The 57101-nt window shown below is 60.9% G+C and carries 53 protein-coding genes, 3 tRNA genes and 1 pseudogene (1 of these 57 running past the window's edge); 17 read left to right on the forward strand and 40 right to left on the reverse strand.

Annotated features, from left to right (window positions below):
- Positions 1-42: 42 nt before the first annotated feature.
- Together ACTHXA_RS05030 and ACTHXA_RS05035 are read right to left on the reverse strand one after the other, a co-directional pair.
- A pseudogene (locus tag ACTHXA_RS05030) lies at positions 43-600 on the reverse strand (MFS transporter); the annotation flags it as partial.
- 210 nt (positions 601-810) lie between these two features.
- On the reverse strand, positions 811-1737 hold the full coding sequence (locus tag ACTHXA_RS05035) for a sugar phosphate isomerase/epimerase family protein (protein ID WP_441670003.1): 927 nt from the start codon (positions 1735-1737) through the stop codon (positions 811-813).
- Positions 1738-1853: 116 nt separating this feature from the next.
- Between ACTHXA_RS05035 and ACTHXA_RS05040 the strand changes: the two genes are divergently transcribed.
- A complete protein-coding gene (locus ACTHXA_RS05040) occupies positions 1854-2978 on the forward strand; it encodes a Gfo/Idh/MocA family protein (RefSeq protein ID WP_441670005.1) in 1125 nt (374 codons plus the stop codon).
- Positions 2979-2984: 6 nt separating this feature from the next.
- Positions 2985-4019, forward strand: a complete 1035-nt coding sequence (locus ACTHXA_RS05045) for a Gfo/Idh/MocA family protein (RefSeq protein ID WP_441670007.1) — start codon at positions 2985-2987, stop codon at positions 4017-4019.
- Here ACTHXA_RS05045 and ACTHXA_RS05050 read toward each other — a convergent pair.
- Both ACTHXA_RS05050 and ACTHXA_RS05055 read right to left on the reverse strand, forming a co-directional pair.
- Positions 4016-5206 carry a PQQ-dependent sugar dehydrogenase gene (locus tag ACTHXA_RS05050; RefSeq protein WP_441670009.1) on the reverse strand — a complete coding sequence of 397 codons (1191 nt, stop codon included), beginning with the start codon at positions 5204-5206 and terminating at the stop codon, positions 4016-4018. The two genes, ACTHXA_RS05045 and ACTHXA_RS05050, sit on opposite strands and share 4 nt — an antisense overlap.
- A 40-nt stretch (positions 5207-5246) precedes the next feature.
- The gene (locus ACTHXA_RS05055; RefSeq protein WP_441670011.1) at positions 5247-6107 is read right to left on the reverse strand and encodes a LysR family transcriptional regulator; all 861 of its coding nucleotides are present in this window, start codon (positions 6105-6107) and stop codon (positions 5247-5249) included.
- Between the two features lie 69 nt (positions 6108-6176).
- On the opposite strand from ACTHXA_RS05055, the gene ACTHXA_RS05060 reads away from it, so the two are divergent.
- The gene (locus ACTHXA_RS05060; protein ID WP_441670013.1) at positions 6177-7094 is read left to right on the forward strand and encodes an EamA family transporter; all 918 of its coding nucleotides are present in this window, start codon (positions 6177-6179) and stop codon (positions 7092-7094) included.
- Here ACTHXA_RS05060 and ACTHXA_RS05065 read toward each other — a convergent pair.
- From ACTHXA_RS05065 to ACTHXA_RS05075, 3 genes are all read right to left on the reverse strand, one after another.
- On the reverse strand, positions 7081-7695 hold the full coding sequence (locus ACTHXA_RS05065) for an RES family NAD+ phosphorylase (protein WP_441670015.1): 615 nt from the start codon (positions 7693-7695) through the stop codon (positions 7081-7083). The genes ACTHXA_RS05060 and ACTHXA_RS05065 overlap by 14 nt on opposite strands.
- Positions 7692-8303 (reverse strand): hypothetical protein, encoded by a 612-nt coding sequence (locus ACTHXA_RS05070; protein ID WP_441670017.1) that lies wholly within the window; start codon positions 8301-8303, stop codon positions 7692-7694. The genes ACTHXA_RS05065 and ACTHXA_RS05070 overlap by 4 nt, the downstream gene beginning before the upstream one ends.
- Positions 8304-8435: 132 nt before the next feature.
- Entirely contained in the window at positions 8436-8777 is a 342-nt protein-coding gene (locus tag ACTHXA_RS05075; RefSeq protein ID WP_441670019.1) for a TfoX/Sxy family protein, read from the reverse strand.
- A 204-nt stretch (positions 8778-8981) separates the two neighbouring features.
- Between ACTHXA_RS05075 and solA the strand changes: the two genes are divergently transcribed.
- Entirely contained in the window at positions 8982-10163 is a 1182-nt protein-coding gene (gene solA, locus ACTHXA_RS05080; RefSeq protein WP_441670021.1) for an N-methyl-L-tryptophan oxidase, read from the forward strand.
- 76 nt (positions 10164-10239) lie between these two features.
- Here solA and ACTHXA_RS05085 read toward each other — a convergent pair whose 3' ends face one another.
- Together ACTHXA_RS05085 and ACTHXA_RS05090 are read right to left on the reverse strand one after the other, a co-directional pair.
- The gene (locus ACTHXA_RS05085; RefSeq protein WP_441670023.1) at positions 10240-11850 is read right to left on the reverse strand and encodes an ATP-binding protein; all 1611 of its coding nucleotides are present in this window, start codon (positions 11848-11850) and stop codon (positions 10240-10242) included.
- Positions 11851-12064: 214 nt separating this feature from the next.
- Positions 12065-12151 (reverse strand) — tRNA-Leu (locus tag ACTHXA_RS05090).
- Between the two features lie 158 nt (positions 12152-12309).
- Between ACTHXA_RS05090 and ACTHXA_RS05095 the strand changes: the two genes are divergently transcribed.
- The 7 genes from ACTHXA_RS05095 to pknB all read left to right on the forward strand — a co-directional run bounded on the left by ACTHXA_RS05095 (position 12310) and on the right by pknB (position 21605).
- Positions 12310-13023 (forward strand): FhaA domain-containing protein, encoded by a 714-nt coding sequence (locus ACTHXA_RS05095; RefSeq protein ID WP_441670025.1) that lies wholly within the window; start codon positions 12310-12312, stop codon positions 13021-13023.
- Positions 13020-13610 (forward strand): FHA domain-containing protein FhaB/FipA, encoded by a 591-nt coding sequence (locus ACTHXA_RS05100; RefSeq protein ID WP_441670027.1) that lies wholly within the window; start codon positions 13020-13022, stop codon positions 13608-13610. The genes ACTHXA_RS05095 and ACTHXA_RS05100 overlap by 4 nt, the downstream gene beginning before the upstream one ends.
- On the forward strand, positions 13610-14863 hold the full coding sequence (locus ACTHXA_RS05105) for a PP2C family protein-serine/threonine phosphatase (protein ID WP_441670029.1): 1254 nt from the start codon (positions 13610-13612) through the stop codon (positions 14861-14863). Before ACTHXA_RS05100 ends, ACTHXA_RS05105 begins: the two co-directional genes overlap by 1 nt.
- 31 nt (positions 14864-14894) lie before the next feature.
- Positions 14895-16262, forward strand: coding sequence for an FtsW/RodA/SpoVE family cell cycle protein (locus tag ACTHXA_RS05110; RefSeq protein WP_441670031.1), 1368 nt, complete (start codon positions 14895-14897; stop codon positions 16260-16262).
- Positions 16259-17719 carry a penicillin-binding transpeptidase domain-containing protein gene (locus ACTHXA_RS05115; RefSeq protein ID WP_441670033.1) on the forward strand — a complete coding sequence of 487 codons (1461 nt, stop codon included), beginning with the start codon at positions 16259-16261 and terminating at the stop codon, positions 17717-17719. Before ACTHXA_RS05110 ends, ACTHXA_RS05115 begins: the two co-directional genes overlap by 4 nt.
- The gene (locus ACTHXA_RS05120; RefSeq protein WP_441670035.1) at positions 17716-19614 is read left to right on the forward strand and encodes a protein kinase domain-containing protein; all 1899 of its coding nucleotides are present in this window, start codon (positions 17716-17718) and stop codon (positions 19612-19614) included. Before ACTHXA_RS05115 ends, ACTHXA_RS05120 begins: the two co-directional genes overlap by 4 nt.
- 104 nt (positions 19615-19718) lie before the next feature.
- Positions 19719-21605: a Stk1 family PASTA domain-containing Ser/Thr kinase gene (pknB, locus tag ACTHXA_RS05125; RefSeq protein ID WP_441670036.1), complete on the forward strand. Its 1887-nt coding sequence runs from the start codon at positions 19719-19721 to the stop codon at positions 21603-21605.
- Between the two features lie 32 nt (positions 21606-21637).
- On the opposite strand, the gene ACTHXA_RS05130 is transcribed toward pknB, so the two are convergent.
- Both ACTHXA_RS05130 and ACTHXA_RS05135 read right to left on the reverse strand, forming a co-directional pair.
- Positions 21638-21823 carry a hypothetical protein gene (locus tag ACTHXA_RS05130; RefSeq protein WP_441670037.1) on the reverse strand — a complete coding sequence of 62 codons (186 nt, stop codon included), beginning with the start codon at positions 21821-21823 and terminating at the stop codon, positions 21638-21640.
- Entirely contained in the window at positions 21823-22635 is an 813-nt protein-coding gene (locus tag ACTHXA_RS05135) for a class E sortase (RefSeq protein WP_441670039.1), read from the reverse strand. The genes ACTHXA_RS05130 and ACTHXA_RS05135 overlap by 1 nt, the downstream gene beginning before the upstream one ends.
- Before the next feature lie 292 nt (positions 22636-22927).
- Between ACTHXA_RS05135 and ACTHXA_RS05140 the strand changes: the two genes are divergently transcribed.
- Positions 22928-23263: a cell division protein CrgA gene (locus tag ACTHXA_RS05140; RefSeq protein WP_441670294.1), complete on the forward strand. Its 336-nt coding sequence runs from the start codon at positions 22928-22930 to the stop codon at positions 23261-23263.
- 128 nt (positions 23264-23391) lie between these two features.
- Here the strand turns inward: ACTHXA_RS05140 and ACTHXA_RS05145 are convergent, their stop codons facing one another.
- A complete protein-coding gene (locus ACTHXA_RS05145) occupies positions 23392-24120 on the reverse strand; it encodes a rhomboid family intramembrane serine protease (RefSeq protein WP_441670041.1) in 729 nt (242 codons plus the stop codon).
- Positions 24121-24289: 169 nt separating this feature from the next.
- Complete coding sequence (locus ACTHXA_RS05150) at positions 24290-24844, reverse strand: peptidylprolyl isomerase (protein ID WP_441670043.1); 555 nt, start codon at positions 24842-24844, stop codon at positions 24290-24292.
- Positions 24845-24982: 138 nt separating this feature from the next.
- On the opposite strand from ACTHXA_RS05150, the gene ACTHXA_RS05155 reads away from it, so the two are divergent.
- Positions 24983-25588 carry a hypothetical protein gene (locus tag ACTHXA_RS05155; protein ID WP_441670045.1) on the forward strand — a complete coding sequence of 202 codons (606 nt, stop codon included), beginning with the start codon at positions 24983-24985 and terminating at the stop codon, positions 25586-25588.
- 81 nt (positions 25589-25669) lie between these two features.
- On the opposite strand, the gene ACTHXA_RS05160 is transcribed toward ACTHXA_RS05155, so the two are convergent.
- The 4 genes from ACTHXA_RS05160 to ACTHXA_RS05175 form a co-directional block, all read right to left on the reverse strand.
- Positions 25670-26140 (reverse strand): NUDIX hydrolase, encoded by a 471-nt coding sequence (locus ACTHXA_RS05160; RefSeq protein WP_441670047.1) that lies wholly within the window; start codon positions 26138-26140, stop codon positions 25670-25672.
- Positions 26141-26195: 55 nt separating this feature from the next.
- Complete coding sequence (locus tag ACTHXA_RS05165) at positions 26196-26867, reverse strand: methionine ABC transporter permease (protein WP_441670049.1); 672 nt, start codon at positions 26865-26867, stop codon at positions 26196-26198.
- The gene (locus ACTHXA_RS05170) at positions 26867-27907 is read right to left on the reverse strand and encodes a methionine ABC transporter ATP-binding protein (protein ID WP_441670051.1); all 1041 of its coding nucleotides are present in this window, start codon (positions 27905-27907) and stop codon (positions 26867-26869) included. The genes ACTHXA_RS05165 and ACTHXA_RS05170 overlap by 1 nt, the downstream gene beginning before the upstream one ends.
- Before the next feature lie 97 nt (positions 27908-28004).
- Complete coding sequence (locus ACTHXA_RS05175; protein ID WP_441670053.1) at positions 28005-28874, reverse strand: MetQ/NlpA family ABC transporter substrate-binding protein; 870 nt, start codon at positions 28872-28874, stop codon at positions 28005-28007.
- Between the two features lie 116 nt (positions 28875-28990).
- Here ACTHXA_RS05175 and ACTHXA_RS05180 point away from each other — a divergent pair, with 116 nt between their 5' ends.
- Positions 28991-29818: an SDR family oxidoreductase gene (locus ACTHXA_RS05180; protein WP_441670055.1), complete on the forward strand. Its 828-nt coding sequence runs from the start codon at positions 28991-28993 to the stop codon at positions 29816-29818.
- Positions 29819-29841: 23 nt separating this feature from the next.
- On the opposite strand, the gene ACTHXA_RS05185 is transcribed toward ACTHXA_RS05180, so the two are convergent.
- Complete coding sequence (locus ACTHXA_RS05185) at positions 29842-31314, reverse strand: MDR family MFS transporter (protein ID WP_441670057.1); 1473 nt, start codon at positions 31312-31314, stop codon at positions 29842-29844.
- A gap of 122 nt (positions 31315-31436) precedes the next feature.
- Between ACTHXA_RS05185 and ACTHXA_RS05190 the strand changes: the two genes are divergently transcribed.
- Positions 31437-32036 carry a TetR family transcriptional regulator gene (locus ACTHXA_RS05190; RefSeq protein ID WP_441670059.1) on the forward strand — a complete coding sequence of 200 codons (600 nt, stop codon included), beginning with the start codon at positions 31437-31439 and terminating at the stop codon, positions 32034-32036.
- On the opposite strand, the gene ACTHXA_RS05195 is transcribed toward ACTHXA_RS05190, so the two are convergent.
- From ACTHXA_RS05195 to mvk, 6 genes are read right to left on the reverse strand one after another with little or no spacing between them, the layout of a single operon-like run.
- Complete coding sequence (locus tag ACTHXA_RS05195; RefSeq protein ID WP_441670061.1) at positions 32026-33180, reverse strand: hydroxymethylglutaryl-CoA synthase; 1155 nt, start codon at positions 33178-33180, stop codon at positions 32026-32028. The two genes, ACTHXA_RS05190 and ACTHXA_RS05195, sit on opposite strands and share 11 nt — an antisense overlap.
- Before the next feature lie 2 nt (positions 33181-33182).
- Positions 33183-34232, reverse strand: coding sequence for a hydroxymethylglutaryl-CoA reductase (locus tag ACTHXA_RS05200; protein ID WP_441670063.1), 1050 nt, complete (start codon positions 34230-34232; stop codon positions 33183-33185).
- Positions 34229-35362, reverse strand: coding sequence for a type 2 isopentenyl-diphosphate Delta-isomerase (fni, locus tag ACTHXA_RS05205; protein WP_441670065.1), 1134 nt, complete (start codon positions 35360-35362; stop codon positions 34229-34231). The genes ACTHXA_RS05200 and fni overlap by 4 nt, the downstream gene beginning before the upstream one ends.
- The gene (locus ACTHXA_RS05210) at positions 35355-36458 is read right to left on the reverse strand and encodes a phosphomevalonate kinase (protein WP_441670067.1); all 1104 of its coding nucleotides are present in this window, start codon (positions 36456-36458) and stop codon (positions 35355-35357) included. Before ACTHXA_RS05210 ends, fni begins: the two co-directional genes overlap by 8 nt.
- A complete protein-coding gene (gene mvaD, locus ACTHXA_RS05215; protein WP_441670069.1) occupies positions 36455-37423 on the reverse strand; it encodes a diphosphomevalonate decarboxylase in 969 nt (322 codons plus the stop codon). The genes ACTHXA_RS05210 and mvaD overlap by 4 nt, the downstream gene beginning before the upstream one ends.
- Positions 37420-38418: a mevalonate kinase gene (mvk, locus tag ACTHXA_RS05220; RefSeq protein ID WP_441670071.1), complete on the reverse strand. Its 999-nt coding sequence runs from the start codon at positions 38416-38418 to the stop codon at positions 37420-37422. Before mvk ends, mvaD begins: the two co-directional genes overlap by 4 nt.
- Positions 38419-38672: 254 nt before the next feature.
- Here mvk and ACTHXA_RS05225 point away from each other — a divergent pair, with 254 nt between their 5' ends.
- Positions 38673-39356, forward strand: a complete 684-nt coding sequence (locus tag ACTHXA_RS05225; protein WP_441670073.1) for an NUDIX hydrolase — start codon at positions 38673-38675, stop codon at positions 39354-39356.
- Between the two features lie 192 nt (positions 39357-39548).
- Here the strand turns inward: ACTHXA_RS05225 and ACTHXA_RS05230 are convergent, their stop codons facing one another.
- From ACTHXA_RS05230 to ACTHXA_RS05245, 4 genes are read right to left on the reverse strand one after another with little or no spacing between them, the layout of a single operon-like run.
- The gene (locus ACTHXA_RS05230) at positions 39549-39797 is read right to left on the reverse strand and encodes a PspC domain-containing protein (RefSeq protein ID WP_441670075.1); all 249 of its coding nucleotides are present in this window, start codon (positions 39795-39797) and stop codon (positions 39549-39551) included.
- Between the two features lie 36 nt (positions 39798-39833).
- Entirely contained in the window at positions 39834-41621 is a 1788-nt protein-coding gene (locus ACTHXA_RS05235; RefSeq protein ID WP_441670077.1) for an ABC transporter ATP-binding protein, read from the reverse strand.
- Entirely contained in the window at positions 41618-44263 is a 2646-nt protein-coding gene (locus ACTHXA_RS05240) for an ABC transporter ATP-binding protein/permease (protein WP_441670079.1), read from the reverse strand. Before ACTHXA_RS05240 ends, ACTHXA_RS05235 begins: the two co-directional genes overlap by 4 nt.
- Entirely contained in the window at positions 44256-44447 is a 192-nt protein-coding gene (locus ACTHXA_RS05245) for a hypothetical protein (RefSeq protein WP_441670081.1), read from the reverse strand. The genes ACTHXA_RS05240 and ACTHXA_RS05245 overlap by 8 nt, the downstream gene beginning before the upstream one ends.
- 266 nt (positions 44448-44713) lie before the next feature.
- Here ACTHXA_RS05245 and ACTHXA_RS05250 point away from each other — a divergent pair, with 266 nt between their 5' ends.
- Positions 44714-45094, forward strand: coding sequence for a nucleotidyltransferase family protein (locus tag ACTHXA_RS05250; protein WP_441670083.1), 381 nt, complete (start codon positions 44714-44716; stop codon positions 45092-45094).
- Positions 45095-45161: 67 nt separating this feature from the next.
- Here the strand turns inward: ACTHXA_RS05250 and ACTHXA_RS05255 are convergent, their stop codons facing one another.
- The 12 genes from ACTHXA_RS05255 to dnaA form a co-directional block, all read right to left on the reverse strand.
- Positions 45162-45812, reverse strand: a complete 651-nt coding sequence (locus ACTHXA_RS05255) for a hypothetical protein (protein ID WP_441670085.1) — start codon at positions 45810-45812, stop codon at positions 45162-45164.
- A gap of 113 nt (positions 45813-45925) precedes the next feature.
- A complete protein-coding gene (locus tag ACTHXA_RS05260; protein WP_441670087.1) occupies positions 45926-46498 on the reverse strand; it encodes a hypothetical protein in 573 nt (190 codons plus the stop codon).
- Positions 46499-46543: 45 nt separating this feature from the next.
- On the reverse strand, positions 46544-47185 hold the full coding sequence (locus ACTHXA_RS05265; protein WP_441670089.1) for a hypothetical protein: 642 nt from the start codon (positions 47183-47185) through the stop codon (positions 46544-46546).
- A 106-nt stretch (positions 47186-47291) separates the two neighbouring features.
- Positions 47292-47364 (reverse strand) — tRNA-Ala (locus tag ACTHXA_RS05270).
- 59 nt (positions 47365-47423) lie between these two features.
- Positions 47424-47497 (reverse strand) — tRNA-Ile (locus ACTHXA_RS05275).
- A gap of 109 nt (positions 47498-47606) precedes the next feature.
- The gene (locus tag ACTHXA_RS05280) at positions 47607-48014 is read right to left on the reverse strand and encodes a DUF3566 domain-containing protein (protein ID WP_441670091.1); all 408 of its coding nucleotides are present in this window, start codon (positions 48012-48014) and stop codon (positions 47607-47609) included.
- Between the two features lie 11 nt (positions 48015-48025).
- Positions 48026-50620, reverse strand: coding sequence for a DNA gyrase subunit A (gene gyrA, locus ACTHXA_RS05285; protein ID WP_441670093.1), 2595 nt, complete (start codon positions 50618-50620; stop codon positions 48026-48028).
- Positions 50621-50681: 61 nt separating this feature from the next.
- The gene (gene gyrB / locus ACTHXA_RS05290; protein ID WP_441670095.1) at positions 50682-52796 is read right to left on the reverse strand and encodes a DNA topoisomerase (ATP-hydrolyzing) subunit B; all 2115 of its coding nucleotides are present in this window, start codon (positions 52794-52796) and stop codon (positions 50682-50684) included.
- Positions 52797-52942: 146 nt separating this feature from the next.
- Positions 52943-53488 carry a DUF721 domain-containing protein gene (locus ACTHXA_RS05295; protein WP_441670097.1) on the reverse strand — a complete coding sequence of 182 codons (546 nt, stop codon included), beginning with the start codon at positions 53486-53488 and terminating at the stop codon, positions 52943-52945.
- Positions 53466-54692 carry a DNA replication/repair protein RecF gene (gene recF / locus ACTHXA_RS05300; protein ID WP_441670099.1) on the reverse strand — a complete coding sequence of 409 codons (1227 nt, stop codon included), beginning with the start codon at positions 54690-54692 and terminating at the stop codon, positions 53466-53468. The genes ACTHXA_RS05295 and recF overlap by 23 nt, the downstream gene beginning before the upstream one ends.
- 2 nt (positions 54693-54694) lie before the next feature.
- The gene (gene dnaN / locus ACTHXA_RS05305) at positions 54695-55837 is read right to left on the reverse strand and encodes a DNA polymerase III subunit beta (protein WP_441670101.1); all 1143 of its coding nucleotides are present in this window, start codon (positions 55835-55837) and stop codon (positions 54695-54697) included.
- 602 nt (positions 55838-56439) lie between these two features.
- Positions 56440-57101, reverse strand: the 3' portion of a protein-coding gene (dnaA, locus tag ACTHXA_RS05310) for a chromosomal replication initiator protein DnaA (protein WP_441670103.1). Its footprint extends 859 nt past the window's final position; 662 of the gene's 1521 nt are visible here — the last part of the coding sequence; the start codon falls outside the window, past its right edge; its stop codon occupies positions 56440-56442.

Below are 57101 nucleotides of genomic sequence, written 5' to 3' on the forward strand. Positions count from 1 at the left end.
TCTACTTGAGGCAACGAATCAACCTTCCCGGAGGTATTGACATGAGGCAACAGGGGCCGCGAACTGACCGAAGACGATCATCACTTCATTGAACCCAGTCAGTGCACCGCGTCGTTCGGTGGGTGAGATTTCGGCGAGAAATGCCGGCACCGTGACGGATGCGCCACCAACGGCGATCCCAAGGAAGACGCGAGCGACGACCATCACCTCGTAGTTCGGGGCGACTACGCAGCCAAGCGCGGCAAAGAAAAACAGAACCGCGAGCCAAATGATCATTCGTCGGCGGCCGAAGGCATCCGAGAGGCGACCGCCGACCATGGCTCCCGCGGCTGCACCGATCAAGAGCGAACTCGTGACGACACCTTCGGTGAGCGGTGTGAGCCCAAGGTCATGCTTCATCGGTTCCAGTGCACCGTTGATGACTCCGGTGTCATAGCCAAACAGCAATCCACCGAAGGTCGCGATGACCGCAACGATCCCCAGCCTTCGTGAGTGCGGCCCCGGCGTCAGCGGCGGGAGGCTACTGCCTTCGCTGCCTTCCGAGGTTCCCGGCGAACGCGGATATTGCTCCGCACTTGTATGTGATTCGTTTCCAACCATAATGGCCCTCCAACAGATCCGATTGGCCTTTTGTGTGAGCTGATCGCTTGCTGCCGTGCACCGCCAGTGGTGCACCCGATCAGCTACCTGAGGTATGCCAAGAACGCTTCGATGCGTGAACCTCTTGCCTAAGATTAGACCGCTCTAATTTATGCTGTCAATAGGTTTCCTAGTTAATTTAGACCGGTCTAATATAAAACGATCTAATACTCACCGCACGAGTGCCTCGCGTAGCGTTGCTGCGGCTTCAGCTACGCCGGCAGCCCCACCGACCTGGACATCCTCGTGTTCGATCGAAAGCGTATCGTCGTAGCCCGCCGCCTGAAGCGCTCCAATGAGTTCTTGCCAAAACGAGACGGGATTACCGCGACCTACCGTCACGTAATTCCACGACCGCTCGCCCGGGTGATCGACCGTCAAACACTCGAGACGGCTGCGCACCGCTGCTGCGGATTCGATCCGCGTGTCCTTGGCATGGACGTGATGGATCGCACCTTCCAGGCAAGCAACCGCTGCCAGTGGATCCGCGCCCATCCACAGGAGGTGACTCGGGTCAAAATTCGCACCGACGATGTCGCCAATTTCGCTGCGCAGATACAACAGTGAAGGCACGTTATAGACCAGTTGATTCGCGTGCATCTCGACGGCGAGCTTTGAGACCCCCTCGCTCTGCGCGAATTTTGCAAGGCCCTGCCAATACGGGAGCGCAACGTCGTCCCACTGGTATTGCAGCATTTGCGTGGTTTCAGGCGGCCACGAAGTGGTGATCCAGTTGGGCATCCGGTCGCGCGGCGCACCGGCGGGCAGGCCAGACATCAGCACGACAGTCTTGACGCCGAGTTCACCTGCAAGACGAATGACATCTCGGGTCATCACGTCGTTTTGTGGCTCGGACGGGTGGAGTTGATTACCGCTGGCATTCAGCGCGGAAATTTCAAGCCCCGCATCGGCAACCTGCTGCAGAAACACCTGACGTTCCTGCGGCGAGGAAAGCAGGTTGGTCACCTCGAGATGCGGTTTCGGCGACCAAGAACCACCACCGAACTCAACGGTTTCCGCTCCAACTTCCGTCGCGTGCCGCAAAACCTCGTCGAGTGATAATTCAGACAGACTATCGGTGAGTATTCCAATTCGCATAACGACTCCTTTGCCCTAAAAAGCATTATTGACAGTCTAAATTATACCGGTCTAAAATATTCGAAACCAAAAGCTATTTGGTCAGTGAAGACTGAAATTGAGAGGAGCACACAGCTGTGCAGACATTGAAAGTCGCCCTAGTTGGCGCCGGTATGGCTGGCCAAGCCCACGCCTTCGGCTATCGAAACGCATCCATGGCCGATGATTTGCGCGACGTAGCGATAGAACTCGATACGGTTGCCGATGTCTCTGAGGCTCTCGCTGAAGACGTTCGCCTTCGCTACGGCTTCAAGCGCGCCACAGCCGATATCAGCCAAATAGCGGCCAACCCAGAGATTGACGTCATCAGCGTGGCTCTGCCAAATCACGCGCACCGTGCGGTGCTTGAAGTGCTTCTAAGAAGCGGCAAACACGTACTCACCGAGAAGCCGCTGGGCGTTGGTGTCGAGGATGCCGAGTACCTCACTAACCTCTCGCTCCAGTACCCGGGCATTCGCTCGGTCGGTTTCTCCTACCGCAGGATTCCCGCACTCGCCCAGATGGCACAGATCGTGCGCGAGGGCCGTCTCGGTGACATCTGGCATTTTGAATCGAGCTATTACGCAGACCACGCAGCTTCGGCCGCAGATCGTTTCACCTGGCGTTTCGATCGCGCAACCGCGGGCGGTGGCGCACTTAGCGATCTCGGTGCCCACGCAGTTGACGCCATCGCATTTGTGATCTCCCCCATCGATGAAGTCCTGTCGGCACAGTTCAAGACCTCGATCACCGAGCGAACCGATCGCTCCGGGCAGCAGCATGAAGTCACGAACGATGACTTTGCGAGCGCGCTCGTACGTACGGAGTGCGGCGCCGCGGGTTCGCTGTTGACGAGCCGTGTCGCATACGGTCAGCCGAACCGATTGTCGCTGTCTGTGTACGGCAGTAAGGGCTCGGCGCATTTTGACACGCAGCATTACAACGACCTCAAGGTGTTCGAAGCCGGTGGTAACGCCGCAACGACCGGTCCGAGTCATGTGGTTATGGGGCCCGCGAACCCGCATTACTCGGATGTATCTTCGTTCCGCTCTCGAGGTGTGAACACCGGCTATGGCGAGGCATTTATCGCGGAAATTCAGGACTTCATCCGTGCCGTGGTCGGCCGCAAAGAACTCGACACCACCTTCGACAACGCACTCCATGCGATGCGAGTCATCGAATCCATGTACGCATTCGACACGAAAACTGCTCTTCAGAATTAGGTTGACATGACCCACAAACTGGAATTACCCGAATCGCGAATCCAAGACCCCAAATCTGCGCCGCCACTTCGCTGGGGCATCATGGGACCTGGACGAATCGCAACCGATTTCGTGCGCTCCCTGCAACTGCACACCCAGCAATGTGTAACCGCGGTCGCATCTCGTAACAGCGAGCGCGCACGAGGCTTTGCCGACAAGTACCAGATCGACCTCGCATTTGATAATTACGAGGCACTCGCAGCATCACCCGAGATCGACGTGGTCTACATCGCGACGCCGCACACCTTCCACGCCGAATGTGCGCGCATCGCCCTCGAACATGGCAAACACGTCCTCATCGAGAAACCGTTCGCCACGAGCGCGGAAGAAGCCAAGGGGATTGTGCTGCTCGCGCGCGAACAGCACCTCTTCGCGATGGAAGCAATGTGGGCACGCTTCACACCCGCCGCTGACGTCATCCGGAATATCCTGTCTATGGGCATGCTTGGCGAGCTGCAATACGTGCGGGCCGACCTCGGTGAGTTCTTCGACCGTACCGAGAACGCAAGACTCTTCGATCCGACACTGGGCGGTGGCTCACTGCTCGATCTCGGTGTCTATCTCATTGCTTATGATGCTTTTCTCTTCGGTGAAGCACCTCTCAATGTTGCCGCTAACGGCACTAGAACGGACACCGGAGTCAGCGCAGATATCGCAATGACACTTACTCACACCACGGGGATCTCACAGCTATTTACCTCGCTGGATGTTAGAACCCCGACCGCAGCGTTAGTCAAGGGATCGATCGCCACGCTCGAGATCGCCACCCCGTTCTATGCTCCCTCTTCGATTCGTTTGCGTAAGAATGACGCCTCCGCCGAAGTTAACCGAGAATTCTCCGTCCAATCGCAAGCGGACGGACTCTGTTTCGAAGCCGCGGAGGTAGCCCACTGTGTGACGGCGGGTGGCACGGAATCCCCTTTTCACACCCTCGCAGGCACAGTCGAGACCCTCAAGGTACTCGATCGCGTGGAGGAGTTGATCCCCCAATCAGCCGGTTAGGCAGAATTCAAGTTGATCCACAGCAACCGATCATCCTCGCTGCCCGGATCACCCCGACCGTCGGTGTTATTCGTAAGGATGAGCAGCCCGCCATCGGCATCGACCCGAGCATCCCGCATCCGTGCCGATACGCCCTCGGGCACGTACGCGACTGGCTCGCCAACGATCGCGCCGCCCGACACATCCACAACCCACAGCTGCTGGCCACGTAGACCCGCGATAAAGAGCGTGTCGCCCTTGGCCGCAATGCCGCTCGGGCTCGCTTCCGCAGGTGACCACTGGATGCTCGGGTCAATAAACCCCTCGGCTTCCGCGATTCCTTCTACCGTGGGCCAGCCGTAGTTGCCGCCGGGCTCGATACGGTTAAGTTCATCCCAGGTGTCCTGACCGAACTCGCTCGCCCACATCGTGCCGTCGCTCGTCCAGGCCATTCCCTGCACATTGCGGTGCCCGAGGCTGTAGACGGTATTGCCGAATGGGTTATCCGCCGCGGGTTCGCCTTCCGCGTCGACGCGAAGGATCTTGCCGCTCAGCGACTGCTCGTCCTGCGCCGCATCGCGATCCTGCGCGTCCCCCGTGGCGATATAGAGGTAGCCATCGGGTCCAAATTGGATGCGACCGCCGTTGTGCGTGTTGTTTCGCGGGATTCCGGTGAGTATTTCCTCGGATGCGCCAAGCGCGAGATCCTGGCCCTCGCCTTCGAGTTCCATCCGAACGACACGATTGTCCTCGGCGGCGCCGTGGTAGGCGTAGAGATAGGTGACGCCACTCTCTTCGAGCAGCGCAAGCCCGTGCAGACCAGATTCACCGCCCGACACGACTCCCTCGACCTGTCCAACCGCAGTGGTTGCACCATCTGCCGCAACGTGCAGGATAGCGCCATCATCTCGTTGCGAGACGAGATAGCCATCATCGAAGGGGATTACTGACCAGGGCGCCTCGAGACCCGTCGCGATCACCTCTGCTTCGGCATCCGCTGGCGACCACACCCCCGCGAAGCCATTGATTTCTTCGGAACTGACCGGTGCATCCGGTACTTCGCCCTGCGTCTCGGAAGCAGCAGTCGGAGTGGCGACCACGACTGAGTCCGAGGCCGCGCATCCGGCGAGTGCCACCAGCGGAATCACCCCCGCGAGCGCGATCGATCTTGCGAGGCATCCTCGAGTACCACCGCTGCTACTGCGCATGGGTCAAGTTTCGACTATCGACCTTAGATGCGGCGAAGAGTTAGGCACCGGCATAAAGCGTCGTGATTGCGTCGGCGAGCTCGGTCAGTCCAGCAGGGCGCGCGTCTCGCCACCAGACCAGACGCACGGGGATGCGCGGGGCATCTTTCACGGGTCGGTAAACGACTCCGGGACGAGGGTGATGGTCGGCAGTGGCCGCCGCGGTGACGCCGACCCCGCGACCTGCCGCGAGCGCATCCAGCCAGCTATCAACATCGCTCGACTCCAGGAAATCGGGCGAATGGCCGAAACTGCGCCAAAGGTCCTCCGTCGTTGTGCCCGCGCGTCGATCGATCGCCACGGTGCGCTCCGCGATTTCCGCCATGCTGAGCTGTCTGCGCCTTGCCCACTGCGGATCATCGGCCGCGTAGGCCACAAGCCGACGCTCTAAGCCAACCACCACCGAATCGAAGCGTCGATCATCGACGGGACGACGCATAATCGCGACATCGCATAGCCCCTCGGCAAGGCCTGAGGTCGGTGAATTCTGCCGCACGAGCTCGAGATCAATGTCATCGTGTTCCTTCGCCCATTGCCGCTGCAGCGGCGCGGTGTGCCGGCCGAGTGCCGCCCACGCATAGCCGAGTCGAAGTTGACTGTGCCGGGTGCGCAGGAACTGATCGAGCCGGTCCGCCTCTGCGAGCAAGCGCCTCGCACGAGGCAGGAGTCCATGCCCCACACTGGTCAATTCGCAGCCTCGCGGCACTCGCCGCAACAACGGATCACCAACGCTCCGCTCGAGCGAGGCAATCGTGCGCGATACCGCTGCTTGCGAGACGTGCAACTGCGTGGCCGCGTCGGTGAAGGATCCCCCCTCCGCAGCCGTGACGAAGAACTGCAGTTCGCGAAGCGTCCAATCCATAACCTAAGCGTATGGCAGGGCCGAAACATGCACTAGGTGAATTGCGCAGTGCTGCCTACCGTTAGTTGCATGAGACAGTCACCCGAGACCGCACCCGTGGCGGTACCGGCCTTTCCGCCAGTTCCTGCCGGGCCGCGTCAGCACGCCACGGGTATCGGGCTGATGCTCATGAGTTCAGCCTCGAGCCAGACCGGCGCGGCACTCGGTGCGCTCGCTTTCCCGGTCATGGGTCCTGTGGGTGTCGTCGCGATCCGTCAGCTGGTCGCGGCGCTCGTGCTGCTCCCGGCCGTTCGACCTCGTTTTCGGGGACTTACGCGTTCTCAGTGGTTGCCGATCTTCGGACTGACGCTGGTATTCAGCGTCATGAACCTCACGCTGTATGCCGCCGTGGAACGAATCGGGCTCGGGCTCGCAGTGACGCTCGAATTCCTCGGGCCGCTCACCGTCGCGATCCTCAGTTCACGTCGCGCCGTCGACATTGCATGCTCGGCGCTCGCCGCTGTTGGCGTGGTCGTGCTCACCAATCCCGGCCCGAGCACCGACCTCATCGGTATCGGACTCGCACTAATCGCTGCCGTCGCCTGGGGTGCCTATATTCTGCTGAACCGCAGCATCGGCAATCGCCTGCCCGGCCTCCAAGGCACCGCACTTACGAGCGCCTTGACCGCAGGCCTCTGGCTGCCGGTCGCGATCTTCTGGTTCAGCGCGCATCCGCCCACGCTGAGCGGGATGCTCCTCGCCGTGGCCTGTGGCGTATTTGCTTCGATCATTCCCTACGTCGCCGACGTCGCCGCACTGCGGCGCATCCCCGCATCCGTCTTCGGCATTTTCACGAGCATCAATCCGGTCTGGGCTGCGCTCGCCGGCTGGCTTGTCCTCGGCCAGGCCCTCGCGATCAACGAATGGCTCGGCGTCGGGCTCATCGTGCTGAGCAGCGCGATTGTGTCGCTGCGCGGCCTGCGGTCGAGACGAGTCAGATCGTCGTGACGCTATCTACCGAGCCCGGCGGCTGGATCACATTGAAGCCCGCCATCTCACATGCTTCTCTCCCACTGAGCTCGGTCACGACGATACCAAGGCCATTCGCGCCCTGTTTACCAAAGACTGCCCAAGCGGATTGATCACCAGGGGTGAACCGCGGAACGTATCTGATCCCGTCGTAACCTTCCTCATAAAGTGCTGCAGCCCATCGACGCGAGAGTTCATAGTCTTTTGAAGTCGTGAGCTCGCCGGTAACGCCGAATTCTGCAGCGGCGGCACTACTGACATCCCCGAAGCTACCGTTGATTCCGGTCAATTCTGCAACCCTGAAGGAGTCAACTTCGGCATTCGAGAGCACCCGCCTTCGAGCAATGACGCCAAATCGCTCGCGAATTGCCATGGCGACGGTATCGGCCACGTATCCGGTGCCGTGCGGCGGGCTGAGGTCGAAACGACCGCTGCCGTTGGATGAGTACCAGCCAGGACCTCTGTTTGACGAGTACGACCGATAGACGCTGTCCTGGACGTCGAGAGGTCGTGCTGGAAAGCCCGCCAACCCTTGCTCAAGGTCCGGTGCCTGCTGCGTTTTCCGCAACCTTCCGGTCATGCAGCGTTCCTACGCTGCACGTCTTCGCGGGCAAGGTCGATGACCGCTGCTATTTCCGCATCCTCGCCGCGGAGAAGCTCGGCCGCGGTTTTCCCGCCATGCTCTTCTAGCTCCGTATTCAGCCACAGAGCAATCGTCCAAGGATCGCTAATCGCATCTCGAAGGATCCGCTGCACCTCATCCAAGTGCGGCAGTAGTTGCCCACTTGGTCCGAATTGGAACGACGGGTACAAGAGCGTGCCATCCGCAGTCGCCGTCGCTAGAAGGCGTCCACGTTTACGTAATGTTGCAAGCCACTGCCGCGAAACATCCATCACGGAGGTCAGCGATGGTGTCGTATAGAAAGGACCCACAAGCTCATCCCAGTCGGATTTCGCAATGGAGGGAATGGCGTTGATAGCCCGCTCAACTGCTTCCGTCACGTCAACGCCATCGAGCGCGCTGTCACCCCGAGTATCAAGCTCTTGACTCAGCAGTTGGATGAATTCGTACTGCTTCGCTGTCATCTCGACCTCGGTTGCTTCACCAACTCTTTGGCCACCGTGGTATTTCGCGATGCGCGCGGTGACGTGTTCTGAATCGTGCTTGTCCGCGGCTGCATGCACCATGACTACCTCCGTCAACTACGTCAACTTAATGGTACCCCTGCGCTAATTCACCGTCAATTGCGTCAATCAACACCGTTTAAGGTCAGATCGTTTCGTCACCTCAGGGTCCTCGGGAGCGCGACACACTCATTGCTAATGGCCCGTGAGCATCCGGTTGTAATCCACTGCGATGCCGACCGAGGTGGCGAGCTCTGCATCCTCCCTGATCGCCTCAGCCTGCACTTCAATCCACCCCGGCCCCATAGTGCGGTCCTTGCCCATCTCCGCCTGTACTGCACCGGGCCGTCGCAGCAGCGCGCCGTGCTGATCCCCATCGACACGCACGAGAAGACCACCGTTCTTTAGCGCACTGACGATCATTTTCTCGTTCACCATGAACGATCGGCCGCCAAACATCGACACCTCGCGCACCACCGGCTCGTCGTTGAGCAGCGCGCGCACGCGTTCAATGAGTTCGCTTTGCTCGGAAGTCACGCCAGATCCTTGTCTTGTGCGTTGTTGTGAGCCATGGGCTTCTCCTCTTAGTTTAGTCGGGATGCGGTTGCCAGCTGTCGTAGCCCGCCTCACCACCCCCTCCAACGACACGGTGTCGCGGAACTCAGTCATGATCGCGAATAAAAGGACATACACTGCGTCAAGTCCTCGTTCGTTCAAGCGAGAGAATAAGAGGGAACACTCGTGAGTAAGCAGTTTCAGACGATCGTTATCGGTGCGGGCGCGGTTGGGAGCGCCACCGCTTACTGGCTCGCCCAGCGCGGCCAGAGTGATGTGCTCGTCCTCGAGCAATTCGGGCTTGGACACGAAAACGGTGCGTCCAACGACCACCACCGCATCATCCGTCACAGCTACCACAGCGACAGCTACGGGAAACTCACTCGCCCGATGTATGACAACTGGGCTGAATTGCAAAGGGCAGCCGGGCAAAACGTGTTCGTGAAGACCGGCGGGCTCGATATTGCCATCGAAGGCACACCCGGCACCGAGTCGCTCGAACGCTACCGAAGCGTAATGCGCTCAAACGGCGTGAGCTACGAGGCTCTTGGCCGCGAAGAGCTGCTCGAACGGTACCCGCAGTGGAACATTCCGGAAGGCGAAGTACGCGCCACCTATCAAGAGGAGACCGGCTTCATCGACATCCGCCGCGCAACTGCGACCCACATCGCGCTCGCCCAGGCGCAAGGAGTCACCGTCCTCGAGCACACCCCGGCACGCGCGATCGAAAGCATCGACGGTGGCGTTCGAGTGGTGACCGCCGAGGCAACCTTCACTGCCGAAAAGGTCGTCGTCTGTGCAGCGTCGTGGACCGATGATCTCCTCAAGCCACTCGGGCAAACCTGGAACACCACGATCACCGAGGAACAGGTCGTCTACGTACAATCCCCGGATCTTGGCGCGTTTTCAATCGATCGTTTCCCCGTGTGGGTCTGGCATGGCGAAGACTTCACCTACGGATTCCCCACATACGGGGAGGTCGCGATCAAACTCGCCCGAGAGAATCTCACCCGCGTCGTTACACAAGACACCCGCAGTGCCGATCCGCACGCTGACGAGACCGAGTACCTCCTCGGATTTCTCCAGGAGCGACTGCCGAGCGCAGTAGGACCGGTGCTTTACGCGAAGACCTGCCCCTACGACATGACTCCCGATCGTGACTTCATCCTCGATTCCTTACCCGGGCATCCGAACGTCATCGTCGGCTCCGGCGCCGGTCACGCCGGGAAATTCTGCGGCCTGCTCGGTGAGATCCTGTCGGAACTCGCCGTCACCGGTCGTTCCAAGCACCCGATTTCAGCATTCCGTGCCGACCGACCAGCACTGACCGACCCCGACTATGTCCCGGTATTCAACCTCAAGGGATAACCCCCCAACCCCTGAGGCTGCGGGGACACCTTCCGCGAGCCCTCGGCCGCGCCCCGTGGGAGGGGCGCCATTCCAGTCAGGAACTTTCGCCTTCACGAATACCCTCAACGACGTACTTTCGATTCCTACTCTGCGGTGGCGCGGTTGCGCGCACCCAGCCGTCTTCGACGAGATGCCGCAATCGAGAACGCAACGTCCCGATGGATAGCCCGCTCCAGTTAACGATTTCGTGAATGCTCTGTGGTTCACGCCCTGCGAGTCCACGCACAATCTCTGCATCGGTGTCACTCAGCAATGGAGCCCCGTCGGCAAGCACGTATCGCTCGCTGCCAACACCGCGGAGGACACCTTCATTACGTAGCTCGGCCAAAACGGATCGAGCCTCATCCGAGTCGATACGGAGCGTCTCTCTCAGGATATCGACCGACACTCCCGAGTCACGACGAGCCAGAGTCACTTTCACTTGATCTGGACTAATGAAGAATTTGGGATGCTCAAGCGCATGTGCTTCCATCTCGGCGATCATGAGACGAATTCCACTACCTTGACCTTCAACAGTGAATCCCTCCTTCCCGGTGGGAGATACGTGCTGCATTAGTGGGAGTAGCACCTGATTTCTACACCGAGAAGTCCCATCACCCAGGTTTTCCTGTGTGACACCGCCCCACAGCCCCCCGGGGTTCGTGATCTCGACACGATCGCCAAAAACATCGACTGTGACCGGTTGCCCCACGAATAGGGCGGAGTACTCCCGGTGAAGGACCGCGTTCGCAATCGACTCACGGATCACATTCACTGGGATTTCGGGCAATTCGCTACGCGTCGCTTCTTCCACGACTGAATATGTCCTCAGGTTCCTGGTCACTGCAGCCACAGCATCATCAACAACGTCCGCCAGCTTGCCCGTGCATTCGACGCGATCAAGGAACCGAAGGGTAGATCCCGGTTGCGACTTCTCATTTCCTGGATGCACCGCAACGTCGACGATGAGTCGCGGATAGAACTGCTGTGGATAGGAGCCTGTCGCGAGCAGCCCGGCAAGGCGAACACCACCCGATTTATCGAGCACGTTTAATCGCACAAGCTGCTCATTCCGATTCTTTGTCCCGTGGAGCACTCGAGAATGACTGCGTCTTGCGATGAGATCGTTCAATACCTGCGTATCGAGGTCGGACTCATCCGCTTCTTCGACGACCTGCCGATCTGCTTGCGAGGGCGTGAGATCGTGCTGCATCTGAAACACCTCAGTAGCAGCGAGCTTGATGTTCTTATCGTCAACTCTTTTGTAGGCACCGCCGAGTAGGCCCTTAGCCGTGACGAAGCAAGGACGGTTCCCAGGTAGGTTCGGAACCACTGTAATCGTCAGCACCGGATGGTTGTCCACTGTTTCCCGTGCAAGACCATATGCAGGAGGATGCGTGAGTCTCGCGCCGTGTGCGCCACCATCCCCAATACCTTCAACGAACTGATCGCGGACGACATCAATATCGAACCCTTCTACAGGCACGAAGCCGTCCTTTTCCGACAAGCCCAGGACGATCAACCCGCCCGCAGTATTGGCGAATGCGCTGACCGTGTCCCAGACATCAGCGTTGAGCTTCTTTGCGCTTGATTTCACCTCAACTTCAGCGTCATCCGTCCTTTGATTGCGCAGTCGAGCCACGATCTCTTCGAACTTCGCTGGCATCACTTGGCCTCACTTTGTTTCACTTCGCGTCACTTGCCATCACTTTGCCTCACTCTACATCACCTCTCATCACTCCGTGTCAGTGAGGCACAGTGAGCTAAAGTGACAATAAGTGAGTGCAAGTGAGGTGCAGTGACGCTCGCAAGCAAGGATCTCAAAATTGAAAAATGGCCCCGGCCGAGGGCATATAATCCCAGGTCGGAGCCATTTACTGTGGTGCGCGAGGGGGGACTTGAACCCCCACGCTCTTGCGAGCACTGGCACCTGAAGCCAGCGCGTCTACCAATTCCGCCACTCGCGCGCAACGAGAAACTCTACCAGAAAGATTGCGTATTCAACGAACCCACCGTAGTTTTTCTTGTGGCCATCCCCCGGAATGCGCTGTACTCATCCGGGCCTATTACTATGCCTAGCGACCATGCGCAGCTTCGAGCGCGCGCACACCAGCCAAGGAGTCACGTGGGAATTCTCGATAAGATCGAGCGCGGATTGGAGCGCGCCTTCAATGGCGCCTTCGCGAAGACATTCCGTTCAGGCCTCCAACCGGTGGAAATCGTCTCCGCACTCAAGCGAGAGATGGACACCAAGGCGTCCATCGTGTCGCGCCAGCGCATCCTCGTGCCGAATCGGTTCCACGTGCTCGTCTCCCCCACCGACTACGACCGACTGGCATCCATGGGCGATTCACTGAAGTCCTCACTGATGCACGAAGTCGAAAGTCACGCCGCGAGCCACCGCTATCAGTTCCCCGGCGGCCTATCGATCAAGCTGCTCCAGGACGACTCGCTCGGCGTCGGACAGCTCGGTATTGAGTCCCGTTCGGTCGAGGGTCGGGTCAACTGGACCCCCGTACTCGAGGTCAACGGGATGCGTTTCCCGCTCAATCGCGGATCCAACATCATTGGGCGCGGGTCGGAAGCTCAGGTCACCATCGATGACGGTGGCGCCTCCCGGAAGCACGCAGAAATCGTCTGGGATGGCCAAAGGGCGGGTCTTCGTGACTTTGGGTCAACAAACGGTACTAAACTCAACGGGCGTCGAGTTGCGCAATCCGCGCTCGAACCCGATTCGCTCATTGAAATTGGCCGCACGCAACTTACCTTCCGTATTGTTCCGGAAGCGCAGCCAAGTGACGACACGGGGTACCTGCGACGACCTGGAGGTAATCAATGAGTGGCGAACTCACACTGCTCGTTATCCGCCTCGCATTTCTTGCGGTCATGTGGATCTTCGTGTTCTCAATCGTCTACGCGCTGCGCAGTGACCTCTTCGGCAGCCGGTCCCGCGACTATCAGCAGGCCATGGCCCAGTCACGACAGCAAACCTTCGCCAATGAGAGTGGCGCGCCGCCACCGCAAGCGCAGCAGGCGGCTCGTCCGCAGCCGAGCCCACAGCAGGCTCCCCGACCCGCCGCATCCGGCGCAGCGTCCGGCGCACCAGCACCAGCCCCCGCACCCCCCAGCAACGGCCAGGGCCTGAAGCGACTCGTCATCACCTCCGGCCCGAAACGCGGCACCGAGATTGAACTCGGCAATGAACCGCTCTCCATCGGGCGCGCCCGCGACGCCGACATCATGATCGAGGATGACTACACCTCGACGCGGCATGCGCGACTGCTCAACTGGGATGGCGCGTGGATGCTGCAGGACCTTGATTCCACCAACGGCACTTTCATTGACGGTGAGCGTGTGAGCCAGCCCGTTGAGCTGCGCCACGGAGTCTCCGTTCGTATCGGCACGACCACCTTCGAGCTCCGTTAATGCCCAAGGTTGTTCGCGCTGGTGCCGTTTCGCACGTCGGCCGAGTCCGGTCCAATAACCAGGACTCGGGCTTCATCGGCAAGCACATTTACGGTGTTGCGGACGGTATGGGCGGCCACGCTGGCGGTGACGTCGCGTCATCCATCGCCGTAAAGCACCTCGCAGAACAAGACCAGATCTTTGACACCGTCGAGGACGCCGAACGCGGCCTCACCGAGGCGCTCCTCGAAGCAAATCAGCTCATCACCGACGCCGTTGACGAGAACGCCGAACTTCGCGGTATGGGGACGACCGCCGATCTCATCACCCGCGTCGATGACGAGATGGTCATCGCCCACATCGGTGACTCCCGCGTGTATCGCTACCATGAGAACGAACTCGAGCAGATCACGGTCGACCACACCTTCGTGCAGCGGCTGGTTGATGCCGGCCGCATCACCCCCGAAGAAGCGCTGGTGCACCCGCGCAGGTCCGTGCTGATGCGCGTGCTCGGTGACGTGGAGACCTCACCCGACGTCGACACCTACGTCGTACCCGCGGTCGAGGGCGATCGCTGGATGCTGTGCTCCGACGGTCTGGCCAGTTACGTCGACGAGAAAAAGATCGCAGACGTACTCGCGCGCACCGTTGAATCTTCCCGCGAAGTGGCAGACGACCTCGTCCAACTCGCACTCGACAACGGTGCACCCGACAACGTCACGGTGGTCGTACTCGAACTCGGCGCCCGGCCGCTTGAGCCCATGCGCAGCCGCATTGTTGGTGCGGCCGCCAACCCACTGCGATACGCATCCCGCGCACCTCGCCGGCCCAAGCGCATCCTGCCCGACATGCTGCAATCGAGCCGACGGCTCGCACAGCTGCCCGAGCGCGAAGAGTTCGTGCCGCCGAGCGATGAGTTCCTGCAGCAGCTCATCGATGAAGAGCGCAAGCGTAAGCGCTGGCGCCGAATTACCTGGTCCGCAGGGCTGCTCATCCTCCTCGCCGTGATCGCGGGTGCCGCGATGCTCATGTACGCATGGACTCAGCAGCAGTACTACGTCGGCACCTACGGCGAACACGTGGCGGTCTATCAGGGCGTGCAGGCCACGCTCGGACCAATCGAGTTGTCTTCCGTAATCGAAGAAACCCAGATCCCGATCGAAGAGCTTCCCGCGTACCAGCAGATGCAGGTACGCTCAACCATCCCGTTCCCCACGCTCGAGGACGCTCAAGCGCTCGTAGAAAGGTTGGAGGATGCAGCCGACATCAACTAGCGCACCAGCGTCTCCGCCTGCCTTCCCGGGCATGAAGCGCGAACGCAAGCAGGGCCTGCGCAATATGGAACTCGGGTTCCTCATCGTTGCGTACGCCATCGTGCTCGGCGCGCTCCTGCAGGTGCAGCTTGGGGTGGCCGGTACCTTCGACTTCAACGTCCTCACCCTGGTCGGTCTCGTCGCGGTCCTGACGCTCGCGATGCACATTGTGCTGCGCTTCATGGCGCCGCGAGCCGACCCGTTCATCCTGCCGATTGCGACGACCCTCAACGGGCTCGGCATCGCAATGATCTATCGGCTCGACCTCGCCGATTCCGACAATGCAGGGGTGTTCTGGACCTCCTCCACCGCGCAGATTATGTATACCGCGATCGGTGTCGGGATCGGCATCGCGGTGCTGTTCATCCTGCGCAATCACCGCCTGCTGCAGCGCTACACGTACCTATTCGGGCTCATTTCGCTCGTGCTGCTCCTGCTGCCGCTGGTCCCAGGTCTCGGTGTCTCAGAAGCAAATGCGCGCGTGTGGATCTCCATCGGACCCTTCAACTTCCAGCCCGGCGAGATCGCGAAGATCACGCTGGCGATCTTCTTTGCGGGCTACCTCGTGACCGCGCGCGACTCCCTCTCGATGGTGAGCCGCAAGTTCCTCGGCCTCAAGTTGCCAAGGATGCGCGACCTCGGCCCGATCTTGATCGTCTGGGCCGTGTGTATGGGCATCCTCGTGTTCCAGCGCGACCTCGGAACCTCGCTACTCTACTTCGGACTGTTCTTGGTGATGATCTTCGTCGCGACCGGGCGGATTTCCTGGGTCATCATCGGCCTCGGGCTCTTCGTCGCGGGGGCACTCGTTGCCGCAGCGAACATCAGTTACGTCAACTGGCGAGTGCAAGCCTGGCTCGATCCATTCTCAACCGAGCACTATGACGCGGTTGGCGGGAGCTTCCAGCTCGTGCAGGGGCTCTTTGGTCTCGCGAATGGCGGGCTCATCGGCACTGGGCTGGGTCAGGGCCGCCCCGACATCACTCCACTTGCCGAAAGCGACTTCATCATCGCGGCCCTCGGTGAAGAACTGGGATTGGCCGGGCTCTTTGCAATTCTCGCGCTCTATCTGCTGCTCGTCGCTCGCGGTTTTCGAATCGGCCACCAGGGCGGGGATGATTTCGGTCGGCTCCTCGCGACGGGTCTGTCGTTCGTGATCGGCTTGCAGGTATTCATCGTGGTGGGCGGCGTAACCCGAGTAATTCCGCTCACGGGCTTGACAACACCGTTCCTCGCGGCCGGTGGTTCAAGTCTGTTGACCAACTGGATTGTGGTGGCAATTCTGCTTCGTCTGAGCGATACCGTTAGGACATCCAATTCGCCGTTATCGAGTCCACCACCCGGGGAGGTGTCGAAATGAGTCGCAATATTCGAGTAATTGGCATTGTGATGCTCGCGATGTTCCTTGCGCTCTTTGGCTCCTCGACCTACATCCAGGTGTTTCAAGAGCCACAGCTCGTCTCTGACGGACGCAACACTCGCACGCTGCTGCAGAGCTACGAGGTGCAGCGCGGACCGATCCTCGTCGATGGCACACCAATTGCCTTCTCGGAAGAGGACGGCAGCTCCTACATGTTCCAGCGCACCTATACGGATGGTGAGCTCTACGCGCCAATTACGGGCTACTACTCCGCGAATCAGGGCGCCACACAGCTTGAAGAAGCGATGAATGCTGAGCTCTCGGGACAGTCAGACGCCCAGTTCTTCACGAGCCTGCGCGCACTGTTCACCGGCGAAGAGCCCGCGGGCGCCGCAATCGAAACCACGATTGACCCTGCCGCACAGCAAGCCGCTTGGGATGCGCTGGATGGTCGCCCCGGCGCCGTGTTCGCCTTCGACCCCGAGACGGGCGCCATCCTCGCCATGGCAAGTACGCCAAGTTTCGATCCGAACGACCTCGCTATGCACGATGACGCCACCGTCATCGACAACTACAACGCGCTACTCAATGACCCCTCACAACCGCTCTACAACCGTGCGATCGCCGGAAACCTGAACCCCCCGGGATCCGTGTTCAAGGTGGTCGTTGCGGCCGCCGCCCTCGAGGCTGGCCTAGTCGAACCGGATACGGAGCTCGAGAACCCCGAGGAATGGACGCTTCCCGGCTCCACCGCGACGATCTACAACCCGAACCACGGCGAAGCCTGTGGGCCGGATGAAACGACGACGCTCAGCTACGCACTCCAGATGTCCTGCAACATCCCCTTCGCTCAACTCGCCGTAGAGCTCGGTGACGACGCAATTCGCGAGATGGCCGAGGCCTTCGGATTCAATTCATCCGTATCAATTCCGATGGAGAGTACGCCGAGCACGTATCCCACGACTACACTCGATGATGCGCAAACTGCACTGACCGGATTCGGTCAGTTCGATGTTCGCGTCACGCCCCTGCAAATGGCTATGGTTTCCGGAGCGATTGCAAACGGTGGCGAACTGATCGAACCAACACTCGTCGAACAGGTCCTCACGCCGAGCTTGCAGGTGCTGCAAGGTCCGCAGGTGGAGTCACTGGGGAACGTAATCTCTGATGAGACTGCGACCGAGCTGGCAGCCATGATGCAAAGCAGCGTGGACAGCGGTGTTGCCTCAAACGCGCAAATTGCTGGCGTGGATGTGGCAGGGAAGACCGGCACGGCTGAGAATGGTGAAGGTGAACCATATTCACTGTGGTTCACCGGATTTGCCGAGTTGGACGATCAACAGGTTGCCGTAGCCGTAGTGCTCGAAGACGGTGGCGGAATGGGTCAAAGCGGAACGGGAAACGGCTTAGCGGCCACGATAGGACAGCAAGTGATTAAGGCGGTGCTTGAGCTATGAGGCCTGGGCAGGGTGTCACATTCGGCAACCGATACCAATTGGGGAGCCGCATCGCCATTGGCGGGATGGGTGAGGTTTGGGAAGCGACCGACCTCGTCATAGGTCGCCAGGTTGCGATCAAGATCCTCAAGGACGAATACATGGGGGACCCCGGGTTCCTCGAGCGATTCCGCGCAGAAGCGCGGCACGCTGCGCTCGTGAATCACGAGGGCATCGCCAATGTCTACGACTACGGCGAGGAGAACGGCTCCGCCTACCTAGTCATGGAGCTCGTGCCCGGCGAGGCGCTCTCCACCATTCTTGAGCGCGAACGCGTGCTGCCCGCCGACCAGGTCATGGACATCGTTGCCCAGACCGGTGCGGCGCTGTCTGCCGCGCACCGCGCCGGCTTGGTGCACCGCGATATCAAGCCCGGAAACCTCCTGATCACCCCCGACCACCGCGTCAAGATCACAGACTTCGGTATTGCCCGCATTGCCGATCAGGTGCCGCTGACGGCTACCGGTCAGGTCATGGGAACGGTGCAGTACCTCTCCCCCGAACAGGCTTCGGGACAAGCAGCTTCCGCATCCACGGACATTTACTCGCTCGGTATCGTCGCCTACGAGTCGCTCGCGGGGCGTCGACCGTTTACCGGTGAGTCACAAGTCGCCATTGCGATGGCGCACATCAATGACGAGCCCTCCGCGCTGCCGGTGACCGTGCCGGAGCCGGTACGCAATCTCGTGATGTCCTCGATCGCGAAGGATCCGAAGCATCGGCCGGAGTCTGCCGATGCTTACTCTCGCGCCGCGAGTGCGCTGCGCGACGGTCAGGTGCAGCGTGCCGCACAGGCCGTACCCGCAGTCCTTGGCCACCCTGGAACCCAGTCAACCGCCCAGCTCGACCAAACACAGGTGCTGAGCCACGGCAATGATCGCGCGACAACGGTGCTCTCTGAGCCCGCTGGCACCGACGGTTTCGATTCGCTGCTGGGCGACACCCGGCAGCACCCCGCGCAGGGCGACGAGCTCGGACTCGTCGAAGACGAGGAGGAAGCGAAAAAAGGCGGACAGTGGCGGTGGTGGCTCATCGGCGCAATCGCCTTGCTCGCAATCGCCCTCGCCGTCCTAGGCTTCGCGCTGCTCAACTCTGGTGGCCCAGAGCCGACGCCGACTCCCACCATCACCGCGACCGAAGAAGAGCCGGAAGAAACCACCGAAGAGACGATCTCGATCAGCGCATCCGACTACATCGGCCTGCCGTATGACGAGGCCGCCGCGATGCTCACCGATCTCGGCCTCGAACCGGTTCGTGTGGAAGGAAACCCCGCGACTGAGGAAGCCGATGTCGGCACGGTGCACGACATCAACCCCACCGGAAATGTTCGCCCAGGCGCGAGTATCTCGGTGATGGTCTTCACGGATGTTGAAGAACTTGAAGCGCCACAGGATGCACCAACGGTCACGACCGAGGGCAACCGCATCGTGGTCGGTGGGCTCGACAACACCTGCCCGCCGGGACAGCAGTTCAGTGGTTTCACCGTGACGACCGCGTGGTCGGGTGGCAACACCGAAACGCACACCACTTCGAACCCGACGGTGACGATCAACGTGCCGAGCAACGCCACGACCGTGAACGTCTCCTACACGCGCACCTGTGGTTCTGAGGAGTCGCCCTCCTCCCCCGCGACGCAGCTGAACCTGAACCTGCCGGAACCGCCGGACCCGGGTTCGGACACCGGCTCGGATGCGGGCGCGGGGTCGGATGCTAATGCCGCCACGGACCCTGATACGAACGGCAACGAGGACGCCGGGTCAGACCAGGACCAGACCGAGGGAACCGACGACTCGACCGCCGAAGCTGATGCCGACACCGATCCCGATGCAGGCACTGGCGGATTCCAGCAGCCGTAGTACAACCACGTGAGTAAATAACGCTCGGCGGGCAAACTGCTCGGTAGACTGGGCACTTCGTAAATGCCCGTCCCGGGCGTTCGCAACATCGAGGAGTTCGTTTCGTGATTCAAGCGCAGCGCACACTCGCCGGTCGGTATCAAATTGGTCGGCGGATTGGCCGCGGCGGTATGGCCGAGGTCTATGCGGCAACCGACCAGCGTCTGGGTCGGCGCGTGGCCGCGAAGCTGCTGCACACGAATCTCTCGACCGAACCGGATTTCCGCAAGCGCTTCCGACAAGAGGCGCAGGCTGCCGCAAGAATGACGCACCCCACGATCGTGCGTGTCTTCGATGCCGGTGAAGACACTTTCGTGCGCGATGACGGGTTCGAAATTGTCGTGCCATACATCGTCATGGAGTACATCGACGGCAAGCAGCTCGGTCACATCATGGCCGAAGGGATGCTGCCGCCCGACAAGGTAGAGAAGTACATGAGCGGGCTCCTCACCTCGCTCGAATACTCGCACCGGGCCGGAGTCGTCCACCGCGACATTAAGCCCGCCAACGTCATGATCACCACAAGCGATGACGTCAAAGTCACCGACTTCGGTATTGCCCGCGCGATCTCCGACTCTGCTGGCACCATCGCCCAGACGACCGCGATTCTTGGCACCGCATCCTATTTCTCACCGGAACAGGCTCGCGGCGAGCAGGTCGACGGTCGCAGCGACCTCTACTCCGCCGGCGTGGTGCTCTATGAGATGCTCACCGGCCGCGTCCCGTTCCAGGGCGACTCCGCCGTGGCGGTGGCGTATCAACACGTCACGGAGCCGCCTCGTCGTCCCAGCGAGGTCAACTCGCAGATTTCTCCGGCCTTGGATGCCGTGGCCCTCAAGGCGCTCGCGAAGCGTCGTGAGGATCGATATCAGACCGCCGCGGAGTTCCGCACCGACCTGATCAACGCATTTCAAGGCGTGGCGCCAGCCTATGTGGGTGCGGCCGCTGAAGAGGAGACCCCCACGGAGCTTTTCGGTGCGGGCCCCACCTCGGTGGATGCGACGCAGTCTGCGCTCCAGAACATGAGCACCGAAGACGACCGTGCCCCGCAGGTGCAGCGTCGCCCGCCGGCGATGTGGATCTGGGCGGCGGCCGGACTCGTCCTCGCGGCGATTATTGGCGTGCTCATTTGGGTGGCGTTCCTTCCTCGCGAGGGCCAATTGCCGTCGGCGAGTGTGATCGTGCAAGACGTGGTCGGCATGAGCCAGGACGAGGCCCAGGCTTTGCTTGAAGAAGACGGCCTCGTCGTCGAGATTGAAACATCGCCGAGCGACGATGTGGACATCGACGAGGTGATGAGCCAAACACCGCCCGCTGAATCTTCCGTCCCGCACGGCAGTACGGTGACGCTCACGGTCTCGGCGGGTCCCTCGTCGGTAAACGTGCCGAACCTCTCGAACCTCACTGAGGAACAGGCCGCCGAAGCGCTCGAGAGTGCTGGGCTCACCCTGGGATCGGTGTATCGCGAGGACTCCATCAACGTTGACGAGGGCATCATTATCCGCAGTGAGCCCGGTATCGGTGCCGCTGCCGCCCCCGGCTCCAGCGTGGATATTTACGTCTCGAACGGACAGGTCACCCTGCCGAATCTCATTGGTGAAAACGTCGAAGACGCCAAGGACATCATTGGCTCGCTCGGCCTGCAGTACATCGAAGACCCGCAGAGTTGCACGGCTGAGCCCGGGTACCCGGTCACGCAGCAGTCAGTGCAGCCGGGCAAGGTAGATCAAGCATCCTCGGTGACGATCTCCTACTGCGCGGATGAGGGTCAAAACGATCCGGCTCCGCAACCGACCAATGACTTCCCGAATCCTCCGGCTGATGCCCGGGCAGACACCGATGCCAACGCGGATGCTGATGCCAGCGGCGACGAGGAACAAGACGGCGCCAGCGATGCGGGTTCTGACTCCGAGTCGGATGCAGGCTCGAACGGTGGCTTCGGCGGCCGCTAGGCGGTCGAGGTGCGCGCGGCGATCAACGACGCTTACGCGCCGCGCAAGAGCCCAGCTGCGACCGTGATGTCCTGCGTATTGGGCAGCACAATATTGGTGTCAATCCAGGGGAATACCCATGTTGCGAGCGCGTAGAGCACCGCCGCGATCAGCAGCAGGTAGACCAGCAGTTTGACCGGCCACGGTCCGGGGATTCCCCGCCAAAGCGCTCCGTACATTAGAGGTCACCTCCGGTGTCCTGGTTGTTGTTATCGCTCCTAGCGTTGACGGTATCCGCAATCTCTTCGGGCGGGCCGTCCTCACGAGGGACAAAGTCTACGAGCACCGTGTAGGCAACCTGACGCTCGAGCGCAGAGGTGTAAATCGGGTTACAGGTCTGCAGAATCATGATGCGATCGTCGCTTTCCATCTCGGGATAGCGCGGCACATCGGCAAGCACTGAAACCTCGGTCGGCGCCACATACTCACCAGACCGGTAGGTGTAGACGTACCAACCGTCAACGGTCTCGATATAGACGTTGTCACCCACGGAGAGGTCCGGCACTTCCTTGAATGCCGACCCATAACCCCAGCGGTGGCCGGCGATCACGAAGTTACCCACATCGCCTACCGGGTCGGTGCTCTCATAGGCACCCACGTATTGGTCCAGCACCCCGTGGAAGGCTGTGCCAGTGGCGATCGTACGCGAGAAGTCACCCTCCCAAGAAGGAACGTAGAGCACGGCAAACGGCACGCCCTCACCTTCAGGCATGGGACGAATCGGGATGCCGGACTCGTCGAGTTCGGCCGGTTCGATCGTCTCGTAGTCTTCTTCGAACTGTTGGCTCAGGCTCGAGCCTGCCTCGTCCTGGGCGCTACCGGTCTGAGCGTCGAAGTAGAAGTACTTCCAGCCAATGAAGAGCAGCATCAATGCGCCCACGGTCAGAAGCATTTCACCAAGAACCCCGGTGAAAGTGACCTTTCTCCGGGGTTTGGCTGCTGACCGTCGACCGCGTTGCTGGCGGGTCTTACTGTGCTGGGGTGCAGGCATAGCGGTCATTGTATGTGGTTAGACTTAAATCATGCCCAAGGAGACAGCTTCAACCCCTGCCGACAACGAGTTTGACGAGTCACTCGAAGAGGACCAGGCGGAGACCACCGATTTAGATGACGTTGATGACGAATCGGTGGTCGACTTAGTAGACCGTGATGACGCCTCTGACTCTGACGTGGAGGCGAACGACGTGGAGGCGAACGACGAGGATGCGGACGACGAGAAAGTCGAGGCCGCCGCCGCTCCGGCAAAGCTCAGTGAAAAGGAACGCATCAAGCGCTCCAAGGAGATTGCCGCAAAGGCAAAGGGCAAGACCCCTAAGAAGGGAAAGGCTACGCCCAAGCGCAATGCCAAGTCGCGTAAGGAAGCGGCTGAGGCAGAAGCTCGCGCTGGGATGACGAAGGAGCAGCTGCGCGCATCCGGAACCAAGAAGCGCCCTTCGGATGCGAACCCGGTGTGGTTCAAGCCGATCATGTTCGGCTTCCTGATCCTCGGCTTCTTGTGGATCATTGTCTACTACCTGTCCAGCGGTTTCTTGCCGGTGCGCACCCTCGGTGACTGGAACATCCTCGTCGGCTTCGGAATCGCGCTGGTTGGATTCTTAATGATGACGAACTGGAAATAGCCGGCACCGCGCATCCGACACCGCGCATCCGGGTCGAATTACACGCGTGTAGTTCTCCCCAGGTGTGAATAACCCTGTGGATAACTTTCCACAGGGTTATTTTTATGCGCAGTCAACAGCGCTGAGAACTACAGGAGCGCGCCCACTGCCGGCGGAATCGCCACGCAGAGCACTCCTACGAGAATCTGCAACCAGATTCCCGCGGTCCGCTTTCTTGCTTTGCCGAGGTCGGTCAGGGTAAGCCAGCCGCAGAGGGCACCGATGACGAGGCCGCCGAGGTGTGCTTCCCACGAGATTCCTGGGTTGATGAACGCCATGACCACGTTGATACCGATCAACACAAACATCGGTGTCATGTCTTGCCGTTGCTGGCGAAGTACAATGAACCAGGCACCGAAGAGGCCAAATACCGCTCCGGATGCGCCGACGACCGCGGTATCGGGCGAGATGAGCGCTACGGCGAGGGAGCCGCCGAGCGCGGACACGATCCACAGCAGCAAGAACCTGCCGGAGCCGAGGAGCGGTTCGAGTGCCCGGCCGAAGATCCAGAGGGTGAGCGCATTCATCAGGAAATGCATGAGTGAGCCGTGCAGGAATGCCGAGGTGAGCATCCGCCAAGGCTCAAATGCAATCGCGCCACTCGGCAGGTGATGCTGCATGTCGGTGTACTGCGGTGAGTACGTAAACAGTTCGTCGAAGACGGGCATCCCCGCCGAGCGAGTGAGCCACTGCAGCACCCCCATCACGGCGATAATGCCGATCAGCGTGTAGGTGACTGGGGAGTCATTGCCAACGAATCGCGACTTCAGTGTGCGCTTGGGTCGCTGGCTTTTTACCCGAGCGCGGCCCTCGGCCATGCATTCGGGACAGATAACCCCGACCGGCGCCTGTGTCTGGCAGTCCGGACAAATCGTGCGGCCACATCGTTGGCAGAGTACAAAACTCTGTCGATCCCGGTGGCGGTAGCAGTAGTTGTTCGAATCGTGGACCGGGCCGGTCGGGGTTGTCATGTGTGTTGCGGGTGCCTTAGTTCGATTCTTCGTCGTTGAACGCTACGTCCACCGACTCAATGATGACGTCATCAAGCGGACGGTCACGGCCATCCTTCTCAACGCCTTCGATCGCGTCGACAACGCGCTTCGAGTCCTCGTCAGCAACCTCTCCGAAGATGGTGTGCTTGCCCTGCAACCAGGAGGTTGCAGCCGTGGTGATGAAGAACTGCGAACCGTTGGTGCCGCGACCCGCCATCTTGCCCGCGTTGGCCATTGCCAGAACGTAGGGCTCGTTGAAGTTCAGTTCGGGGTGAATCTCATCGTCAAACACAAAGCCCGGACCGCCGCTGCCGGTACCGGTGCGGTCGCCACCCTGCAGCATGAAGTCGCTGATGATGCGGTGGAAGATCACACCCGAGTAGAAGGGCTCCTGCTTCTTCGCGCCGGTCTCGGGGTCGGTCCACTCGAGTTCACCGGTCGCGAGACCAGTGATGATCTTCACGGTGTTCGGTGCGTGGTTACCGAAGAGATTGAGTTTGATGTCGCCTTTATTGGTGTGCAGTGTCATGACTGCCGTCGCGTTACTCATGCTGGATATCCTTTCACAGCTGGGCGCATCTTCCCCGGTAGTTCACTGCAGGCGAGTTTCAGGATTCGTGCAAAGCTTCGTGAGAGGATCGCTAGCTGTAACCCTGGACATCATTTTTAGTAGTCGCCGGAGGTAGCAATGGGACTTTCAAGGAAGAACAAGCGCAAGCTCAACCGTCTCCGTCGAGACGCGGACAAGCTTTGGGCAGAGCAGCAGACCGTGTTCGCAAAGGCTCGTGAGCTTTCGAGCCGGGCGGGCGAATCGGCTCGTGACTACGCGGACGCCGAGGTGATCCCCGCTGTGCGTAAGACGGTCGACACGAACGTGCGCCCCGCTTTCGAGCGCGGTGTCGAATCGGGTCGCCACGCGCTCCACACGGTCGAGAAGAACCTGCAGCGCAACGTGATTCCTGCAATTGCCGGAGCTGGCGGCAACGTCACCGGCGCTGTGCGCGAGTTCATGGACTCAAATAAGACCGTCCAGCAGGTCCAGTCGCGCGGGAACGAGTTCGCGAAGGAAGCATCCAAGCGCGTTGAGAAGCTGCAGAAGCAGCTCGCGAAGGAACAGAAGAAGAAGCAGAAGTCGGGCCCCGGCGTCGGTGGCTGGTTCGCGATCGGTGCGGGCGTTGCCGCACTCGCAGCCGTGGGTTACGCCCTGTGGCAGACCTTCCGCGCCGATGACGACCTGTGGATCGCTGACGAAGAGCTCGACGCTCCCGTCGAGACGGTTACCCACAACAGCTAGTCGCACCGCTCGGCACCGTGCCGAGTCAAAAGGATGCGTGCCCCGGTTCTCGGAGTACGCATCCTTTTTGCGCGGGCGCGATTAGCCCCGGCGCTTGCTGAGCTTCTCGAGGTGACCATTACGCGGCCGCTCGTGGTACAGCCGCATTGCGACTTTCACCAGCGACACCGTCTGCAGTGTCTTCACTTCTGCGAGGTCAAACCACTTCGCTTCGTCGGTCGTGCCATCAACCTCACTGCGAAGCTCTCCCCCCGTGACGCTCGCGAGGTAGACAATGCGCACGTTCTGTAGCGGCGCCTCCCCCGGCTTTCCCGCACGACGTCGGTTGCGGGCATTGACCACAATCGAGTCCACGCCGAGCATCTGATCGATCGACGCTTCGTAGCCGGTTTCTTCGTGAATTTCACGGATCGCCGCATCGTAGGGGTCTTCACCCGCCTCGACACCGCCGCCCGGAAGCGTCCAGCCGGATCGGCCGCGAGCGTTCCAGTGCGCGAGCAGAATCTGCTTGTCGCGCACGATCACCCCGTAAGCACCGACACGGAATCGCACTTCGACTCCTTTCGGGGAACGGACGGGTGGACAATTGCTCTAGTGTACGCCGGGACTACCTGCGCATTGCCTTGCGCGCCAGCCAGTTCCCTAAGAACTGCACGAGCTGCACCACGATGATGATGATGATCACGGCCGCCCAGGTCACCCAGGGGTTGAACTGGCGATAACCGTATTGGATCGCGAAGTTTCCAAGACCCTCGCCACCGACATAACCGGCGACCGCCGACATGTCGATCACCGCGACGAAGGCGTAGGTGTAGCCAAGGATGAGCGGTCCGAGACCCTCGGGGATGACCACGGTCACAAGCGTGCGGAACCGTCCAGCCCCGCTCGCACGCGCAGCCTCAACCACACCCGCGGGGACGGTCACGAGCGCTTGCTCCACGAGCCGGGAAATCCCGAAGGTCGCAGCAAAGGTCATCGCGAAGATCGCCATCTGGTTACCGATACCGATACCGATGATCGCGCGGGCGAAGGGCTGTAGGGCGGCCAGCAGAATAATGAACGGGATCGGTCTGAAGACGTTCACGATCACATTGAGCACGTTGAACACGAACTTGTTCTCGAGGATGTTCCCGGCACGCGTCGCGTAGAGCGCGACGCCAAGCACGAGGCCGAGGATGCCGCCGAGTAGCATCGCCATTGCGACCAGCATGAGCGTGGTGGCGAGCTCTCCCGGCAGTTGCGGCAAGAGGTCGATAAGACGGTCGATTTGCTCTTCCATTAGTGATTCGCCTCCTCGAGCGTCGTAACCTTGGCGATCTGCGAAACCTGCGCGATCGACTCGCGGACCTGCGCATCCTCACCGATGAGTTCAAAAGTGAGGTGCCCGAATGCGCGACCCGAGACCTCGTTCATGCCGCCGTACACGAGCTGTGCGTTCGTGCCGGGGGCGAGGAGCCGGCGAAGCACCTCGTGCTGCGCAGTCTGCTCGTCATTCACCGTGACCGTCGCGAGGGTGCCGCGGTGTCGGATGCGCAGGTCGGCAAGTTCGCGCTCGCCCGGAATTCCGGGGATGATCGTGGAGACGAAACGCTGCGTGGCCGGATGCTGCGGGGTTGCAAAGATATTGAAGACCTCGCCCTGTTCGACGACCCGGCCCTTTTCCATGACCGCGACGTGCGAGGCGATGCGCTTGATCACATCCATCTCGTGGGTGATCACCACGATCGTGATGCCCAGCTCGCGATTGACTCGCTGCAAGAGATCGAGGACATCCGAGGTGGTTTGGGGATCGAGCGCGCTGGTGGATTCATCGGCGAGCAGAATTTTCGGGGAAGTCGACAGCGCCCGGGCAATGCCGACGCGCTGCTTCTGGCCGCCCGAGAGCTGGTCGGGGTAGGCACGTGCCTTATCGGCAAGACCCACGAACTCGAGCAGTTCCGCGACGCGTGCTGCCCGATCCTCTTTCGGATAATTCGCAACATTGAGCGGGAACTCGACGTTGCCCGCGACGTTGCGGGAGTTGAAGAGGTTGAACTGCTGGAAGATCATGCCAATGTCGGTACGTACCCGCTGCAGTTTCGTTTCGGGAAGCTGCGTGATGTCGGTGCCATCCACCTCGATCACGCCAGAGGTTGCGGGCTCCAGGGCATTGATGAGGCGAACGAGTGTGGATTTCCCCGCACCCGAGTAGCCAATGACGCCAAAGACGCCGCCCTGCTCGATGTCGAGTGAGACGCCGTCGACCGCACGGATCGGTTCGCCACCTCGCTTCACGGACGGGTATTCCTTCACCACGTCGCGCATTGAGATCATTGCCATTGGCATTCCTTTCCGTGACGGGCCCTCGTCAATAACGGACACGCACCCGGTAGCCGATCGGCGCCGGGTGCGTGTCCATTATTCCTGGTTCTGCGGATTAACCCGCGTTTTGGGCTTCCTGAATCTCTTGCAACTGAGCGGCAAGATCTTCAGCGGGGATCACGAGCATCTCTGCCGTGCCGCCAGAGGACGCGATTACGCCCTGCTGGACCTCTTCGTTGTTCTGGTAGATCTCAACGATCTGCAGCAGCGTCTCGTTGTCCTTGTCCTCGTCGCGAACGGCGAAGACGTTGACGTAGCCGAGTGCCGCGGGGTCGCTCGGGTCGTCCTGCGCAATCGCGTCCTCGGCGGTGAGGCCCGCGTCGGTGACGAAGTCGTTGTTGATGATGCCAGCATCGAGGTCGGGCAGCGAGGCGGGAATCAGGTCGGCGTTGAATACCTCAACGGTCACGCGCGATTCTTCCGCGATGATGTCGTCCACGGTGGAGTACGGGCTGCCGCCGTCTTCGAGCGCGATCAGACCGGCGGACTGCAATACGAGCAGACCGCGGGCGAGGTTTGTGGTGTCATTCGGGACGCCGACTACGCCGCCATCGGGGATTGCATCCACCGAATCGTGCTTGTCGGAGTAGAGCCCGAGCGGGTAGATCGCTGTCGAACCGATCGTCGTCAGGGTATCGCCGGAAGCGTTGTTGTGCTCGGCCAGGTAAATGACGTGCTGGAACTGGTTGATGTCGAGCTCGCCGGCGCTGAGGGCGGGGTTCGGCTGGTTGTAGTCGCCGAAGTCCACGATCTCGAGGTCAATGCCCTCGGCCTCGACGGCGGCTTCGAATGTCTCCCAGTAGGGTTCGGATGCGCCAACGACGCCGAGCGTGACGGTGTCATCGGAGCCGCTCGAGCAAGCCGCGAGGCTTCCGACAAGCGCAAGTGCACCGGCGGTCGCCAGCACCTTCGTAATGCGTGCCATGGTGAGGTTCCTCTCAATAATTCGACGCGCGTCATATTGGCGTCATACACGTACGAGCCTAGAGATTATGAGGGAACTCACACGAATTCTGATTCACACCGCGTAACATTCGCCAGATGTCGACGCAATCCGCAGCTCTTCAAGGACGAACCCTGCTCATCTCCGGCGGCAGTCGAGGCATCGGTCTGTCGATCGCACTGCGCGCCGCTGCCGACGGCGCGAACGTGGCGGTTCTCGCAAAAACTGCGGAACCACATCCGACCCTCGAGGGCACGGTGTACACCGCCGCGGAGGCAATCGAGGATGCCGGCGGCAAGGCGCTGCCGATCGTTGGCGACGTAAGGGATGAAGCGAGCATCCGGGATGCGGTGGCGCAGACCGTCTCCGAGTTCGGCGGCATCGATGTGGTTATCAACAATGCCTCCGCGATCAATCTCACTTCGTCCGCCGAGATCGACATGAAGCGCTACGACCTGATGCATCAGATCAATACGCGCGGCACCTTCCTTCTGACCCGCACCGCGCTGCCGCACCTGCGAGAGTCTGCCGACCCGCGCATCCTGAGCCTCTCGCCGCCGCTCAATCTCGAAGAGAAATGGCTCGGCGCGTACCCCGCGTACATGCTCGCGAAATACGGAATGACGCTCGCAACTCTCGGGATTGGCGCCGAGACGGGTATTCCGGCCGCGTGCCTCTGGCCACGGACCACGATTCAGACTGCGGCGGTCCAGAACGTGCTCGGGGGTGACGAGGTATTTCGTCGGTCGCGCTCGCCGGAGATCTACGCGGATGCGGCGCACGTGCTACTGACCGGGTCACCAGCGGCAATGGCCGGTCAGACGCTGCTGTGTGAAGACGTCCTCGCGGGCGAAGGCGTGACCGACCTGTCGAAATACTCGCCCGGCGTTCCCGAGTTTGAGCTCTATCCGGATGCGTTCGTGTAGCGGCAGGGCGCGTCACTCTCAACCTAAACTCCGACAGAAATCCCGCGGGTATCGGTGTCGGACCGAGCTGCAGGCTCTGAAACGACGACCGCATCCGGGTCCCGCTTGTGCGCGCCGATCGTGAACACCAACACGAGCGCGACCAAGGTCAGAATGCCGCCGGCGACGAACGGGAAGCGCACCGCATCCTCAACCGTGCCGAACACCGACTGGCCAATTCCAAACGCGGTGAGGAACAGCGCGGTACCGATTGCGCCCGCGAGTTGCTGCAGTGTGTTTACGATCGCGGAGCCGTGGCCGTACATTTCGCGCGAGAGTGACCCGAGCGAGTGCGTCATAAGGGATGACATCACCAGCGCCATGCCCGCACCAAAGACGGTGTGGAAGGTGATGACCATCCACACGGCGGTATCGGCGCCGGAGGTCGCGAGTCCCCACTGCCCAATTGCGAGGAGGAATCCGCCGGGAATCACCAGCGGACGCGGACCAACCCGGTCATAAATGCGACCTGCGATCGGCGCGATGATGGCCTGGATGAGACCACCCGGCAGCAGCGCGAGGCCCACGGTCGCGGGGTTGAGGCCGAGACCGTTTTCGAGATACACGGGCAGCACGACAACTGAACCGAGCATCGTCGCGAAGGCGATCGCGATCACGATCAGGCTGCGGCTGAAGGTGCCGTTCTTGAACGGTGCGAGGTTGAGCAGCGGTGCGCCACCGGAACGCGCGAGCGAGTTTTGTCGAATAACGAAGATCGCGAGTGCAATAACGCCGACCACGAGTCCGATAACGGGCAGGTAATTGCCCGCGCCGATTTCGGAAATCGTCGAGATTCCATAGACGAACCCACCGAAACCGATGACGGAGAGCAGGATCGAGACGGCGTCGAGCCCACCAGCGGGCCGTCCCTTACCACTCGGAATTGCGGCAAGCGCGACGAAGAATGCGAGCACCGCGAACACGAGCATGCCCCAGAACAGGGTGTGCCACGAGAATGCGTTGATGATGATGCCGGCGACAGTCGGTCCGATCGCGGGTCCCACCGAGATCACGACTGCGTTGAGCCCCATGATCGAGCCTCGGTGTTGCGCAGGGACAAGTCGCAGCGTCGTGGTCATGAGCAGCGGCATGATGATCGCCGTGCCGAATGCCTGCACGACACGAGCGATGAGCATTGCCAAGAAGTTGGTGGAGAGCGCTGCGATGAGCGAGCCCACGGCGAATAGTAGGAGCGCGGCGAGCAGTAGGTTGCGCGTGCTGAATCGCTGCATGAGATAGCCGGTCAGTGGGATACAGATGGCCATCGTGAGCAGGAACCCGGTCGTAAACCAACCCGCGGTTGCGGCGGTAATCGAGAAGTCGACCATGAGCGATGGCAACGCAACCGTGAGCACGGTTTCGTTCAGGATCATCACGAAGGCGGCGACAGCGAGGGTGCCAATGATGGCAACGAGTCTGCCCGGTGAGTAAACCGAAGTGTTCTCGGTCTGGGTCATGGAAGTTTTCCTCTTTCAAAATTTGCGAACGATCTACTATGGCACACTGTGCCATGTTGGCGTAAGCTGCCATTAGCAATTTCTCGAAATTCTTGGAAACGGACCGTGAAATAATGGCCGCCATGACCAACGAGGCACGCTCACTAGTCGAGCGACGCCGCGATCAAACTCGCGTCGAGATTCACCTTGCCGCGCTGACCCTCTTTGAACAGCAGGGGGTGGATGCGACCACGGTCGCCGAAATTGCTGCGGAAGCCGGTATCTCTTCGCGCACGTTCTTCCGCTATTTCGATAACAAGGAACACGCAGGGATACCCGGCCAAGAGAGCCTGCGGAAGCGAATCACAGCCTTTGTGCCGTCCGAGGGGTCACCCAACAGCCTCCTGCAACAGATCGAGGCAGTGTTCGAGGAAGAGATCCTCACCGCAGCCGAGCGAAACGATGACTCCAGACGTGTCGCTCGCTTGTTTGCGGCCGAGCCAGCACTCCTGGAGGCGGCAGCGGCCCAATTGCAGCGAGTTTCCAAGGCCCTGCAGGCAGTGCTCCTCGAACACTGCCCATCGCTCCGGCGATCAACGACGCTGTTGATCACCGATTTAGCGATCACGACCTGGCACACGAGCTGGGAGACCCTCGGCGAGCGCATTCGCGCGGGCCAAGACATCACGCCGATCGAAAACTACCGCGAGCACTGCCGGATGCTGCGGGAGATTACGCGGTAGCCTCGTACTGCCGCGCCCCGCCCCTAATGCCAGCGAAACGATACGGTGCCTTAGTCACGCGAGGGGTCTCAACATCCTCCGAGCTCGGCAGCACGGTTTCGTGCAGTTCCGCGTATTCCTCGAAGGTGATCGTGTTGCGCGCCGCCAGCTCAGTCTGAATCGGCTCGACGTAGATGTGCTCGCGATAGTCCGCGCGCACTACTCCGGTGAAGTACTCGCCGGTGCTGCCGGAGCCGTAGCTGAAGAAGCCGATGCGCTTGCCCGCGAGCTCCTCGTCGTGGTGCAGCAGCGAGGTCAGCGCTGAGTAGATCGAGGCCCCGTAGGTGTTCCCGAGTTCACGGTTGTAGATGAAGCTCGGCTCGAGGGTGTCTTCCGAAAGCGCGGTGCCCGCGTACTTGGCCAGCTCGCGGTGGCCCTTGCGCGCCATTTTTGTGAAGGGCTGGTGGTAGAGGAAGCGGTCGATCTCCTCGATGGCGTGGCCACCGTTGGCGAGGTAGTCATCCCAGGATCCGGTCAGCGCGTCCAGGTAGGCCTTGAGCGAAAGCGCGCCATCAACAACTGCGGTGGTGGAGTCATTCGGGCGCCAAAAGTCGTCGACATCCGCGCTGAACATCCCCGTCTCAGGCTCAATCTCGACCAGTGCGGGGTTCGCTGAAACGAGCATCGCAATTGCACCGGCGCCCTGCGTGGGTTCGCCCGAGCCGCCTAGCTCGTACTTCGCGATATCGCTCATCACCACGAGCACCTTCGCCTCGGGATTGCGAGCAATCACGCCGAGCGCCGACTGCAGCGCGACGGTACCCGCGTAGCAAGCCTGCTTCACCTCGGCCACCCGCATGGCAGAGGGCAGCCCCAGCAGGCCGTGGATGAACATCCCACCCGACTTCGACTGGTCGACACCGGTTTCGGTCGCGAACAGCAGCGAGCGGATGCCTTCGGTCCCGGTCCGTTCGAGCAATCGCGCGGCCGCGGTGGCACCCATGGTGACGACATCTTCATCCGCCGCGGGAACGCTCATGCGAGTCTGGCCGAGGCCGATCTCGTACTTCGCGGGATCAACCCCGCGGACTTCGGCCAGTGCTGCCAGATCGAGCACGTCGTGCGTGGTCACGAGCTCGATGTCGTGAATACCAATGCCAGTCATAGTTATTTCCTTTCACCGCGCTCGAGCTGCACGTGTGACCGCATCAGCTCGCCGGGATTCGTCTGCGCGGCGAGCAATGACAGCTCCCCACAAAGCACGGTCGCGGCAATCATGGCCGCGAGCCTGCGTGCATTAGCGCCGGGTTCACGCTCCTCGCGGCAACCCAACTTGTCCAATGCTTCGTTAACGTGATCGAGGTGCTTCCCATTCCCGACCGTGCCGACGATCAGGTGCGGGAGCGAGCACGAGAAATAGAGCCCATCTTCGCGGTTCTCGGCGTACACGATGCCCTGCGAGCCCTCGACGATATTCGCCGCATCCTGCCCGGTCGCGAGATAGAACGCGAGCAGCATATTCGCGAAGTGCGCATTCGCGGAGCGCAATGCCCCCGCGATGGTGGATCCCACGAGGTTCTTACGCACCACGATGTCAGTGATTTGCTGGGCGGTGCTGCGCAGTTTCGATTCGACGATGTCGTGTGGGATGAGGATTTCAGCGACTACGCGCTTGCCACGGCCGAGCACGCCGTTGACCGCGGTGGCTTTCTTGTCGGAGCAGAAGTTGCCGGAGACCGAGCCGTATTCGAGCCCGAGATCCCAAGACAGGATGAGGTTCATGAGCGAGTCGGCAGCCTGGGTCACCATATTGTGGCCCGAGGCGTCACCGGTGGTGAATGCGAACCGAATGAACAGCAGGTTCCCGACGATTTCCTCGTGCACCTCGATGAGCTTCGCGAAGCGGCTCTGGGCGCTGACGACCTCGTGCAACTCGGCCACTCGTTCGCGGATGCTCGCCATCGCCTCATAGGCGTGCGCCGCATCGCGCGCGGTAAAGAGGGAGGAGCGAGTCATCCGTTCGTCGACGACGGTGGCGCGGATGCCGCCTTCAACGAGACGCGAGATTCGGGCACCACGACCGACCGAGGGCCACAGTGGTGTCTCATAGGTCGCGAGGGGCACCTTGATTTCCTCATTGATCGCGTTGCCGCTGATGCGCAGCGGTCCGACCCAGCTCGAGGGAATACCGGTCACGAATTGGTCGTGCTTGCTCATCGTTCCTCCTGATTAAGCGGGCCACCGGCACTCCGGTCCGGCAAGCCACGAACCTCGCTGCGGCGCGCGATCCCGGCAATGTCGATGCCACGCAGGGTGGCGAATTCGCGCGCGCCGCCGCGCACGAGCAGGTCTGTCGTGGCGAGTTCGGCCGGTGTCGCGGCGCCGACCATGGCGTGCAGCTGCCGCAGCTGCTCGACCCAGCGTTGGATTTCCGCCGTGAGCGACTCGGCCGTGCCTTCGAGTGCGGGAAGCAGGAAGGGCCCGGCGATCCCGACAGCGCGGGCACCGAGCGCGAGTGCCTTCAGCACGTCGAGGGGATGCCGGATCCCACCGGAGGCGAGCAGGTTCGGGAAGTCTGCCGGGGCATCCAGCAGGCAGGCGACCGCGGACTGGCCGAAACTGCCGAGATAACCAAACGCATCCCCGCCCCGCGCGCTCTCGATACGGGCAAAGTTTGTGCCGCCCGATCCGGAAACATCCGCAATCTGCACGCCAACCTCGCGGAGCTGCGTGAGGGTGCGGCGGCTCAGGCCGAAGCCCACTTCTTTGACAATCACCGGCACCTCGGTCGCGGCCACGGTCGCCTCCACGCCCCGCAACCAGCTCGAGAACTCCCGGCTGCCCTCGGGCATCACGGTCTCTTGCACGACGTTGAGATGCAGCTGCAGCGCGTTCGCCTCGAGCAGGTCGACCGCGCGCTGGCCGTGATCTGCCGGCCGGCCTGCGCCGACGTTTGCCATCACAAAGCCCTCGGGGTTTTCCTCACGAATGACGCGGAAGCTCGCGGCGGTCGAAGGGTCGTCGAGGGCGATCCCCACCGAACCGGATGCCATGGGTAGGCCGGTTACTTGGGCCGCGATCGCCAGGGAGCGATTGACGCGCATGGCGGTATCGGCTCCGCCGGTCATCCCGTTGATGTAGATCGGCACCGGCCAGGACCACTCACCAACCCGGGTCGCCAAATTGACGGCGGCCACATCGATGCCGTCCAGTGCGTGATGCAGAAATTCGAGGTCATCAAATTCGTTGCGACCGGGAGTTTCGCGACGCTGATCGGCGGCGAGTCGGATATGGTCTTCCTTCCGTGCCGCTGCGCTTGAGTGTGCTTGCGCGTCTTCGCTAACCATTCGCAACAGCTCCGCCCGATTCGCCAACGGCCGGATAGACCCCGAGACGGAGTCGACGGATGCCGGCAGCATCCCATTCGCTCAAGATCGCGTCATTGTCGGAGTCCGGACCGGCAAACACGATCCCACAGTCCCCGCCGCCAGCGCCCGAAGGTTTTGCCGCGGCGCCGTGTGATTCCGCGATCTCGCACAGGGCACGCAGCTTTTCGGTCTCAATCTGAATCCCGGTGTTCGTCCCGAGACGCTGCAAGAGCAGCCGCGCGGCACGAACAAGCTCGAGCGTGCGCGACTCATTGTGCTCCTGCATGGCCGACACCAGCGCATCCACAATCCCGCGGCTCTCCTCGAGAAAATTCTCGTGACTCGTGGAGGACGCGGGGGTCTGCTTCTCGACCCCGTTCACGAGTCGCTCGGTGGATGCGGGCGACCCGGTCCAGCCTACGAGCAATTCGAGAGTTTCTGGTTCCGGGAGTTGGGTGACACTAAAGGTCGCCCACCCGGATGAATCCAGGCTCTCGCACACCGTGTCATTGCGCTCAAGATCCTGGAGGAGCCGGTCCCGATCCGGCGAGGTATAGCGAATCCAGCCACCGAAAGTGCTTGCGGCCAGGTCCCCGCCCGAAGAGCGCGGTGAGACCCGCGCCGTGGACAAAAGTGCGAGTTTGAAACGGTCCGTGGGCGTGAGACCGAGCCCGTAGAACTCGTTGATCGCAGCAATTGTCGCGACGACAACGGCGGCCGAGGAACCGAGTCCAAACTTTCGACCGCTCGAGTCGTCGAGTTCGCTCTCGATATGCAGGTCGAAGTAGAGCGGTTCGTGACCGCGTTCGCTGCGCAGTCGCTCGGTGAGCGCAATTGCCGCCATGACGTAGTCGAAGGGTCGGTGCTCGAGCTGGATGCTGTCGTCATCATCCCGGCGCCACACCACCGGCATTCGTCCGTACTCGCTCGAGAACACACGGCCCACGTCATCGCTCGGCGTGAGCTTGACCGTGAGGACGCGATCCACCGCAACGATGACGGAGGGTTCGCCAGGTTCGACGACCGCGTATTCGCCAGCGATATAGAGCTTTCCGGGAGCCTTGGTCTCGATCACAGGGCGTCACTATCCGAAAGTAACGCCGCACCCGGCCCCGGTGCCATGACCCGCACGGTGCCGAACTCGGCAAGTGACTGAGCCACCGCATCCGCGTCTTCGGGGCGTGCGATTGCGACGACGTTGGGGCCCGCATCCGCCGTACCGTAGGTCTCTAGGCCTGCGTCTCGGAGCTCGCGAATGCGGTCGAAAATGGCGACGCTTTGCGGCGCGAGGTAGCGAATTGGCGGGTCGCAGGCCTGAATTGTCGCGTGCATCCGGAGCGCGTTCGTTTCGGTGATCCGACCGATTCGGGTGAAGTCTTGATCGGCGCAGGCGCTGATCATCGAGTCAAGCGCGAGTTCCGTTGAGGTCACCCAGGCGTCGTGAAACGGCGAGGTGAGTACGGTGCGTTTCATCGCTTCCCGGCTGGAGATCTCCTTGCCCCCCGCATCCACCACCACAACGATCATGCGCATATCGGGTGCGTCAATCGGTTCCGCTACCGAGGTCACATCATCGCCCGCGCGCCAGACGGCAAAGTGCGGAATGACCGAGCGCGTTGCCGAGCCGGAGCCGCGGCGCGCGAGTCGGCTTACCTCGGCGGGATCCAACGGCAGTCCGTAGGCCATGGACGCGGCCAGCGCCAGCGCGGCGAATCCTGAGGCGGAGGATGCAAGGCCCGCGGCCGTGGGGACCTCGTTGCGTGAGCGTACGGCGGCGAAATCGGTGCTGCCGGAGCGTTCGCGAACGATGTCGAGAAATTTCTGGACGCGGCGCAGCGACTCGCCAGTTGCGGCTTCCTCGTTGAGCTGGAAGGTATCAGCCTCGGCCGCCGGCATCCGTTCTACCGTCGTGGTGGTCGGGAAGTCATCGAGGGTCATCGACATGCTGCCGGTCAAAGGCAGCATGAGCGTCGAATCGCGCTTTCCCCAGTACTTCACGAGTGCGATATTGGGATACGCGCGAGCCGTGGCCGTGGTCATCGAGTTGCCTCCAGGGTCATGGTCCAGACGTCAGCCGCACCCGCTGTGCGCATTGCCGCAGCGAGATCTTCGGTTGCTTCTGGCGATGCCGCGAGTGCAATGATGCAACCGCCAAGCCCGCCGCCCGTCAGTTTAGCCCCCGCGGCACCCGCGTCGCGGGCGGCGGTCACGAGGTCATTGAGTTCGGGCGAACTCACGTCGATTTCCGTGAGGAGGCCGTGGGCTTCATTTAAGAGTGCGCCGAGGGCTTCCGTGTCGCCATCGGCCAGTGCGACACGGGATGCTTCGGTGAGTTCTCCGAGTCGCTGGACGGCCGTGGTTGCCATCTCGCGATCGAGTTCGTGGAGGGCCCGGACTCCGGCGAGCGCCTGCGCCGTAAAGCTCGGCAGGCCGGTGTCGGCGATCACGAAGCCGAAGGGTGCGCCCACTTCGATGCCGCTCGCTTCACCACGCTGAAAATACACCGGATGCTCGGAAATTACGGTGCGCGCGTCGAGTCCGCTCGGGGTGCCGTGCGCGACGCGTTCCGCGGCCTGGATGAGTTCGTAGCGCTCATCCATGGTCCACGGCAGTCCCGCGACACTTGCCGCGGCATTCACGATCGCACCCGCCACTGCCGCGGAGGACCCAAGGCCGCGACCCACTGGTACCGAACTGCGAATGGTGACACCAACCCGGCCCTTGTCAAACCCGGCAGCCTCGGTCACGGCCTGCACGGCCGCGAGCACCGGGGCCACTTCTTCCGGTGCCACGTCGGAGAGCCCGACATAGAGATCGCTGTCAATTCGCGCGCGGTCAAACAGCCGCAAGGTGACACTCGCTTCGACGCTATTTACCGGCAGCGCGATCGCCGGTTGCCCGTAGACGACGGAATGCTCGCCAATAAGAATTACCTTGCCGTGGACACGACCTTCACCCTCCGCACGCACCGCGGGGGCGTCGGAGAGCCGGAGTGCTGCAGTGTGAAAGGGATTCGACGGGACGAGGTGATTCATACCGGTTTATGCGTGTCGCTGGCTAGCTGTCATTCGAAAGGGGATCCATCGGTCAGGTCTGTGCTCATTGGTGCACTGTAGACGCACCAGGTGTCGCACTCGGACGTAATGAAACACGCGGACGGGCACAGCCCATCCGCGCACGGTTAGGGAACCACTTTACCGTGTGATCGGCGCCCGCGGTACCCGTTGTGCCTTCGGCGTACGGTGCGGAATGTCGAACGTGCGTCACTTCGGGTCGCTAGCCTCGCGGCATGCCCACTCCCGAATTCATCCTGCGTTTGCGCGAAAAAATCGGTCACGATCCGCTTTGGCTGATCGGCTGCACGGCGGTCGTCGTCAGGCCGCATCGGCCGGATGCGCTTGGTCGCGAGGATGCTCTCGCCGCCGCTGCGCAAAGCTCGAGTATGCGCGCTGCGAGCGCGCCGATGGTGGGATCCAACCGGTCGCTGGTAGACCTCGAACCATGGTCGGCGGTGGAATCGGGTGCCGGATTTGAATCGGATACGGGGTCGGAAGACGTACTGCTCGTTCGTCGCAGCGACGATGGGCTCTGGGCCCCGGTGACCGGAATCGTTGACCCGGGCGAGCATCCTGCCGTTGCCGCGGTGCGCGAAGCCTTCGAAGAAACCCTGGTCGAGTGTGAAATTGAGCGGATGGCGCAGGTGCACGTCACGGCTCCGGTCACCCACCCGAACGGCGATATCGCGCAGTACACCGGGCTGGTGTTTCGCTGCGGGTATGTGGCCGGGACGCCCGGCGCCGGTGATGACGAGGCTGCGGATGCGCGCTGGTGGCAGGCCTCGGCGTTGCCGCCAATGCGTGAAGTGCACCGCGGGGCTATACGTGCGGCGCTTCGAGCGGATCCCCTATGCGAATTGCTCGACGGGGACCGGGTTATTCCAGTTTCCGGGCCAACCTCCGGCCCAGCCGCCTGATTTTCTGGCCGGGGCTGAACTTTCGCCGCGGACTGAACTCCCGCCGCGGCCTGAACTTTCGGCGCGGGGCTGAAATATTTGGCGTACCCGTGCCGCTTTGAGGGTATATGCCCTCATATGCGCTCCCGCACGCCAAATCTGGCAGCGTCTCGGCGCAGGGTCGGCGCAGGGTCGGCGAGGGACACCCAGCAGCTAATTCTTTCGGCCGCCAAACAGGCGCTCAACCGGGATACTGCCGTCAGTCCACGGCGTGAGCACCCACACCACGAGGTAGGCGCCAACCCCGAGGACCGGCAATAAGAAGGAAATCAGCACGAGTAGCCGAACGAGCCAGACGTTCAGTCCGGATGTTTCGGCAAGGCCACCCGCGATACCACCGAAAACTCGTTGCGGGCCGCGGCGGAATCGAATTTTACGAATGGAATCAAATACGCTGCTCATGTCCGTGACGATACGCTCGCAGGTTGGCAAGGTGCCCTATTTTGTGGCCCCGCTCTCTGTGGCCCCACTCTCACTGGCACCGCTCTCGGCATCCCCAAGGCGCCAAGCGCCCGCGGCATGCTGCTGATTCCAGAAGTCGGCGAAGCGGCCGCCCGCGGCAAGCAACTCCGCGATTGTCCCGTCCTCGACCACACGACCCGAGTCGAGGAAGAGCACGCGGTCCGCAGCCCGAATTGAGCTGAGTCGGTGCGCGACGATTACGCGCGTGCGCGGAGTTGGGTCGTCCGCGAGCGCAGCGGCCACGGCCACTTCGTTCTCGCTGTCGAGCGCACTGGTCGCTTCATCCACCAGAAGTATCGGTGCGGGTTTCAAAAGCGCTCGAGCAATCGACACCCGCTGCCGCTCACCCCCGGAGAGCGTCGAACCCGCTTCGCCGACCCGCGCATCCAACCCCGCCGGTAGGCGCCCCACGAGCGAATCCACCCGCGCGAGACTGGTTGCTTGTGACAATGCCGTTTCATCCGCATCCGGATTCCCCGCAAGGATGTTCTCGCGAATGCTGCCGTCAAAGAGGTAGGGATGCTGGAAGACCATGCTTGCGAGCGAACGGCGAGAATCGGCATCGAGCGTGGCGAGGTCGGTACAGTCGATTTCGATCCGCCCGTCACTCGGCTCGTGCAATCCTGCCAAGAGCGCGAGCACCGTGGACTTGCCGGAGCCGGATGGTCCGACGATCGCGGTGGTGCTGCCGGGTTCGAACACAAGGTTGAAGTGCTCAAGCACTGGCCGATCGGCGTCTTCCTCGTAGCCGAATCGAACATCCCGGAACGCGACCCGGGGCGCACCGTCCTGGTCAAGGTGCTGCTCACCTTCGTCAAGCACTGGAGCTTCAAGCACCTCACGCATTCTTCGCAGCGCACCGGTGGTGGTTTCCACACCGGGTGAGAGCTCGGCAAGCATCGTGAAGGACTCGAGATAGCGGACGATCACGACGATGAGCGCAATCGCTTCGGGAACCCCGAGTTGCCCGCGCGCGGTGAGCACGACCGTGGTGCCAGCCGAGAGCAGCAACATGATCTGGCTCGCGATGCCAAAAATGATCTGGCCGGGCACTTGCAAGAGCAGCATTCGCACAGTCGCACCGTGCTGCGCATCAAGTGCGGCTCCAGTGAGGCTTCGTTCGTGTTCGACTCGGCGGGCGGCACGAAGTGCCTGCTGGGTGCGGGCAAACTCCACGATTCGCTCGGTCAGCGTCGTATTCGCGGCGGCAGCAATCCGGTCCGCGTTTCGGCCGATCGCCCCCGCGGCCCAATAGGCGCCGAGCAGCAGTGGCACACCGAGTAACGCCACCAGCCCAAGCGGCCAGGCGATCGGCAGCAGTGCGATGCCAATGAGTACCGGCAGCACGACGGCGCCGAGCATCGGGGTGACGAGGTAGACGATGACCCCCACGAGATCCGGGCCGCTGGCCGCGATAGCTTGTCGCGTGGTCGCGGTATTTTCGGCAGTGAACCAGCCGAGACGGATGCGGGTGATCCGTTCCGCTGCGGTGCGCTGACCCGTGTCGAGCAGTCCGAAGCCGAGGTCGTAAGCCCGCCGAGTGACGGCGGCATCCGCGAACCACCCGAGCACCGTCGCGAGTGCGAGGAAGCCCAACCACGGCCAGGCCGCCGCGCGGTCATCGCTGAAGAGTGCGGCGACCAACGGCACAAGCAGCACAATCCCGGCGGCTCGGAATATCAGCCCTACCGCGGAGAACACGAGGTGGCCTGCGATCAGGCGGCCGCGGCCCGGCCCGATCAGCGTCAACATAGTGCGAATCATGATCGTGCATCCTCTCCAGTCGAGTGCGCGTTCGCGGTCACGGGACCGGTTGCCGCATTCCATAACTGCCGATAGCGTCCGCGCTGGGCGAGCAGCTCTTCGTGCGTCCCCGTTGCGGCAACCCGGCCCTGATCGAGCACCACGATGCGATCCACCCCGGTGATCGTGTGGAGTCGGTGCGCGATGACCAGCACGGTGCGTCCCGCGGTGAGGCGATCGAGCGCGCGCTGCACGAGATACTCGGATTCGGGATCGGCGAAGGCGGTTGCTTCATCGAGCACGAGCACCGGGGTGTCCGCAAGGATCGCGCGCGCAATAGTGAGCCGCTGGCGCTCGCCACCCGAGAGTTGCGCATCCGGTCCGAGGACCGTGTCGTAGCCTTGCGGCAGCTCGAGGATGCGGTCATGCAGTTGCGCGGCCCGGGCGGCCGACTCGACCTGTGCATCCGTCGCGTCTGGCACCGCGAGCGCGAGATTCTCGCGGACCGTGCCGTGGACCAACTGGGTTTGCTGGAACACGAATCCGACGCGCGCGTAAAGCTCATCAGGTGTGAGCACACGGATGTCTTGAGCGCCAATTCGAATTGCGCCCGTGTCGACGTCGTGGAAGCGGGCGAGCAGTGCCGCGAGCGTGGATTTTCCCGACCCGGAAGGGCCCACAAGCGCGGTGACCGTGCCGGGTTCGAGAGTTAGCGAGATGTCTTCGAGCACGGGGATGCCCGGGCGGTAGGAGAACCCGACACCCTCGAACTCTACGCGACCGACCGGCGCTGCTGCTGAGGATCCGGATCGTGCCTCGGTCGCCAATTCCGGTTCGTCGAGCGTCACCTGGATGCGCTTCGCGGCAAGGAGCCCGGTCCGCAGACCCGATAGGCCGTAGCCGACGCCGAGGAGTCGGGCGCCGAAGGTTGTTCCGAGGAAGAGGAATGGCAGAATCGCGACCGGATCCATCGCATCGGCCACGATCAGCGTCGTTCCGAGCGCACAGATGAGCAGCAGGAAGGTCGCGGGCCGGGTCACGAGATCGAGGAACGCTTTCTGCCCGCTCAGTGGCCGCTGCCAGTCGTTGAAGAAGGTGATGTACTCACCAAGCCGTGCGCGGAAAGTCGAAGCCGCGGCGCCACCGAACACCCGAATCACGGGCTGCCCCTCGAGGTAGGCTCCCGCTTCAACGTTCATCCGTTCGGCCCAGCGGGTCGCTTGGACCGTTCGGGGCGCGGACTGGATGGCCATGATCACCATGGCGACCAGGTACACGAGCACCGGCAATAACAGCAGCAGCGCGATGCGCCAGTCCACAATGAAGAGATAGACGAGCACCGCTACTGGTGCAACCACGGCGGCCACCGCATCCGGTACCGCGTGGGTCACGAGATAGTGCAGCGACAGGGTGTCGTCCTGCACGATCTGTTTGACCTGCCCCGAGCTCCGAGCGTCAAACCAACCGAGTGGAACCCGAGCGAGTTTGCCGAGCAGCCGCTGGCGAAGATCGCGGGAGAATCGCGCATCCACGGTATGGAGCCACAGCAAGAGCGCCGCCGAGAGTACAACGCCCGCGGCCATGAGCGCCACGACCCAGATTCCGAGCGTCCACAAGCGCGCGATATCGGCCCCCGCAAGCAGCAGTCGCGCGAGCTCGACAAGCAGCACGAAGGGTGCGAGCTCGACCAGTGTGATGATGCCCTGCGCGATGCCCGCGGCAATGAACGTCGGCTTGAGCGGTGCGAGGAGGCGGCCGCCGGCTTGGGAGCGCCAGCTGGCGCGCAGTGGTGGGGCTGCGCTGGATGATGTGGCGTCAGTGGCTGTTTCGGAAAGTTCGGCTGCTTCAGAAGGTGCAGTTGCAGTCTCTTCGGCCGGGAATCCCTCGATGCGCACCTGCTCCTCCGGAAGATCCTTCGGTCGCTTCTTCCCGAACGCGCGCCCATAGAACCAATACGCCTGCGCGTGCAGCTCTGATTTCGGGAACCCGAACTCATCCTTGAGCAGCTTCCGAAGGTGCTTGAGGCTCCCCGATTCGGGAGCCGCCCACGCAAACCAGTTCGACCAGTCCCGGTTTTCGATTGCGGCGGCGAGCGAGGTTTCACCCTGACGTGGAACCCAGTGAATCCGTACGCGCGGATGCGTGACAAGCGGGATGCTTCGATCATTCGGGTCGTGCTCCTCGAGATAGAGCTCAATGGGCACTTCCGCCGGAACAATCTCGAGGATGTCGTTGACCGCGGGGATCGACGCCGAATCCGCAATGAGAAGGTAGCCCGCGGGAAGTTCTTCCGGGATTTCGAAGCGGGTGGAACCGAGCGTGGTCACCGAAATCGCATCCCCCGGCTTGGCAGCGCTCATCCAGGCGGATGCGGGGCCCGCCGGCTCGTGGAGTACGACATCCACCGCAAAATTACCCGTGTCGTGATCAAGCTCGGTCAGCGTGTAGGCGCGCTGCTGCTCCGATTCGGGCTCATCCGGATCGGGAAACCAGAAGCGCAAGAACCCCGTCGGTTCGGGGACCACATCTTCCATGAGTGTGTCGGAATGCATCCGCACCCGAATGAAGTGCGACGCAAGCGTTTCGATACCGGTGACGGTCGCCACGTGGTCGCGCGCACCGTAGCTGCGCATCATGACTCCGGTGAATCCACGTTTAGCCATCGGTGTCCCTTCCAGCAGCGTGGAGCGCCGCTCTGATTTCTGCGACGGGTCGTCCCTGTGGAGCGGCCATGACAAATCCGCGAATTGCGGCCCCGAGCCACATTCGGACGTATTCATCCGCATCCACGTCCGGCAAACCACGTTGTGCCTCGCCGAGTTCGTCTTCGGCGAGCATCTCGGTCATCGCGTGATTGCGCTAAATATCTTCAGTCGCCGCATTGCCGATGACGACTGCGGCAACAGCCGAGCACAGCACGATTGCCGCGTCTGACTCGCATGGTGTTCCCGGTTTCGAGCCGTCGAGGGCGGCCGCCGATCCGCACCACAGCGCCCTCCTCCAGTTAGTTTTAGGTAATAAATAAGGTAAGCCTAAGTTTGAATGATTCGGACCGCAATAGCGATGTTGTGCATCAGACTCGAGAGTTGATAGCTGGTCGCTATCATTGGAGTATGCGCGAAAACACCATTGGTGGGAGCCTTCGCAGTCAGCGCTTGGAAGCAGGAAAGACGCAACGACAACTTGCTGTGCGATCCGTTTTGCGCGTTCCATCCCTGCAGCGTTTGCGCGCATCCCGAAACGCAATTCTCGAAGTCGCGAATCGCCGCCATCTCAGCAATATCCGTGTGTTCGGCTCAGTCGCCCGCGGCACGGCCGCTGCCGGTTCAGATATAGACCTGCTCGTGCACCCGAAACCGAATGCTTCGGTATTCGATTTGGCCGGCTTCATGGCAGAAATTGAAGAACTCTTGGGAACGCCCGTAGACGTCGTATCCGACCGTGGATCAAGTCCAGCGCTGCAACGCATCCAAGCCGAAGCTATCTCGCTTTGATCCCTCAGAGCACACGCATCGCGGAAGTTCTTGTCGACATCGTGCGCTTCGGTGAGCGACGAATGCCTCAGCGCGGTCGACCGGCGATGAGCGGCCGTAACCGGGAGTGATCGATGGCCCAGGACCGGATGTCGGCGTCGATCCAATCAAGCACGCGGAACAGTACGAGCATGTCATTGGCCAAGTCCCGTTCGTGAATCGGTTCGTGGTGGGCGACACGATTTCGGAGCGTGTGCAACTGATCCACCGCCCGATAGACAACAGCGCGGCTCTGTGGCTGCAGGTTGGGGAAAGCGTGGCGGAGGTGGCTAGTCCACATTGTGGCTTCATAGCGCTTCGCGAGCAAGAACTTCCAGAACCCAAAGTTCAGCTCGGCGATGACGCGGCCCGGAAGCTCCACGCGTCCCAGCTTCGCGATTCGCTCGCGAGCGGCAGCAATATCCGCATGAGCCTGGTCTGAAAGTACGCGAAACGGATCGTCGTACCAGTGTCCCCGGCGAGAACCGTGACGCGCAATGAGTTGCTCACTTAACGCATTGCGGAGGACCACCTCGAGGATCCCAAGCGCCTCATAGAACGCCCCGGAGACCGCGAGGTTCCATTCGTAGAGACACACTGCCTTGCCGATATCACCATCTGCGCTCCGGAGGTAGGGCCCCAATCGGTCGATGGAAAGTGCGGCCGCGACTCGAGCTGCTTCTGCGCTGCTTACGGCCAACGTGCGCCCCCTGTGATAGTTTGGATCACGAAGACCCCGGAAGGCCTCTGCGAGAGCAAGTCTCCGGGGTTATTGCGTTCGCAGACTACCCAGAGCCACCGACATCCCCGCTCTCATCCCGCTCGACGGCGCCCATATAGCGCGATCTGCAACCCGGCCAGTATCAGCAGCACTGCCGCGTTCACCAGGCTGACGACACCCGCAGCTGTGCTCTCGGAAACGAGCTCGAAGACAACAGCCAGAATCCCGGCGCATCCCGTGACCACTAACAATGTGCCACCGGCGATGAACGGACGTTCCCCGAATGAAATTCCAATTGGGATCAGGTGCGCGCCGACAATAATTGATCCGATCAACGCCAGGTATGGCAATTGGTTCAGGGCGAGGCATACCGAGATCAGCACGGAGAAGAGCACGGCTTGGGCAATGTTGCTCGCGATAAACACTTTGCGACGACGTCGCGTTCCGACGAGGGCCTTCGTCTCGTCAGTTGCATTGAACTGACGTGAAGCAGCGACAAGATTCAACACAATGGTGAGAAGAGCTGCAATAACTGCGGCTGACACGGTAAGCAGGAGTGGAAGGTTTGAGAGTCCCACCGCAGCGAGCGCCCACACCAAGCCGAAAATCGACAGAATCATCACTCCGACCCGAGAACTCTCAATGAAGGAGTTTGGCTCACTCATAGAATCCGCCTTTCGCATTTGGAAGGTATCATTCAACCCTCGAGATCAGAGCGGACCGTGGGCGACTGGTTCCATGTCTTCCGTTCGCATGATCAGCATGACTTCACCTTTATCGACGATGACGACGTGACCGTCCGGCACCGCCGATGCCTGGATAATTGCGGGATTCGTCTGAAATACACGCCAGCCGACGGCAGGTTCCAGTGCGTCCCAATCGACTTCCTCTGTCGGCGGATAGGGTTCCACGATCCAGCCGGTCATTGCAGACTCCGGATCCGTTTCGGGATTTCGCGTAAGGTTCAGAATTTCTGCGTTCTCCCAACCCGGTGCGGTGAGGAATCCCATCTCGTACCACACTGCCATGGAGGGGAGACCTGCGGCACGGGTGACTCTCAACTGCTGATCGAGCAGCGCTACAGGCAGCGAAATATCCTCGGTCATCGTCTCCCTTGGCTTTGCTGCGGCCAGGTCCGGCACGAGTACTCGGTAGCCATCCGCCGTCTCGCTCAAGACGAAGGGCGTGAATCCGACCGCGAATTTGTAACCATCGCGCCAGGTGTGGGATATCTTCGTGAATTCATTGAGAAGGTCTTGCGTCTGTTCACGCAGGTCCGCAGCTACCGATGCGAAGAGACGGCCTTGTTCGGAATTCGCCTCGACAGTGATGCGTTCGGTATTGGGGCTCATGATGGGTGACCTCCGGTTCCGGTTCATCGTGGCAGGCGAACGCAAACGTTGACTGGCAACGAAAAATCCGCAGTCGGTTTGTCTTCGACTGCGGATTTTTACTTTGTGGAGCCTAGGAGACTCGAACTCCTGACATCCTGCTTGCAAAGCAGGCGCTCTACCAACTGAGCTAAGGCCCCGTGCGGTTTTCACCGTAGGTATTCAATTTTTACCACATGTTCAATCCTAGCGGATTGAGTGGGGCTACAAGGACTTGAACCTTGGACCTCATCGTTATCAGCGATGCGCTCTAACCGCCTGAGCTATAGCCCCATCCGTGTCTCGCATCCGTCTGGATGTCTTCGGCACAAGAAACGAGAGTACCACAAGGTTTCCGCTCGACACAAAATCGAAGCGAGAAAATCTCTCGCATTGTTCCAGTCTAGGAGTTGGTGAAGCCAAAGACGATGCCACCGGTCAGACGCACCGTGAGGTTGTACAAGAACGCAGCAATTGCGGACAGTGCGGTCGTCACGATGATCTGCAGGCCAGCAATGATCGCAGAGAAGAGCAAGACACCCTGGAAGTTAATGAATGTTTCCACGGTGATCGAGTCGTTGCCCATCACCTCGGAGAGGAGGTTGTTGAGCGAGGTCATGACACCCGTATTGGCCAGCACGATCCACAGCAGGACCGCGGCCACCACAATCACGATGCCGATACAAATCGCGAGCAGGAGGGCAAGCTTTACTACCGACCACACATCGATTTGCACCAGACGGAGGCGCACTTGTTTCTTCGAAGTACGCCGCTCCGTCTTCTTCGCGAGCTTATCCGCTACTGATGTCATGATGCCCGATCCTACCGGTCGTCCTCCGCAGCGGCATCAGGCGACGCCGGTTCTTCGGAGTTCACTTCGACAGTTGCAACCTCAGGTGTAGTTTCCGCATCCTCATCCTCGGCCTCTTCTTCACCGAGATCGCGCTCGGTATTGCGCGCGACACCCACCACAGAGTCCTTCTTATCCATCCGTGCGAACACCACGCCCATCGTGTCGCGACCCTTTGCTGGGACCTCTGACACGTCGGAGCGCACGACCTTGCCCGAATTCAGGATCGCGAGCACTTCATCCGCTTCGTGCACCAAAATTGCACCGGCAATTTCGCCACGATCATCGGACTGCTTCATGACCTTAATACCGAGGCCACCTCGACCCTGGATGCGATAGTCACCCACCGAGGTGCGCTTGGCGTAGCCGGCTTCGGTCACGGTAAAGACGAAGAGGTTCTCGTCGGTCGCGACCGCGGCGTTGATCAGATAGTCGCCATTGCGGAAGCTCATCCCCTTCACACCCGAAGTATCGCGGCCCATCGGGCGCAACTGTTCGTTATCGGCGATGAAGTGTAGGGACTGGCCGGCGTGCGAGAAGAGGAAGATGTGGTCGCCGTCGCGAATTGCCATCGCGGAGACGAGCTCATCGCCCTCGCGTAGTTTGATTGCGATGATGCCAGCCTGACGGTTGGTGTCATAAAGCGACAGGTTCGTTTTCTTGACCAACCCATTGCGGGTGGCAAGCACGAGATAGTCCTGCTCTTCGTAATTCTCGAGGTCGAGAATTTGGGCGACCTCTTCACCGGGCTGTAGTGGCAGCAGGTTCGCAATGTGCTGGCCCTTAGAGTCCCGGCTCGCTTCGACGAGTTCATAGCACTTGGCTCGGTACACGCGACCGAAGTTGGTGAAGAACAGCAGCCAGTGGTGCGTGGTGGTGACGAAGAAGTGCTCGACAATATCGTCGGCTTTGAGCGTCGCACCGCGCACGCCCTTACTGCCGCGGTGCGAAGAGCGGTACTGGTCGCTGCGGGTGCGCTTGATGTACCCGGCACGGGTGACGGTGACAACCTGCTCCTCAACCGGGATGAGCTCTTCATCGCTCACCCCACCATCGAAGCCGTGGAGAATCTCGGTACGGCGGTCGTCGCCGAAACGACGCACGATCTCGGTCAGCTCTTCCGCGATGATTTCGCGCTGCCGCTCGGGGGATGCAAGGATCGCCTTGTATTCGAGGATCAGGGCTTCGAGGCGGTCGGCTTCGTCGGTAATTTTCTGACGTTCAAGCGCAGCCAGACGACGCAGCTGCAGGTTGAGGATTGCCGAGGCCTGAATTTCATCGACCCCGAGCAAATCCATGAGGCCCTCACGGGCGACTTCAACCGTGGCTGAAGCCCGGATGAGTGCAATGACTTCGTCGAGCGCATCCAACGCCTTGAGGTAGCCGCGCAGGATGTGTACCTCTTCTTCGGCCTTCCGAAGGCGGTACTGGGTGCGGCGAACAATGACCTCAACCTGGTGGTTGAGCCAGTGGAAGATGAAGCCATCGAGTGCGAGGGTTTTCGGTGCGCCATCAACGATCGCAAGCATATTTGCGCCGAAGGTGTCCTGCAGTTGCGTGTGCTTATAGAGGTTGTTGAGCACCACCTTCGCCACGGCATCCCGCTTCAAAATAATGACCAGGCGCTGACCGGTGTGACCACTGGTCTCATCGCGAATATCGGCGATACCGTTGATTTTGCCGTCGCGGACCATCTGCACGATACGATCTGAAAGGTTGTCTGGGTTGACCTGATACGGCAGTTCGGTGACGACGAGGCAGGTGCGTCCACCCAGTTCTTCGACATTAACCACGGCGCGCATTGTGATCGAGCCGCGGCCGGTTCGATAGGCTTCTTGGATGCCCTTGGTCCCGAGGATCTGCGCGCCGGTTGGGAAGTCAGGGCCCGGGATGCGCTGCATGAGCGCATCGAGCAGCTCTTCCCGGCTCGCATCCGGGTGCTCGAGTGCCCAGAGCGCACCGTCCGCAACCTCACGAAGATTGTGCGGCGGGATCTTCGTCGCCATACCCACGGCGATACCCTCCGAACCGTTCACGAGCAGGTTCGGGTAACGCGCCGGGAGCACAGTGGGCTCTTGAGTTTGCCCGTCGTAGTTGTCCATGAAGTCGACGGTGTCTTCTTCAATGTCGCGCACCATCTCGAGCGCGAGCGGCGCCATCTTCGTCTCCGTATATCGCGGTGCCGCAGCACCATCATTACCGGCCGAACCGAAGTTACCCTGGCCCTGCGCAAGTGGATAGCGCATCGACCACGGCTGGACGAGCCGCACCAGGGTGTCATAAATCGCCGAGTCACCGTGCGGGTGGTACTGACCCATCACGTCCCCAACGACGCGAGCACACTTCGAGAATGACTTATCCGGACGGTAGCCGCCGTCATACATCCCGTAAATCACGCGCCGGTGCACGGGCTTCAACCCGTCGCGCACCTCGGGAAGTGCTCGTCCCACGATCACGCTCATGGCGTAGTCGAGGTAGGAGCGCTGCATTTCTAGTTGCAGGTCAACCTGCTGCACGCGATCGTGCTGCGGTGCGTCTTCGTTCGTGAGATCGTTCTCATCAGCCATGTGTATTCAGCCTTGTTTCGTCGAGTTCAAAAAATTCGTGGATGCGCGGGTTCGGCCGCCGCTAGATATCGAGGAAGCGCACGTCGTGCGCGTTCTGCTGAATGAACGCGCGGCGAGACTCGACGTCTTCGCCCATGAGCGTTGCGAACACTTCGTCAGCGGCTTCCGCATCGGTCATCGTGACCTGCTGCAGCGTTCGTGTTTCGGGGTTCATGGTGGTGTCCCACAACTCCGAGTAGTTCATCTCGCCGAGACCCTTGTAGCGCTGGATCGCGTTATCTTTCGGCAGGCGGCGACCCGCTGCGCGGCCACGTTCGATGAGCGCGTCACGCTCCTCATCGGAATAGGCGTACTCATGCGCGGCATTGGACCACTTGAGTCGGTACAGCGGCGGCATAGCGAGATACACGTAGCCCACCTCAATGAGCGGCCGCATGAAGCGGAACAGGACCGTGAGCAGCAGCGTCGTAATGTGCTGCCCGTCCACATCCGCATCCGCCATCAGAATCACCTTGTGATAGCGCGCCTTCTCGGCGTCAAAGTCATCACCGATGCCGGTACCGAAGGCGGTAATCATCGACTGGATTTCGAGATTTTGCAGTGCACGGTCAATGCGCGCCTTCTCGACGTTCAGCACCTTCCCTCGCAGCGGCAGAATGGCCTGGGTGCGCGGGTTTCGACCCTGCACGGCCGACCCACCGGCCGAGTCACCCTCCACGAGGAAGATCTCTGACTCATCCGGGTTCCGCGAGGAGCAGTCGCGAAGCTTGCCGGGCATCCCGCTCGACTCAAGCAAGCCCTTGCGTCGAGTTTGTTCGCGGGCCCTACGGGCCGCGATGCGCGCCTGGGATGCTTGGCTCGCCTTTCGAATCACCTCACGTGCCTGAGTCGGGTTGCGGTCGAGCCACTCCGCGAGCGAGGAAGACATGATTCGCTGCACGTAGGATTTTGCCTCCGTGTTGCCGAGCTTGGTTTTGGTCTGCCCCTCGAACTGCGGTTCGCCGAGCTTCACCGAAATGATTGCGGCGAGGCCTTCGCGGACGTCTTCACCCGTGAGGTTTTCGTCCTTGTCTTTGAGCAGGCCCTTTTCGCGCGCGTAGCGATTTATCACCGAAGTGAGTGCGGAACGGAACCCCTCGAGGTGGGTACCACCCTCCTTGGTACTGATGGTATTTGCGAAGGAGTGCACCGATTCGTTGTAAGACTCGGTCCACTGCATGGCAACCTCAACCGAGATCTGCGCGTCCTTATCTTCCTGCACAATCTCGATCACGTCGTCGTGGACCGGGTCCACCTTCTTGCGCTTGACGAGGTGTTCGACATAGTCGACGAGACCGCGATCGTATTTGAAGACCTGTTTGCGCGGCTCCCACGCTTCTTCCGTCTCAACGTCGTCTGCAGCGTCGAGGTCTTCGACGTCGTCGGCCGTCTCGGGTGCATCCCCGATGATCGTTTCGGTCTCGAGCACCTCACTGACCGTGGTGAGGCTCGCGCTGAGTTTGTTGGGATTGCGCTCATCAATCAGCGTGATGCGCAGTCCGCGGTTGAGGAAAGCCATCTGCTGGAACCGAGCTCGGAGAGTTTCGTAGTCGAACTCAACCGTCTCGAAAATCTCCGAGTTGGGATAGAAGGTGATGCAGGTCCCGGATTCCTCAGCCTCGTCACCGCGCCGGATTTCATGCTGTGGGACACCATCGGCAAATTCCAGGGTCCATTCGTAGCCATCGCGGCGAACCTCGGCGATGAGCTTGTGCGACAGCGCGTTGACCACCGAAGAGCCCACACCGTGCAGACCACCCGAGACCGCGTATCCGCCGCCACCGAACTTACCGCCGGCGTGCAGCTTCGTGAGCACCACTTCAAGCGTGGATACCCCTTCGATGGGGTGCTCGGCGACCGGAATACCGCGACCGTTGTCGATCACCGAGACGCCACCATCGGCGCGCAGCGTGACCACGATGTCGTCACAGTAGCCCGCTAGCGACTCATCCACTGAGTTATCGACAATCTCATACACGAGGTGGTGCAACCCGTCGGGCCCGGTGGAGCCGATGTACATGCCCGGCCGCTTACGAACCGCCTCCAGACCCTCCAGCACTTGAATTTCGCTGGCACCGTATGTGTTCTCGACCTTATTGCTGCCGGGAACCTGGTGATTCGAGTGGGTCTCGCTCATCGATTCGGACTCCTTGCGGGTTAGAAAATATAAAGCCCCAGGCACTGCTGAGGCCGACATCCCATCCTACCAAGAACCCCGTCATTTAGGCTCAGAATGGCCCCTAAACGATTTTGCCCCCTCGCATGTGGGTTGGTACGGGATCCCTAGCCGTACGTGTCTCGAGGGCCGCGACCAGGAATTGACCTCGGTCCTCGCTTCCACGACGGCGCTCCCGGATTGAGAAACTGAATTTCATTAATTTCCGCATCGGGAACACGCTCAGCGATGGTGCCAAGAATCCGGGAACGAATCGAGCGAAGCTGCGTGGCCCACGCCGTCGAATCACACTGCACTATGAGCTTGCCTTCGTTGACATAGAGCGGTTGTGCGTGTTGTGCGGTCTGCTCACCGGCGAGCTCAGCCCAGTCATCGATTACCTTCGCTTGCGCGAGCGGACGCTGCCAATCGTATTCCCGAAAGAGCTGGGTAAGCAGGTGATCGGCCCCAACCGGGTCACGGTGGGGGCCGAATGCGAATTGTTCCTCGGCCGTGGCTTCTTGTTTTTGCTGTCGCCGGTTTTTCCGGCGGTGAAAGGATGTGGTCCGGCCGCCAAAGACCTCTTTGAATCGGTGCCAGACTTCCGAGGCTTCACTAAGGGTGGCGTCATGATCACGGTGATCAGGCAGGTTATTGGGATGCTGCTGGGTCATCGGCGTCCGCCACCTCCTCTCGCGGTTCTTCGACCGCGGTGGGAGGATCAATGATCTGTCCCGCGGAAATCCGGATCGTTCGTGTCCACAGCTCTTCCGGAAGGTCCTCGAGTACGGCACAGGTGACGAGCACCTGTTCATAGCCCTCGACCGCCGCGGCAAGTCGGCTTCGGCGCTGGCCATCCAATTCTGCAAACACGTCGTCGAGAATCAGCACGGGATCACCCGTGCGGGATACTTCGCGCACAAGCTGCGCTGCAGCAAGCTTCAATGACAACGCAAATGACCAGGATTCTCCTTGGCTTGCGGTAATTCGGGCGGGTAACTCATTGAGCCAGAACGTCACGTCGTCACGGTGCGGACCAACCAGAGTGGTGCCGCGGTCAAGTTCCCGCGCTCGCGCATCCACAAGTCGTTGTGTGAACTGATCGCGAATCTCTTCGACCGTGAGCTCACTATCGATCTCACCACCTGCGCCGTCTTCGTCCATGAGATTTCGCGCATCCGCCAGTGCCGATACGCGCATGGTCATACCGGCCCCGTGATTCGCATCGACCAACGCACGATAGCTGTTCGCGAGGTGTGGCCGCAGCCGCGTAATCAACGCGAGCCGCGCCGCAATGATGTCCGTGCCGAGCGAGAGCAATTGCTCATCCCATACCTCGAGGGTGCTCAGCAATGCATCGGAGCCGCGCCGCGCCTTCGCCGACCGAAGCAGTGAGTTTCGCTGCTTGAGCACTCGTTCGTAGTTTGCAATGACTTCTGCCAACCGCGGTGCGTGCGTTGCCAAGAGCGAGTCAATGAAGGACCGCCGCTGTGCCGGCTCACCACGAACTAATGAGAGATCCTCCGGTGCAAACACGACGGTGTTGAAAAACCGCGGGAGCTCCCTCGCCTTCACGGGATGCCCACTGACTCTTGCCCTGTTGGAACCGGACTTGGTGATCTCCACATCGATGCTGAGTTGGCGCGGACCGTGCGCCAACTCAGCACGGATGATTGCCGCATCCTCACCAAACTTCACCAGCGCCGCATCGCTCGAAACCCGGTGCGATTGAAGGCTTGAAAGATAGGCGACCGCCTCGATGAGGTTGGTTTTTCCCTGACCGTTGATGCCCTCGAAGATTCGTACCCCGGGGGTGAGGTCAAGATCTGCGGATGCGTAATTGCGAAAGTTCCGCAGGCTGAGATGAGTGACGTGCACCGCTATCGCATGAGCAAATTGGGCTGCAGCAGGTAGCGGAAGGTGTCGTTCTCGGCAGGTTCATCGAGTGAGGTCTGACCGCTCAACAGCACTGGCCCCGGCTTATTGGGGTTGTCCGTGGCGGTGAAGGCAATTTTCACGAATGCCGAATGAATGGCGTTGACCCCGTCCAAGAGGAACTGGGGTTTGAGGGATACGACAATGTCATTGCCCTGCAGGTTGACACTGAGCTCTTCGGATCCGGCTGCTTGCTCCGCGCCATGGGCTTGCAAATTGAGCCCATCTTCGGTGAAAGAAAAGCGCAGTGCCTGTTCGCGCTCGAGCACGAGCTGCATACGACGGACAGCATCCACAACTTCGCTGCCCTGAATCACAGCAAAATGCGGTGACTGTGCGGGGAAAAGACGTGAAACTGCCGGGAAGTTGCCCTTGATGAGGAGCGAAGTGACCGTGCGTCCAGCTGCGGTGAACGCGATGAGCTGTCGTTCGCCCTCGGTCACCAGCGTTACGGTGACTTCATCGGCGCTGCCGAAGGACTTACCCACTTCACTGAGCGTTCGGGCTGGCACGAGTGCCTGATCGCCCTCCGCAAAATTACTTTCCCAATTGATGGTGCGAACGGCGACGCGGTAGCGGTCCGTTGCGACAAGGTTGAGTTCCGTGGGCGAGAAGGTGAGGTGCACACCGGTAATGACGGGAGCAACATCCTCTTTGGATGCGGCAACCGAAACCTGGCCGATTGCTTCAGAGAAGTCTTCGCCTGAGACAATGCCGGTGGTTCCTTCGACAACGGGAAGGGTTGGAAACTCTTCGATCGGCATTGTCGGAAGCGAGAAACTTGCACGGCCGCAGGTAATTGCAATGCCCTGATCGGTGCGTTCGACTGTGACCGGCGCGTCTGGCAAACGGTTGGCAATATCCGAGAGGAGTCGACCCTGTACGAGCACGGCACCGTCTTCATCGATTTTTGCGTCGATCGAAGTGCGGCTTGAGACCTCGTAGTCGAATGAGGAGAGCGACAGACCGTTTTCGGCGGCTTCAAGGACCACACCGCTCAGAATTGGCAGTGTTGGACGTTGCGGCAGCAGTTTCACAATGAATGACACTGCGTCGCTGAACACGTCGCGATTGACCTCAAACTTCACGGTGCGTCCTCTCGATTTGGGATGAGAACCCATGCTAGCGCGACCGCGTTGCTGCGAATCTCAAGTTCCCGATTTTTGTGAAGTTCTTTGAGCTAGGCGGAGCGGAGTTGGGATGCGACTTCGGGTCGGATAGATGTCACGAGCGAATTTTCATTAATTGATAGATCTGCAACCGCACTATTAACACCTGTGGATAATGTGGATAACTCTGTGGATGCTTGTTTTCTCTAGGGAACTACATCGGTGGAAGTTGTGGTTTTAAGGTGAATGGAAAGTGACAAAAAATTTCGTCGATGTGAACGGAAACGGCGTTGTGCACAGCTTTGATGGAGTTATCCACATTGTTTCGTGTATTTCCGCCGAGTTATCCACAGATTGTGGAAACTCGAGCCGAGAATTTCCTCCACCGTCTATCCACGGGTTTCTGCACAGGGTTATCCACAGAAGCTGTGGATAAGTACGGCTTCTGTGGATTATGGAACCGAGTCCGAAACGGATGACTCCGCTAAAATGCGTTAATTACGGGGTGGCAGACGGCGGATGATACGCATCGACAAGCATCGCGGTTGCCCGCATGGCAGTGTGATTCGTGAATCGAGGAGCTATCCGGACTTTGACCGACGCTGCGAATCTTTGCTCGACTGGCGAATTCGCGAGGTGAGTTCGGTGACCTGGTTGTAGACCGACCGGTCCTCGGTAATCAGCTTGGTGATCTTGCGGTGCGCGTACATGACGGTTGTGTGGTCGCGACCGCCAAAGAGCTGACCGATTTTGGGGAGCGAGAGGTTCGTCATCTCCCGGCACAGGTACATCGCAACCTGCCGGCTCGTGGCGATCGCCTGTGAGCGACTTGAACCATAGAGGTCTTCGACACTGAGGTGGAAGTAGTCTGCGGTCTCGCGAATGATGTCCTGTGGCGCAATGATGTTCGGCTCATCGTCAGTGATGAGGTCTTTCAATACGGTGCTGACGAGGTTGAGATCAATCGCCTGCTGATTCAGGTTCGCATACGCGGTGACGCGGATGAGTGTGCCCTCGAGTTCCCGAATGGAACCGGTGACGTGGACCGCAATGAATTCGATTGCATCCTTGGGCAGCGTGATGTCGTCAGCCTGCGCCTTCTTGCGAAGAATGGCGATGCGGGTTTCGAGATCGGGAGACTGCACATCCGTGATGAGTCCCCACTCAAAGCGGGAACGCATCCGGTCTTCAAAACCGGTGAGCTGTTTTGGTGGCACATCGGAGGTGATGACCACCTGTTTGT

Origin of the sequence: Gulosibacter sp. (assembly GCF_052090685.1) — a bacterium.
Classification (GTDB): Bacteria; Actinomycetota; Actinomycetes; order Actinomycetales; family Microbacteriaceae; genus Gulosibacter.

Excerpts from the sequence above, each read along its gene's own strand:
- ACTHXA_RS05200 (WP_441670063.1), bottom strand. The coding sequence starts at position 34,232 with ATGAGCAAGCACGACCAATTCGTGACCGGTATTCCCTCGAGCTGGGTC.
- mvaD (WP_441670069.1), bottom strand. The coding sequence starts at position 37,423 with ATGACCACGGCCACGGCTCGCGCGTATCCCAATATCGCACTCGTGAAG.
- ACTHXA_RS05145 (WP_441670041.1), bottom strand. The coding sequence starts at position 24,120 with ATGGCCGAGGGCCGCGCTCGGGTAAAAAGCCAGCGACCCAAGCGCACA.
- ACTHXA_RS05260 (WP_441670087.1), bottom strand. The coding sequence starts at position 46,498 with ATGAGTGAGCCAAACTCCTTCATTGAGAGTTCTCGGGTCGGAGTGATG.
- gyrA (WP_441670093.1), bottom strand. The coding sequence starts at position 50,620 with ATGGCTGATGAGAACGATCTCACGAACGAAGACGCACCGCAGCACGAT.
- ACTHXA_RS05195 (WP_441670061.1), bottom strand. The coding sequence starts at position 33,180 with ATGACTGGCATTGGTATTCACGACATCGAGCTCGTGACCACGCACGAC.
- ACTHXA_RS05035 (WP_441670003.1), bottom strand. The coding sequence starts at position 1,737 with ATGCGAATTGGAATACTCACCGATAGTCTGTCTGAATTATCACTCGAC.
- mvk (WP_441670071.1), bottom strand. The coding sequence starts at position 38,418 with ATGAATCACCTCGTCCCGTCGAATCCCTTTCACACTGCAGCACTCCGG.
- ACTHXA_RS05225 (WP_441670073.1), top strand. The coding sequence starts at position 38,673 with ATGCCCACTCCCGAATTCATCCTGCGTTTGCGCGAAAAAATCGGTCAC.
- ACTHXA_RS05110 (WP_441670031.1), top strand. The coding sequence starts at position 14,895 with ATGAAGCGCGAACGCAAGCAGGGCCTGCGCAATATGGAACTCGGGTTC.
- ACTHXA_RS05085 (WP_441670023.1), bottom strand. The coding sequence starts at position 11,850 with ATGCCAGCGAAGTTCGAAGAGATCGTGGCTCGACTGCGCAATCAAAGG.
- ACTHXA_RS05050 (WP_441670009.1), bottom strand. The coding sequence starts at position 5,206 with ATGCGCAGTAGCAGCGGTGGTACTCGAGGATGCCTCGCAAGATCGATC.
- ACTHXA_RS05280 (WP_441670091.1), bottom strand. The coding sequence starts at position 48,014 with ATGACATCAGTAGCGGATAAGCTCGCGAAGAAGACGGAGCGGCGTACT.
- ACTHXA_RS05150 (WP_441670043.1), bottom strand. The coding sequence starts at position 24,844 with ATGAGTAACGCGACGGCAGTCATGACACTGCACACCAATAAAGGCGAC.
- fni (WP_441670065.1), bottom strand. The coding sequence starts at position 35,362 with ATGGTTAGCGAAGACGCGCAAGCACACTCAAGCGCAGCGGCACGGAAG.
- ACTHXA_RS05250 (WP_441670083.1), top strand. The coding sequence starts at position 44,714 with ATGCGCGAAAACACCATTGGTGGGAGCCTTCGCAGTCAGCGCTTGGAA.
- ACTHXA_RS05170 (WP_441670051.1), bottom strand. The coding sequence starts at position 27,907 with ATGGCAATGATCTCAATGCGCGACGTGGTGAAGGAATACCCGTCCGTG.
- ACTHXA_RS05055 (WP_441670011.1), bottom strand. The coding sequence starts at position 6,107 with ATGGATTGGACGCTTCGCGAACTGCAGTTCTTCGTCACGGCTGCGGAG.
- ACTHXA_RS05295 (WP_441670097.1), bottom strand. The coding sequence starts at position 53,488 with ATGACCCAGCAGCATCCCAATAACCTGCCTGATCACCGTGATCATGAC.
- ACTHXA_RS05155 (WP_441670045.1), top strand. The coding sequence starts at position 24,983 with ATGGGACTTTCAAGGAAGAACAAGCGCAAGCTCAACCGTCTCCGTCGA.
- ACTHXA_RS05070 (WP_441670017.1), bottom strand. The coding sequence starts at position 8,303 with ATGGTGCATGCAGCCGCGGACAAGCACGATTCAGAACACGTCACCGCG.
- ACTHXA_RS05180 (WP_441670055.1), top strand. The coding sequence starts at position 28,991 with ATGTCGACGCAATCCGCAGCTCTTCAAGGACGAACCCTGCTCATCTCC.
- ACTHXA_RS05100 (WP_441670027.1), top strand. The coding sequence starts at position 13,020 with ATGAGTGGCGAACTCACACTGCTCGTTATCCGCCTCGCATTTCTTGCG.
- ACTHXA_RS05240 (WP_441670079.1), bottom strand. The coding sequence starts at position 44,263 with ATGGCTAAACGTGGATTCACCGGAGTCATGATGCGCAGCTACGGTGCG.
- ACTHXA_RS05105 (WP_441670029.1), top strand. The coding sequence starts at position 13,610 with ATGCCCAAGGTTGTTCGCGCTGGTGCCGTTTCGCACGTCGGCCGAGTC.
- ACTHXA_RS05060 (WP_441670013.1), top strand. The coding sequence starts at position 6,177 with ATGAGACAGTCACCCGAGACCGCACCCGTGGCGGTACCGGCCTTTCCG.
- ACTHXA_RS05120 (WP_441670035.1), top strand. The coding sequence starts at position 17,716 with ATGAGGCCTGGGCAGGGTGTCACATTCGGCAACCGATACCAATTGGGG.
- ACTHXA_RS05230 (WP_441670075.1), bottom strand. The coding sequence starts at position 39,797 with ATGAGCAGCGTATTTGATTCCATTCGTAAAATTCGATTCCGCCGCGGC.
- gyrB (WP_441670095.1), bottom strand. The coding sequence starts at position 52,796 with ATGAGCGAGACCCACTCGAATCACCAGGTTCCCGGCAGCAATAAGGTC.
- ACTHXA_RS05265 (WP_441670089.1), bottom strand. The coding sequence starts at position 47,185 with ATGAGCCCCAATACCGAACGCATCACTGTCGAGGCGAATTCCGAACAA.
- ACTHXA_RS05190 (WP_441670059.1), top strand. The coding sequence starts at position 31,437 with ATGACCAACGAGGCACGCTCACTAGTCGAGCGACGCCGCGATCAAACT.
- ACTHXA_RS05135 (WP_441670039.1), bottom strand. The coding sequence starts at position 22,635 with ATGCCTGCACCCCAGCACAGTAAGACCCGCCAGCAACGCGGTCGACGG.
- ACTHXA_RS05115 (WP_441670033.1), top strand. The coding sequence starts at position 16,259 with ATGAGTCGCAATATTCGAGTAATTGGCATTGTGATGCTCGCGATGTTC.
- ACTHXA_RS05045 (WP_441670007.1), top strand. The coding sequence starts at position 2,985 with ATGACCCACAAACTGGAATTACCCGAATCGCGAATCCAAGACCCCAAA.
- ACTHXA_RS05235 (WP_441670077.1), bottom strand. The coding sequence starts at position 41,621 with ATGATTCGCACTATGTTGACGCTGATCGGGCCGGGCCGCGGCCGCCTG.
- ACTHXA_RS05185 (WP_441670057.1), bottom strand. The coding sequence starts at position 31,314 with ATGACCCAGACCGAGAACACTTCGGTTTACTCACCGGGCAGACTCGTT.
- ACTHXA_RS05175 (WP_441670053.1), bottom strand. The coding sequence starts at position 28,874 with ATGGCACGCATTACGAAGGTGCTGGCGACCGCCGGTGCACTTGCGCTT.
- ACTHXA_RS05165 (WP_441670049.1), bottom strand. The coding sequence starts at position 26,867 with ATGGAAGAGCAAATCGACCGTCTTATCGACCTCTTGCCGCAACTGCCG.
- ACTHXA_RS05065 (WP_441670015.1), bottom strand. The coding sequence starts at position 7,695 with ATGACCGGAAGGTTGCGGAAAACGCAGCAGGCACCGGACCTTGAGCAA.
- ACTHXA_RS05245 (WP_441670081.1), bottom strand. The coding sequence starts at position 44,447 with ATGACCGAGATGCTCGCCGAAGACGAACTCGGCGAGGCACAACGTGGT.
- ACTHXA_RS05130 (WP_441670037.1), bottom strand. The coding sequence starts at position 21,823 with ATGTACGGAGCGCTTTGGCGGGGAATCCCCGGACCGTGGCCGGTCAAA.